This window comes from Nostoc sp., assembly GCF_036917975.1.
Lineage (GTDB): Bacteria > Cyanobacteriota > Cyanobacteriia > Cyanobacteriales > Nostocaceae > Nostoc.
The window spans coordinates 1-57,671 of the sequence record NZ_JBALEJ010000099.1 but is presented as its reverse complement, the minus strand read 5'-3'; the positions used below and the strand labels follow the sequence as shown (position 1 = coordinate 57,671).

51 protein-coding genes, 1 tRNA gene and 2 pseudogenes (1 of these 54 running past the window's edge) are annotated in these 57,671 nt (G+C 41.0%); 33 read left to right on the top strand and 21 right to left on the bottom strand.

The window, feature by feature from the left end; translation table 11 throughout:
* The 6 genes from V7K76_RS30225 to cobU form a co-directional block, all read right to left on the bottom strand.
* Positions 1-70 carry the 5' end (the start) of a hypothetical protein gene (locus V7K76_RS30225; protein WP_334777887.1) on the bottom strand. 290 nt of this gene lie to the left of the window's left edge, so only the first 70 of its 360 coding nucleotides appear in the window; its start codon is at positions 68-70; its stop codon lies beyond the left edge, outside the window.
* Between the two features lie 111 nt (positions 71-181).
* On the bottom strand, positions 182-1,327 hold the full coding sequence (locus V7K76_RS30220) for a SpoIID/LytB domain-containing protein (RefSeq protein WP_442936701.1): 1,146 nt from the start codon (positions 1,325-1,327) through the stop codon (positions 182-184).
* 222 nt (positions 1,328-1,549) lie between these two features.
* The gene (locus V7K76_RS30215; protein WP_334777885.1) at positions 1,550-3,763 is read right to left on the bottom strand and encodes a GumC family protein; all 2,214 of its coding nucleotides are present in this window, start codon (positions 3,761-3,763) and stop codon (positions 1,550-1,552) included.
* Positions 3,764-4,464: 701 nt separating this feature from the next.
* Positions 4,465-5,424 (bottom strand): ribonuclease Z, encoded by a 960-nt coding sequence (locus tag V7K76_RS30210; RefSeq protein ID WP_334777884.1) that lies wholly within the window; start codon positions 5,422-5,424, stop codon positions 4,465-4,467.
* A 316-nt stretch (positions 5,425-5,740) separates the two neighbouring features.
* The gene (locus V7K76_RS30205; RefSeq protein ID WP_334777883.1) at positions 5,741-6,160 is read right to left on the bottom strand and encodes a hypothetical protein; all 420 of its coding nucleotides are present in this window, start codon (positions 6,158-6,160) and stop codon (positions 5,741-5,743) included.
* A gap of 45 nt (positions 6,161-6,205) precedes the next feature.
* The gene (gene cobU / locus V7K76_RS30200; RefSeq protein WP_334777882.1) at positions 6,206-6,781 is read right to left on the bottom strand and encodes a bifunctional adenosylcobinamide kinase/adenosylcobinamide-phosphate guanylyltransferase; all 576 of its coding nucleotides are present in this window, start codon (positions 6,779-6,781) and stop codon (positions 6,206-6,208) included.
* Positions 6,782-7,315: 534 nt separating this feature from the next.
* On the opposite strand from cobU, the gene V7K76_RS30195 reads away from it, so the two are divergent.
* From V7K76_RS30195 to V7K76_RS30170, 6 genes are all read left to right on the top strand, one after another.
* Entirely contained in the window at positions 7,316-8,143 is an 828-nt protein-coding gene (locus V7K76_RS30195; RefSeq protein WP_334777881.1) for a hypothetical protein, read from the top strand.
* Positions 8,144-8,277: 134 nt separating this feature from the next.
* Positions 8,278-9,210 carry a glycosyltransferase gene (locus V7K76_RS30190; RefSeq protein WP_334777880.1) on the top strand — a complete coding sequence of 311 codons (933 nt, stop codon included), beginning with the start codon at positions 8,278-8,280 and terminating at the stop codon, positions 9,208-9,210.
* A 123-nt stretch (positions 9,211-9,333) separates the two neighbouring features.
* On the top strand, positions 9,334-10,290 hold the full coding sequence (locus tag V7K76_RS30185) for a glycosyltransferase family 2 protein (RefSeq protein WP_334777879.1): 957 nt from the start codon (positions 9,334-9,336) through the stop codon (positions 10,288-10,290).
* A gap of 88 nt (positions 10,291-10,378) precedes the next feature.
* On the top strand, positions 10,379-10,960 hold the full coding sequence (gene hpsU / locus V7K76_RS30180; protein ID WP_334777878.1) for a hormogonium polysaccharide biosynthesis acetyltransferase HpsU: 582 nt from the start codon (positions 10,379-10,381) through the stop codon (positions 10,958-10,960).
* 254 nt (positions 10,961-11,214) lie between these two features.
* The gene (locus tag V7K76_RS30175) at positions 11,215-13,611 is read left to right on the top strand and encodes a hybrid sensor histidine kinase/response regulator (RefSeq protein ID WP_334777877.1); all 2,397 of its coding nucleotides are present in this window, start codon (positions 11,215-11,217) and stop codon (positions 13,609-13,611) included.
* A 182-nt stretch (positions 13,612-13,793) separates the two neighbouring features.
* A complete protein-coding gene (locus tag V7K76_RS30170; RefSeq protein ID WP_334777876.1) occupies positions 13,794-14,270 on the top strand; it encodes a hypothetical protein in 477 nt (158 codons plus the stop codon).
* A 57-nt stretch (positions 14,271-14,327) separates the two neighbouring features.
* Here the strand turns inward: V7K76_RS30170 and V7K76_RS30165 are convergent, their stop codons facing one another.
* Positions 14,328-14,726, bottom strand: a complete 399-nt coding sequence (locus V7K76_RS30165) for a nuclear transport factor 2 family protein (RefSeq protein ID WP_334777875.1) — start codon at positions 14,724-14,726, stop codon at positions 14,328-14,330.
* A 327-nt stretch (positions 14,727-15,053) separates the two neighbouring features.
* On the bottom strand, positions 15,054-16,241 hold the full coding sequence (alr, locus tag V7K76_RS30160; protein WP_334777874.1) for an alanine racemase: 1,188 nt from the start codon (positions 16,239-16,241) through the stop codon (positions 15,054-15,056).
* Between the two features lie 261 nt (positions 16,242-16,502).
* Here alr and V7K76_RS30155 point away from each other — a divergent pair, with 261 nt between their 5' ends.
* Together V7K76_RS30155 and V7K76_RS30150 are read left to right on the top strand one after the other, a co-directional pair.
* Entirely contained in the window at positions 16,503-17,000 is a 498-nt protein-coding gene (locus V7K76_RS30155; RefSeq protein ID WP_069070622.1) for an HNH endonuclease, read from the top strand.
* Between the two features lie 775 nt (positions 17,001-17,775).
* Positions 17,776-19,059 (top strand): DHH family phosphoesterase, encoded by a 1,284-nt coding sequence (locus V7K76_RS30150; protein ID WP_334777873.1) that lies wholly within the window; start codon positions 17,776-17,778, stop codon positions 19,057-19,059.
* Positions 19,060-19,117: 58 nt separating this feature from the next.
* Here V7K76_RS30150 and V7K76_RS30145 read toward each other — a convergent pair whose 3' ends face one another.
* Positions 19,118-19,261: a hypothetical protein gene (locus tag V7K76_RS30145; RefSeq protein ID WP_335030346.1), complete on the bottom strand. Its 144-nt coding sequence runs from the start codon at positions 19,259-19,261 to the stop codon at positions 19,118-19,120.
* Between the two features lie 68 nt (positions 19,262-19,329).
* On the opposite strand from V7K76_RS30145, the gene V7K76_RS30140 reads away from it, so the two are divergent.
* Positions 19,330-19,512 (top strand): type II toxin-antitoxin system HicB family antitoxin, encoded by a 183-nt coding sequence (locus V7K76_RS30140; RefSeq protein ID WP_334777872.1) that lies wholly within the window; start codon positions 19,330-19,332, stop codon positions 19,510-19,512.
* Positions 19,513-19,596: 84 nt separating this feature from the next.
* On the opposite strand, the gene V7K76_RS30135 is transcribed toward V7K76_RS30140, so the two are convergent.
* From V7K76_RS30135 to groES, 3 genes are all read right to left on the bottom strand, one after another.
* Positions 19,597-20,358: a DUF4351 domain-containing protein gene (locus V7K76_RS30135; protein WP_334777871.1), complete on the bottom strand. Its 762-nt coding sequence runs from the start codon at positions 20,356-20,358 to the stop codon at positions 19,597-19,599.
* Between the two features lie 240 nt (positions 20,359-20,598).
* Positions 20,599-22,236: a chaperonin GroEL gene (gene groL / locus V7K76_RS30130; protein WP_334777870.1), complete on the bottom strand. Its 1,638-nt coding sequence runs from the start codon at positions 22,234-22,236 to the stop codon at positions 20,599-20,601.
* Between the two features lie 149 nt (positions 22,237-22,385).
* Positions 22,386-22,697: a co-chaperone GroES gene (gene groES, locus V7K76_RS30125; RefSeq protein WP_069071443.1), complete on the bottom strand. Its 312-nt coding sequence runs from the start codon at positions 22,695-22,697 to the stop codon at positions 22,386-22,388.
* A gap of 889 nt (positions 22,698-23,586) precedes the next feature.
* On the opposite strand from groES, the gene V7K76_RS30120 reads away from it, so the two are divergent.
* A complete protein-coding gene (locus tag V7K76_RS30120) occupies positions 23,587-24,264 on the top strand; it encodes a response regulator transcription factor (RefSeq protein WP_012407592.1) in 678 nt (225 codons plus the stop codon).
* A gap of 71 nt (positions 24,265-24,335) precedes the next feature.
* Here the strand turns inward: V7K76_RS30120 and V7K76_RS30115 are convergent, their stop codons facing one another.
* The 5 genes from V7K76_RS30115 to V7K76_RS30095 form a co-directional block, all read right to left on the bottom strand.
* Positions 24,336-24,563, bottom strand: a complete 228-nt coding sequence (locus tag V7K76_RS30115) for an NIL domain-containing protein (protein ID WP_334777964.1) — start codon at positions 24,561-24,563, stop codon at positions 24,336-24,338.
* Positions 24,564-24,647: 84 nt separating this feature from the next.
* On the bottom strand, positions 24,648-24,932 hold the full coding sequence (locus tag V7K76_RS30110) for a hypothetical protein (protein ID WP_334777869.1): 285 nt from the start codon (positions 24,930-24,932) through the stop codon (positions 24,648-24,650).
* 204 nt (positions 24,933-25,136) lie between these two features.
* Positions 25,137-25,649, bottom strand: a complete 513-nt coding sequence (locus V7K76_RS30105; protein WP_334777868.1) for an outer membrane beta-barrel protein — start codon at positions 25,647-25,649, stop codon at positions 25,137-25,139.
* Positions 25,650-26,138: 489 nt separating this feature from the next.
* Complete coding sequence (gene murJ / locus V7K76_RS30100; RefSeq protein WP_334777867.1) at positions 26,139-27,743, bottom strand: murein biosynthesis integral membrane protein MurJ; 1,605 nt, start codon at positions 27,741-27,743, stop codon at positions 26,139-26,141.
* Between the two features lie 241 nt (positions 27,744-27,984).
* Positions 27,985-28,158: a hypothetical protein gene (locus tag V7K76_RS30095; RefSeq protein ID WP_334777866.1), complete on the bottom strand. Its 174-nt coding sequence runs from the start codon at positions 28,156-28,158 to the stop codon at positions 27,985-27,987.
* 370 nt (positions 28,159-28,528) lie between these two features.
* Here V7K76_RS30095 and V7K76_RS30090 point away from each other — a divergent pair, with 370 nt between their 5' ends.
* Positions 28,529-31,567, top strand: coding sequence for a GAF domain-containing sensor histidine kinase (locus V7K76_RS30090; RefSeq protein WP_334777865.1), 3,039 nt, complete (start codon positions 28,529-28,531; stop codon positions 31,565-31,567).
* 775 nt (positions 31,568-32,342) lie between these two features.
* Positions 32,343-33,245 (top strand): XDD3 family exosortase-dependent surface protein, encoded by a 903-nt coding sequence (locus V7K76_RS30085; RefSeq protein ID WP_334777864.1) that lies wholly within the window; start codon positions 32,343-32,345, stop codon positions 33,243-33,245.
* 333 nt (positions 33,246-33,578) lie between these two features.
* Here V7K76_RS30085 and V7K76_RS30080 read toward each other — a convergent pair whose 3' ends face one another.
* Together V7K76_RS30080 and V7K76_RS30075 are read right to left on the bottom strand one after the other, a co-directional pair.
* Positions 33,579-34,445, bottom strand: coding sequence for a calcium-binding protein (locus V7K76_RS30080; protein WP_334777963.1), 867 nt, complete (start codon positions 34,443-34,445; stop codon positions 33,579-33,581).
* A 170-nt stretch (positions 34,446-34,615) separates the two neighbouring features.
* Complete coding sequence (locus tag V7K76_RS30075) at positions 34,616-35,875, bottom strand: glycosyltransferase family 4 protein (protein ID WP_334777863.1); 1,260 nt, start codon at positions 35,873-35,875, stop codon at positions 34,616-34,618.
* Between the two features lie 151 nt (positions 35,876-36,026).
* Here V7K76_RS30075 and V7K76_RS30070 point away from each other — a divergent pair, with 151 nt between their 5' ends.
* From V7K76_RS30070 to V7K76_RS30055, 4 genes are all read left to right on the top strand, one after another.
* A complete protein-coding gene (locus V7K76_RS30070; RefSeq protein ID WP_334777962.1) occupies positions 36,027-36,794 on the top strand; it encodes a DUF429 domain-containing protein in 768 nt (255 codons plus the stop codon).
* A gap of 346 nt (positions 36,795-37,140) precedes the next feature.
* Positions 37,141-38,220, top strand: coding sequence for a M4 family metallopeptidase (locus tag V7K76_RS30065; RefSeq protein ID WP_334777862.1), 1,080 nt, complete (start codon positions 37,141-37,143; stop codon positions 38,218-38,220).
* Positions 38,221-38,415: 195 nt separating this feature from the next.
* Complete coding sequence (locus tag V7K76_RS30060) at positions 38,416-38,715, top strand: protealysin inhibitor emfourin (protein ID WP_334777861.1); 300 nt, start codon at positions 38,416-38,418, stop codon at positions 38,713-38,715.
* 78 nt (positions 38,716-38,793) lie between these two features.
* Positions 38,794-39,705 (top strand): DUF4437 domain-containing protein, encoded by a 912-nt coding sequence (locus V7K76_RS30055; RefSeq protein ID WP_334777860.1) that lies wholly within the window; start codon positions 38,794-38,796, stop codon positions 39,703-39,705.
* Positions 39,706-40,215: 510 nt separating this feature from the next.
* On the opposite strand, the gene V7K76_RS30050 is transcribed toward V7K76_RS30055, so the two are convergent.
* Positions 40,216-41,700, bottom strand: coding sequence for an amidohydrolase family protein (locus V7K76_RS30050; RefSeq protein WP_334777859.1), 1,485 nt, complete (start codon positions 41,698-41,700; stop codon positions 40,216-40,218).
* A gap of 116 nt (positions 41,701-41,816) precedes the next feature.
* On the opposite strand from V7K76_RS30050, the gene V7K76_RS30045 reads away from it, so the two are divergent.
* The 5 genes and pseudogenes from V7K76_RS30045 to V7K76_RS34735 all read left to right on the top strand — a co-directional run.
* Positions 41,817-42,611, top strand: coding sequence for an aspartyl/asparaginyl beta-hydroxylase domain-containing protein (locus tag V7K76_RS30045; protein WP_334777961.1), 795 nt, complete (start codon positions 41,817-41,819; stop codon positions 42,609-42,611).
* Positions 42,612-42,870: 259 nt separating this feature from the next.
* Complete coding sequence (locus V7K76_RS30040) at positions 42,871-43,881, top strand: quinone oxidoreductase family protein (protein ID WP_335030345.1); 1,011 nt, start codon at positions 42,871-42,873, stop codon at positions 43,879-43,881.
* 401 nt (positions 43,882-44,282) lie between these two features.
* Positions 44,283-44,364, top strand: a tRNA-Leu gene (locus V7K76_RS30035).
* A 21-nt stretch (positions 44,365-44,385) separates the two neighbouring features.
* Positions 44,386-44,526 (top strand): hypothetical protein, encoded by a 141-nt coding sequence (locus V7K76_RS30030; protein ID WP_334777857.1) that lies wholly within the window; start codon positions 44,386-44,388, stop codon positions 44,524-44,526.
* 311 nt (positions 44,527-44,837) lie between these two features.
* Positions 44,838-44,981 (top strand): annotated as a pseudogene (locus V7K76_RS34735) (hypothetical protein); the annotation flags it as partial.
* Between the two features lie 134 nt (positions 44,982-45,115).
* Here V7K76_RS34735 and V7K76_RS34730 read toward each other — a convergent pair.
* A complete protein-coding gene (locus V7K76_RS34730) occupies positions 45,116-45,409 on the bottom strand; it encodes a hypothetical protein (RefSeq protein ID WP_442936252.1) in 294 nt (97 codons plus the stop codon).
* 249 nt (positions 45,410-45,658) lie between these two features.
* On the opposite strand from V7K76_RS34730, the gene V7K76_RS30025 reads away from it, so the two are divergent.
* The 12 genes and pseudogenes from V7K76_RS30025 to V7K76_RS29970 all read left to right on the top strand — a co-directional run bounded on the left by V7K76_RS30025 (position 45,659) and on the right by V7K76_RS29970 (position 57,517).
* On the top strand, positions 45,659-45,937 hold the full coding sequence (locus V7K76_RS30025; protein WP_334777856.1) for a BrnT family toxin: 279 nt from the start codon (positions 45,659-45,661) through the stop codon (positions 45,935-45,937).
* Positions 45,900-46,178: a BrnA antitoxin family protein gene (locus V7K76_RS30020; protein ID WP_334777855.1), complete on the top strand. Its 279-nt coding sequence runs from the start codon at positions 45,900-45,902 to the stop codon at positions 46,176-46,178. The genes V7K76_RS30025 and V7K76_RS30020 overlap by 38 nt, the downstream gene beginning before the upstream one ends.
* Positions 46,179-46,216: 38 nt before the next feature.
* A complete protein-coding gene (locus V7K76_RS30015; RefSeq protein WP_334777854.1) occupies positions 46,217-46,564 on the top strand; it encodes a hypothetical protein in 348 nt (115 codons plus the stop codon).
* A gap of 335 nt (positions 46,565-46,899) precedes the next feature.
* Positions 46,900-47,055: pseudogene (locus tag V7K76_RS30010) on the top strand (hypothetical protein); the annotation flags it as partial.
* A gap of 117 nt (positions 47,056-47,172) precedes the next feature.
* On the top strand, positions 47,173-47,493 hold the full coding sequence (locus tag V7K76_RS30005; protein ID WP_334777853.1) for a hypothetical protein: 321 nt from the start codon (positions 47,173-47,175) through the stop codon (positions 47,491-47,493).
* Entirely contained in the window at positions 47,459-48,127 is a 669-nt protein-coding gene (locus tag V7K76_RS30000; protein ID WP_334777852.1) for a hypothetical protein, read from the top strand. The genes V7K76_RS30005 and V7K76_RS30000 overlap by 35 nt, the downstream gene beginning before the upstream one ends.
* 636 nt (positions 48,128-48,763) lie before the next feature.
* A complete protein-coding gene (locus V7K76_RS29995) occupies positions 48,764-49,831 on the top strand; it encodes a response regulator (protein ID WP_334777851.1) in 1,068 nt (355 codons plus the stop codon).
* A 62-nt stretch (positions 49,832-49,893) separates the two neighbouring features.
* Complete coding sequence (locus V7K76_RS29990) at positions 49,894-50,271, top strand: response regulator transcription factor (RefSeq protein WP_190890190.1); 378 nt, start codon at positions 49,894-49,896, stop codon at positions 50,269-50,271.
* A 4-nt stretch (positions 50,272-50,275) separates the two neighbouring features.
* The gene (locus tag V7K76_RS29985; RefSeq protein ID WP_334777850.1) at positions 50,276-50,773 is read left to right on the top strand and encodes a chemotaxis protein CheW; all 498 of its coding nucleotides are present in this window, start codon (positions 50,276-50,278) and stop codon (positions 50,771-50,773) included.
* Positions 50,774-50,833: 60 nt separating this feature from the next.
* Positions 50,834-53,638 carry a methyl-accepting chemotaxis protein gene (locus V7K76_RS29980; protein WP_335030343.1) on the top strand — a complete coding sequence of 935 codons (2,805 nt, stop codon included), beginning with the start codon at positions 50,834-50,836 and terminating at the stop codon, positions 53,636-53,638.
* A gap of 159 nt (positions 53,639-53,797) precedes the next feature.
* Positions 53,798-56,812, top strand: a complete 3,015-nt coding sequence (locus V7K76_RS29975; protein WP_334777848.1) for a hybrid sensor histidine kinase/response regulator — start codon at positions 53,798-53,800, stop codon at positions 56,810-56,812.
* 204 nt (positions 56,813-57,016) lie between these two features.
* The gene (locus tag V7K76_RS29970) at positions 57,017-57,517 is read left to right on the top strand and encodes a GNAT family N-acetyltransferase (RefSeq protein ID WP_334777847.1); all 501 of its coding nucleotides are present in this window, start codon (positions 57,017-57,019) and stop codon (positions 57,515-57,517) included.
* Positions 57,518-57,671 lie beyond the last annotated feature (154 nt).

Sequence of the window (57,671 nt, the reverse complement as noted above, 5' to 3'; positions counted from 1 at the left end):
CCGACAATGCCATTGCATCGCCCGACAATGCCATTGCATCGCCCGACAATGCCATTGCATCGCTCGACAATGCGATTGTTTCGCTTTACAAAGCCAAGAGGGTTTCAAGCCCCACCCCTTGTGGGTGGCTCCTCTCCTGCCTCCTGCCTCCTTGACTTTTGAATTAAATAGAACAGGGGACTTACTTCGCCTGAATTGGCGTTAGGGCTACACCTTGATAATAATGTCCCAAAATTTGCAGGTGGTTCACTCCTTGCCGAGCCAGATTGTACGCTCCCCATTGACTCATACCTAAAGCATGACCGTAGCCAAGCCCTTGTAGTACAAAACTACCATCGCCTCCCTTGGTGACAGTAAAGCGGGTACTTTTTAACTTGAGGGCTGTTCGCACTTCCTCGCCCTGTAGAAATTTTGTGCCCTTGTTGCCGACAATTTTTAAAACTTTAACACTGCGAAAAGGTGAGTATGTCTCTGGAATCATCGCCGTCACACTGCCCACCTCAGGAAATTTAGCGCTAATTTCACTGGGTGAGAAGGTTTTCACCCAATTACACTCGCTGATATTTTGATCGTAGTCTTCAACAGCACGTAGATAAGGCTCGTTGCTTCCCCAAACATCTTCCACGTTTTCGGTGTGTCCCCCAGAACAAGCGTGGAAGACTGAGAGAATAATCTGGTTTTTGTAAGTTAGTACCTGCCCTAGTGTGGAATCCACTGCGGCGTAAGTGGAAGGAGCTTCACTGATGACACCCTTGTAAATTTGCCAATGATCGGGGGTATTGCCTAAATCGTAAACGGGATTATTCCGTTGTTTTTCTCGTTCGTAGAGGGCATAGGTACGGGCTGCGATCGCCTGGGCTTTCAGCGCCTCTTGGGGCCAGCTAGCATCCATTTCGCCACCGAGAACGCTGTAGAGATATTCTTGGTCATCAACCCAGTTAACAGCTGTTAAGCCTTTGTCTGTGGGGACAACCAGAGTTCTGCCTCGATACCAGCGATCGCCAATGTAAACAAATCCTTTACCAGTTGGCTCAATCCAAAATAAACCAGACTGCCACTTATCTAAAGCCACTCCGCCAGGAACGGCTTGGGCATAATATGCACTCATCGCTGGCAACTGTCCCAGAGTCCGGCCAGTACTATCCTTGACGATCCCAGTAGTGGAACTGCCCACTTTTACCTGATTAACGCCCCTTTCAATTGCCACGCGCAAGATTACAGACGCTTGGGCTGGGGCAACCAAAGCTATCCACAAAAGGATACTTACCCACCAATGACGTACTTTAATCTGAGAAAATAAAGAGCCTAAGTAAAGTTGGAATTTCATACCGATCATCTAATCACACTAGTATCTAATTGACGCTCTGGATTATGGTGTCTACCACTTTAAGAAGGGACACTTTTCCAACGCCGGAAGTTGCCACCTCCTACTAATTATGCATTTTGCTTTAGCTATAAGGTAGAAATCAGGTGAAGAAGGCAGGAAAAGAATAGTTCTTCTCTACCTCTTTCCAATCCCCAATGCCCAATCCCCAATGCCCCTACCAATCTACGATGCCAATACCTTTTGAGAATTGCTCACTTCATTAGCAATAATTCCAATTAAATTCAATTTACTTAAAATTTCTATTGCTTGAGTCAGTTCAGTTCGAGTCACTTTCCCCATGCGCTCTACCATGACAATCCCATTGCAAAAAGATGCCACAATTCTGGCATCAACCGTCCCTAAAATAGGTGGAGCATCTATCAGTACTAAGTCATAATTTTGCTCAAATAACTCTATTAGTTCTTTCATCCGTTGAGAACTGAGCAACTTCACCGTGTCTTCTGGTTCCGGGCCAGCAGTCAAAATATCAATGGAGGGGTGAATGGGCTGGATATAATCTTGAAAATCAGTAGTTGTCTCATCAACTAATAATAGAGATAATCCCCAGTCATTGGATAGTTCTAAGATTTTGTGCAGGCTAGGATTCTGCAAATTAGCATCAATAACTAATACCCGTCGATGCATCCGTATAGCGCTAGTCACAAGCCCTAAGACTAAGGTTGTCTTCCCTTCCCCTGGTAGTGCTGAAGTAAACATCAGCGACTTGAAAGGTAAGGGATATTTTAATATTTGAATATTTTGGTAGATCATGTCCAGGGTTTCATGGATGGGCAATTTAGTAGTAGCTTCTATTGCAGAAGACTCTGAACTTCGCCGCCCATTCCAAGATAGTCCCAGCCGCCGCTTTTTGACACCATAGGACGGTAGCTTTGGTACTGACCCCAATACACGTAGATTCGTCAGTTTCTTTAAATCTCCCACACAATAAATAGCGTCATTAAACTTTTCCAAAATTAGGGCTGCTAAAATACCTAAAATCGGCCCAATTACTGCTCCCCCAACCAAAAGAAATAATCTGGCGCTCCCCATATAAGTACCTGGAGAAGGTTCTGCTAAAACTTGCCAGTTATATCCTTCCTGAGAAATTTTAAGTCCCAAAGACTGTTGTGCTTGCAGCAGTTGTTCAAGGGTTTTGTGACTACTTTCTACCTTTGGGAGCAGACGGTTATACTCTGCTATTATGCTTGGGTATTTATTTAGCTCAGATCGAAGTCGCTGTTCTGACTCGGCTAAATTCTTTTCATTGGCAGTTAGCCCTAAAACAGTTGTCTGTACCAGCATAAACTCATCTACTAGCCTTGGATCAACCCCTAAAATTTGCCCTTTTAAGAACGGTTCTCCCTTACTGCTAGTAGTAATAGCTTTCACTTCTTCTCGTAATAGCGAGAGTTGACTTTGCCGTTGCTGCTTTAGTTTTTGTACCGATGGATAATCGTCTGTATAGCGGAGCCTCTCTTTAGCTAAAGTTAATTCAGTCTTTTGAATTTCACTCAATAGTGTTTGGTAACGGCTTGACTGATTTAAACGAGAAGAAATTAGTGTATTTTGCTGGGATGAAGACGCTATTTGTTGCTCTAGATTATCGTAGCGAGCATTTACATCTTGAAGGTTGGCACGAGTGGTTTGTAGCTGTTGTTGAATATCAGTTAGAGACTCTAGCAGTATTTTACTTTGGATTTCAGGATCAACCAATTGATGTTTCTTGCGAAACTGTTCTAAATTTTTATCAGCTTTACTCACCTCTTTTTTTATCTCAGGTAGGCGAGTATTTACAAAAGCTAATCCCTGATTTAGACGTTCTTTTTGTTGTTGTTTGTTATAGTCTTGATAGACTTTTTGTAGAGCTTGAAGTACTCTTTGTGCTTTGACTGGATCATCATCATTGAAAGAAACTTTAAATACTTGATGAAAAACTTTATTTGCTGCTATACCTCCCTCTTCGGGAGTTACTTCTAGAGGTGATTTTTTGTTATTTTCTTTTTGACCATTTATATCTTGTAAGGTAATCTTAGGATAATCAGAATGAAGTAAATCGACGGCTTTCTGAAGTAACTTAGAACTCAGCATGAGTTTCATCTGAGTACTGGAATCAAAAACTTGAAAATTGGAATCAGTAACTTGAGTATTTTCCTCTGCTGGGATATTATTTGTCTGTGCCCCTTCAGATAAATTGGAATTCACCAATATCTGCATATTGCTCTGGTAAGTCGGTTTGGTAATGATAGCCAAAAGACTAGCAGCTGACATAACTACACAGGAAACGCCCAAGATTAGAAAGCGTCGGCGAAGCAAAATAGCAGATAGTTGTCTGATGTCAAATGCGCCTTGTGCTGAAGTAGTAACCTGTTGCTCTGGATTCAGACTAGTCTTAGCCACTATCAAACTCCTCTAATATCGAAACAATATATTTATTTGGAAGATTTATGAGAAATGTGAAATGATTTTTTTTTACACCTAATAGCTGCAATAACATACTTAAATTCTTCTTCCAACGATGACAAGCTCACTTGGCACAATCTTATGCCAACTGGGGCTTTCATGTTCATCAATTCACGCATATAAACTCTTAATCAGTGTTGGAAGAATAAATTTTTAATAAATATTTTATTTAAGGAAGAAAAATCTTGACGAAAAATTAATTATTTTTCCTAAGTATTTAAGTAGAAAATTATCTAATTTACAACACTACTATAGCAATCCGATTTGATTTCTGAATCACTTGTACAGGTAAGGGACTGGGGACTGGGGACTGGGGACTGGGAAGAAGGAATAAAGGTGTACTGAGTTTTGTTCAAAAATCAAATATGAGTCCTATATATATTAAAGTTATTTTGATAACTTGTAATCGAAAAAACACATTAAGAGAAATATTTCAACCATAGTACTTGTATATGATTGATACACTTAGTTAACCTAAATTGTTGGTTAACTAGTTGACTTATTTTAGTAAAACTAAACTGCGGTCTATTTGCTAGACGTTATGAGTTTGGTTGCTAAACTCCAAGATAGAGCCTGGTTAATTCTAGATTTTAGATTAAAAAAGTTCAATCGAAAATCCAAAATCTAAAATCTAAAATTTAAACGCCTACCTTAGTTAACTCTACTTCCCGTCGTCTGGGTACTTCATGAATCATAAAATCGTAAGCCATGTCAGTACGGGGAAAAATAGCACGGGCTTCCTTGAGGAGATCCTTCAACTCCAAGGTATTTCCGGGAGCATAGCGGGGACTAAAATGACTCATAATCAGCCGATGTGCCCCAGCAGCTAAAGCTGTTTGGGCTGCCATTGTGGTTGTGGAGTGCAATCGCTGAAAAGCCATGTCTGCATCTTGATGGGCAAAGGTTGCTTCGTGAATTAATACATCAGCATCATGAGCTAATTCGACTGCACCATCACAATAAATTGTGTCTGTACAATAGGCAATCTTTCGACCAATTTCTGTAGGGCCGCACAATTGAGCGCCATCAATTACCCGTCCGTCAGCAAGGGTAACAGTTTCACCGCGCTTGAGTTGACCATAAATGCGACCAGGAGGAATTTGTAACTCCTTGGCTTTTTCCACATCAAAGCGTCCTGTGCGGTCTTTTTCGGCTACGCGGTAGCCAAAAGCTGTAATGCGGTGATGCAAATTACCACAGCTAACGGTAAAGTCATCGTCTTCATAAATTACCCCTGGACGGATAGCGTGAACTTTGATCGGATAAGAAAAGTGTGTGTAGGAGTAGCGTGAGGCGGATTGAATGTAATCATTTAATCCAGGTGGCCCATAGATATCAATTCGTTCCACATTGCCAGCCAAGCCGCAAGTAGCAAGAAGTCCCATCAAGCCAAAGATGTGGTCGCCGTGCATGTGGGTGATAAAAATTCGGGAGAGTTGACTGATTTTCAGTTCACTCCGTATAATTTGATGCTGAGTACCTTCGCCACAGTCAAATAACCACAGTTCTGCCCTTTGGGGTAATCTCAGGGCGACGCTGGAAACATTGCGCGATCGCGTGGGTACACCGGAACTCGTCCCTAAGAATGTTATCTGCACAGTGTTCTTTAGTCTTCCTATTGCTCAATTTGCAGCTCTATTTTCTATAGTGGCACGGTTAATGAGTAAAATACTTAGGATTTTGGGGATTGGGGATTGGGGATTTGGGGATTTGGGGATTTGGGGATTTGGGGATTGGGCATTGGGCATGGGGCATAGTTAATAACCAATAGTTATTATTTTCCCTTAGTTAGTACAGACAAACAAAAATTCTGTGGTGGGACTCAAGGGCACTACAGGGGAAATTAAAATAATCAAATAATTAGAAAAGAAATTACAAAAGAGTTGTTAGATTGACAAACTGGATGTTTGCTGCTTATGCAATATTATCTATGAGGCGATCGCGAATTTTTTTGAGTTGGTCTTGAGTCTTAATTGGCTCTCGCGGTGCTGGCAATTCAGTATTTGGCCAGTTAGATAAATCATTGCAGGGACATAACAACGCCGGCATACCGACGTTTCGCTTGGCTACTGGCATACTGCAACGGCCACAAGGCAGCATATCCCATGCTAGTGTCAGCAATTCAGCAATGGTTTCATGAGTACCTTCTAGGTAACAGTCACCAGAATCGGGTGAGATAATTTTTTGCCAGCACTCTTCAAATTCTTCACTATAGCGATCGCCATTTAGCACCGATAGCGGCAAAAAGCTTGCCTCACCGTTGCCCGTAATCACTTTCTTACCCAACTGAAACCAGTAGGCAAGATATTCTCTAACTTCTTGTTTGGTTGCCATAAGATAATTTTAGATTTTAGATTTTGGATTAATTTGAATCAAGGGTTAAGAATCTTGACTTCTGAATGTTCCAGCATCTTCTCTGTTTGGCAACGGCGAACCAAGGATGCTGAGATTGAGGACATGACCACCAGTCACTAAATAAACAGTTTCGCTGAGTGTACTTAGCTGGCGGACTAAAGAACCGAGGCGATCGCGGAACTTCCTCCCAAGGGGATAAGCTGGGATCACACCCCAACCGACTTCTTCTGCTACAAATAGCATATCAGCAGCAACCAATTCCACCGTCTCTAATAACTCTGCAAGAATGTTTTCCCAGCTAGATTCGTCCTGTTCTAGGAGATTAGCAACCCAAGTTCCTAAAGAATCAACTAAAAGGCAGGTATAGGGTTTGGCATCGGCGAGAGTCGCAGACAGTTCCACAGGTACAGATAAAGTTACCCAGTCTTGGGGACGACGTTTTTGATGTTCTAAAATGCGTTGATGCCATTCTTGATCGTCTGGGTTATCGGTGGCTGTTGCTACGTAAACAACAGCTTTTCCTGACTGTATGGCCAGAGTTTCCGCCCATTCACTTTTACCAGATCGTGCTGGCCCTGTTACTAAGATGATTTTACCCAAAGTTGTTTACAACCCCTTCGGGGCGGGAGTAGGGAGTAGGGAGTAGGGAGTAGGGGAAGAAATTAGCCCCGAACGCGAACAGCGTCTCCCTTTGGGAGAAATTGAGGTTTAAAGCCGTACTTCGTCTCGCTACACGCTAACGCCTACAAGTGGCGCGAACGCGAACAGCGTCTCGTCAGAGAAAAAATACTTGTATCCCAAGGGTTGTTGAAACCCCGACGCCACTTGCTTTATGCAGGGTTTCCCGTCCACCGCAGTGGCTCTCCGATGAAAAGCTTTCTTAGTTTCCCCACTCCCCACTCCCTACTCCCTAATCCCTTTCATTGAGTATTTTAACAATATATCTACGGTTGCAATTAATTTATCACCACAGTTTTTTACTTCATCGGTAAGATTTTTGGTTTCAAATAACTTTTAAGGGATAAAATTAGCACCAGCATCATTGATGCTACAACTGGTAAAAGCCAAAAATCCCAACAACCCCATTTTTAATTATTCAATACCACTGGGGACAGCAAACTTTAGGATATTTTTATGAACGCAGGCTTAAAACGCATTGAAGCAACTCTACACGATTTAGGGAATCGCGGTACTGCCTCTGCCGCTGAAACAGTTGATTCGACAACAAAACGGCCTTTCTCCTTTAGAATCAGTGTGGGAGCCAACGAACCCACAGAAAGTACACCAACTCAATCTTCTCAGCATGGGGAAGTAGAATCACAAGGACAAACTGTTGACTGGGGTGTAGATACTGAGAGTGATTATCCTTCTGAACAGAATTTCTTTCCTCACCATGAATCTGTGCAGACCTTTCAAGCAGAAGAGAATGGTAACAGAACACCCAGCCTACCAAAGTTGAAGACTCCGAGCTTTAGTAACCATCGTCACGGTGCTAATCCAGCATTGGCGATGAATCTATTGCAAGAAATTCAGGAAACTGTCGCTGGTTGGCAAATAGAATTACAAAGTATTTTGAAGCAAATTCAGGATATTTACTTAGAAGGGCCAATTGTCAATGGCTGGTTAGAATCTAATCCCCAAGAACCAGAACCGGGAGGAACTGCAACACTGCGCCATGCGGAAGTTGACCGCTTAATGAACTACGTAGAAGAAATTTGCGCGAGTGGTGGGAAAGTATCTTATCAATCATCGATTACTGGCTATCGCCTCTGTGGTGTAGACGATACTGGTAAAGTCTGGTCGCGCCCATGTCCAGCAGATCAGGTTCCCAATGTTAGCATGGCGATCGCTCGTTACCAAAAGTTACGTCAACTGTTAGGGCGCAAGCAATCCTTGGAAACCCGTCTGAGTCAACTAGCCCAAACTCTTGTAGTTTTACACGGTCATATTCAACAAACGTGAAGTTTTAAAGATTATTTCCGAAGAAACTCGGTTGGTGAGTCAGTAACTTTTGGTTTAGATTAGCTCTCAGCAGTTGTGCATTGGATTTAAGATTTTAATCTAAAATCCCAAATCTCAAATCCAAAATTAAATCTATGCCAGACACCCAAATCTCTGCCATTATCTGTACTCACAATCGAGATACCTATTTAGGGGCTGCAATTGATAGTCTTTTAGCACAAGATTTTGCTACTGACTTTGAAATTGTAGTAGTTGATAATGGATCTAGCGATCGCACTCGTGAGGTTGTAGAACAAAGGGCGCACAATCCCCGCCTAAAGTATGTTTTTGAACCCACCATTGGTTTATCTGTCGCCCGTAACACGGGTGCAAAAGTAGCCAGTGGTGATATTCTTGCTTATTTGGATGACGATGCCGTTGCCAGTCAGGGCTGGCTACAGGTTTTATATTTTGCCTATTACAATAACTCTAAACTAGCGATCGCCGGAGGCAAAGTCACTCTCATCTGGCCCCCAGGAATCCAACAACCACGATGGCTATCTCCAGGGCTAGCTGCAAATTTAGGTGCATACGATTTAGGTGACAGCAACATCTACATTGAGCAACCTGGCTCAACACCTAGAGGCTTAAATTACTCTATCCGCCGCAGTTTTTTGGAAGAAATTGGCGGTTTTGATCCTCATCTCGGTCGAGTGGGGAAAAATCTGTTATCTAATGAAGAACTGCAAATGACCGAATTTGCCCTACAGCGTGGTTGGCAAGTCGCTTATCTTCCCGAAGCCTTAGTCGCTCACAATGTAGCCCCAGAACGCCTCCAACGCTCCTGGTTTTTAAACCGAGGTTGGTGGCAAGGTATCAGCGAATGCTATCGAGAACAACTCGCTGGTAAAGCTGGAATCGCTCAATTGCAGCGAGGTAGCGAACGGTTTGTGCGCGGCTTGTATAAGGCATTGCAATATTTCTCCGATCCAGCAGAACGGTTTGATAAACTTGTTTATGCTTATGGTCAGATTGGTTACTTAAATGCTGCTATTCAAGGCCTTTTATCTACATCAAATAAGAAATAAACAAGAATGGATAATTCAGAATACTTTCCCGTTGCAAATTCAACCACCATCTGATTGTAGACCTTAAAATCTACGATTTGGCAATGGTTTAAAATCCTAACTTCTAACCTAACTCCTAAATATATGCCATCTAAAATACCAGTTTCAGTACTAATTCCAGCAAAAAACGAACAAGTAAACTTACCTGCGTGCCTTGCTAGCCTTAGCAGAGCAGATGAAATATTTGTAGTAGATTCTCAAAGTACCGATAACAGTATAGAAATTGCTAAAAGTCACGGTGTAAATGTCGTGCAATTCAACTTTAATGGGCGCTGGCCCAAAAAGAAAAATTGGTCTTTAGATAATCTACCTTTTCGGAACGAATGGGTACTAATTGTAGATTGCGATGAGCGCATTACCCCGGAACTTTGGGAAGAAATTGACCAAGCAATTCAAAACCAGGAATATACAGGTTATTATCTCAACCGCCGCGTGTTCTTCTTAGGCAAATGGATTCGCTATGGTGGTAAATATCCCGATTGGAATCTACGTTTATTTCAACATAAAAAAGGTCGCTACGAAAATCTAAATACAGAACATATTCCGAATACTGGTGATAACGAAGTTCACGAACACGTGATTTTACAGGGGAAAGTTGGATATCTCAAAAATGATATGCTCCACGAAGACTTCCGCGACCTTTACCACTGGTTAGAACGCCATAACCGCTATTCCAACTGGGAAGCCAGTGTTTATTTTAATATTCTCGCAGGTAAAGATGATAGCGGTACTATTGGCGCAAATCTATTTGGTGATGCCGTGCAACGCAAACGCTTTTTGAAAAAAGTGTGGGTACACCTGCCATTTAAACCAATTTTGCGGTTTGTTTTGTTTTTTATTATTCAACGCGGTTTTTTAGATGGCAAAGCCGGATATATTTATGCACGCTTGCTAAGTCAATATGAATATCAAATTGGTGTTAAACTTTACGAATTACGTAACTGTGGTGGTCACTTAAATACTGCAACTATCCCCAAGGAAGGAGCAGGGGAGCAGGAAAGCAGAGAAGCAGAAGGAAAGTTATTGACCATTGACTCCTAAATATACCAATTTTAGATTTTGAATTTCAAATTTTGGATTGAAGGAAAAATTTAAAATCTAAAATCTAAAATCTAAAATCTAAAATTAAATGACTAACGATGAACCTTTCGTAGATTTACGTAAATATGACCAATCTTGGTTTGACCGGGGGCGTCCAAGTTGGTATATTTTATTCTGGTGGTTTGTACAAGCGATCGCTTTTCCCCTCACTCCTCAACCTTTAAATATTCTGCGTTCTGCTTTGCTACGATTATTTGGCGCTCGCATCGGTAAAGGTGTTTTAATTCGACCTACCGCCCGCTTTACATACCCTTGGAAAGTTACGATTGGTGACTACAGTTGGATTGGAGATAACGTAGTTTTATACAGCCTAGAGCAGATCCACATCGGTGAACATTGCGTAATTTCCCAAAAAAGTTACCTATGTACTGGTAGCCACGATCTGCAAGATCCTGCCTTTGGATTAAAAACAGCAAGTATCACCATTAATAATGGTGTATGGGTAGCAGCAGATTGTTTTGTTGGGCCAGGAGTGCAAATCGGGGCTAATGCCGTAATTGGCGCTCGTAGTAGTGTTTTTACTAATATGCCCTCTGGGCAGGTTTGTTGGGGAAGCCCCTGTCATCCCAAGACAGTGAGGATAAAACTTGATCCTTCTATAAACTCGTAATTTTATATATATTTATTTGCTTTTGGAAAAGGAAAGTGCGATCGCTACAATCTTATAGCTAAAATTGCAAGTAGCAGTAGGCATATCCTGCACTACTTACAATTTGCAGTGCTATAACTCAGAGGCTATGTATTTTTATGCACATATCAGATACTTGTATTTCCAAGCTATAAGCTCTATTTTATAGTGCCAAATATTTTATTTTAAAGGCAAACAAGTTCGAGAAGTTTTAAAAAAAATTATAAGAGGCAATTATGAATTTTCATAATAATGAAAAAGACGTAATTTTAATAGTTGATGATAACCCGATTAACTTACAGTTATTGATCGATTTATTAGAGTATTACGGCTTTAAAGTTTTAGTAACCGACAATGGGAGAAATGCCGTTGGTATGGCAGAATATGCCTTACCTAATTTAATTTTATTAGATATATTAATGCCAGTAATCGATGGTTTTGAAACCTGTCGGCTTTTGAAAGCAAATCCAGTTACTCAAGATATACCCATAATATTTATCACTGCCATGAGTGACAAGGTGGATAAAGTCAGGGGTTTGAATCTTGGCGCAGTAGATTACATCACTAAACCTCTAGAACATGAAGAGGTTTTAGCTAGAATAAATACGCATTTACGTTTACGAAACCTGACAAAAACACTTACAGAGCAAAATAAACGTTTAGAGATGGAAATCTTGGAGCGGCAGCAGGTAGAAGAAAAACTGCGATGTCATTCAGATGCCTTAGATGAATGGAACAATAGATATCATGCACTAATTCAAGCGAGTGGTCAGATTCTCTATGACTGGCATCTGCATACCAATGATATTCAATACGGTGGTAATGTAGAGGGAATATTAGGTTACTCTATACCTGAGATGTTAGGAGGTTTGAATCGTTGGTTAGAGTTGATTCATCCTGATGATAGAAACTTCTTTAACGAAGAAGTTAAACGTGTTTTAACTACAAAAGAACGATTCCATCTTGAATTTCGGGTATGTTGCAAAAATGGTACTTACATCACAGTTGAAGACAACGGGTATATCTTTTTAGACTCTACAGAGAAAGTTGCTAGAATGGCGGGCTTTATAATTGATATTACCGAACAACAAGCCGCGCTGCGCGAACGTAAAGAAGCAGAACAAAAAATCCGTGAGCAAGCAGCTTTACTTGATATCACCACAGACGCGATTATCGTTCAAAATTTGGTTGACCAAATTCAATTTTGGAATAAAGGAGCTGAACATCTCTACGGTTGGATGGCAGAAGAAGCAATAGGCAAGAATGCCAATCAACTTTTGTATCGAAAGCAAAGTCTTTGCGACCTGAAAAATATCCAGAAAACTTTAGCTGAGAGTGGTTCATGGCAAGGTGAGTTACATCAAGTTACAAAACAAAGTAAAGAGATAATTATTGCTAGTCGCTGGACATTAGTAAATGATGATGAGAGACAAGCTAAATCCATCCTGATTGTCAACTCCGACATTACAGAGAAAAAACAACTCGAAGTGCAGTTTCTCCGGGCCCAGCGAATGGAGAGTCTTGGCACTCTAGCAAGTGGCATTGCCCACGATCTTAATAATGCACTGACTCCCATAATGATGACAGTACAACTTTTAGAAGCAAAGCTCCCGGATGAAAAAAGTCAGCAATGGCTGACAATCATGGAAACAAATGTTAAACGTGCAGCAGATTTAGTTAAACAAGTGCTGTGGTTTTCACGCGGCTCTGTAGGTAACTTTAAACCCTTACAGGTAGAGAATATAATTTCTGAAATTGAAAATATTGTTAAGCAAACATTTTCCAGAGCGATTGAAATCCGCATTGATGTTCCTGGGCAAAACCTGTGGAATATCTTTGGCGATGCTACTCAGCTACACCAAGTACTAATGAATCTCTGTATTAATGCTCGTGATGCTATGCCTAATGGCGGTATCCTCAAGATTTATGCGAAGAATTTCTGGGTTGATAGCTACTATGCCCGAATGAATATTGATGCTAAGGTCGGTTCTTACGTGATGATTGGTATCTGTGATACAGGTACAGGAATTGCCAGAGAAATAGTAGATAGAATTTTTGAGCCATTTTTCACAACAAAGGAACTGGGTAAAGGTACAGGGCTTGGTCTTTCAACAGTGCTTGGCATTATCAAAAGCCATAGCGGTTTTGTGAATGTAGTTACTGAAGTGGGCAAAGGCACTGAGTTTCAAGTTTGCCTACCCGTAACGCAGACAATTGATACAGATGAGAAACTGGCTGAAAATCAGGAATTACCAGCAGGACATGGAGAATTGATTCTTGTTGTTGATGATGAAGATTCAATTCGAGAGGTGACTCAAACCTGGTTAGAAAAAAATGCCTATAGAGTTTTAGTAGCTAGTGATGGTATTGATGCGATCGCACTATACGCAGAACATCAACAAGAAATTAGTGTGGTGTTGGTTGATATGATGATGCCATATATGGATGGGCCAACAACTATCAATGTTTTAAAAAAAATTAATCCAGACATCAAAGTTATTGGTGTTAGTGGATTAGCCTTTAATCATGAAATGATTAAAAACCTTGGTAATAGTGTCAAAACCCTTTTGTCTAAACCCTACACTTCAAGCGACTTGTTAATAAATTTACAGATGGTGATTAGTACAAAGTAGATTGGGGACTAGGGACTGGGGACTGGGGACTGGGGACTGGGGACTGGGGACTGGGGACTGGGGATTGATTATTTCCTTCATCTCCCTCATCCTCACCTGCTCCCTGCCCCCTGCTGCTCCCTGAATCTTCAGGCAAGAGCAGTGGTAATATATTCTCATGGCTGCTCTAATCCTTGCTATTGATGAACAAACTATTGGATGAAACGCTGTCAATCAAAATTGCTGAACTGATAAACAGCAGAGCTAGTACTCCGTTTGATAATGCTTACAAAGCTGCATTGTCCACTGAAGGAGCAAGATATATTCAGGGATTTTTGGCTTTTGCTGGGAAGCCATACAGACCTGTTGAACACAGTTGGATTGAAGTAGGCGACGCTTCTGATATCCGTATTATCGATCCTACATTACCGCATCTGAACAAAGATCCCCAAGAACTCTGGTATTTTGCAGCACATAGTCTGACTATTAAAAAACTGAAAGCCATCATTGAAGAATCAAAAGAAGATTATCCCGAAGATGACCCATTGCCAATCTATGGCGATCCACCTTATGAATATTATGGTGATGTAATGTTAGGTGGTCAAGACTATTTGACGGCATATCAAGCCGCAGAGGCTAAGTGCAAAGAAATCAACGAACTCAACCCTGAGAGAAATTAATAAAACTAAATTAAATAATTCATAATTACGAATTACGAATTACGAATTACGAATTATTTAATATGATTTACCATCACTGCCAAAGTATTCTCTATAGCCACAAATTTTGTCTCCGCGCACATCAAAAGAGACTGCTACCCGATTTTTGTAGGGCTGTCCGAATAAAGGGCCTTCGTCCCGAAACTCAAAGACAGCAGTCGTTTCATTACTTGTAACACGGTCTAGACCAGTCAGCTTCAACCCAGGACTAAAAGATTCAAAAACGTACTCGAAAAACTCTCTAGCTCGCTCTTTTCCCACATTTAAACCGTGAAATTTACCCATTGGAAACCAAAGGGTAAAATCTTCTGTGAGCATATCTAATAAAGCTTCCCACTCCCCAGTTGACATGCCGTGTGTAAGATTATCAAATGCCTGCCGAGCAACTTTTAAAGTATTTTCTGAATCTTGTGTCATTCTCACTCCCAACTAGTACAAGAAGGTAAAAGTAAAAAGGCAAAAGTAAAAAGAAAGAAGGCTTATTTTGTAAGCTTTCTAGCTATTCTAAATGGGTGGTTTATTTGCGCCGTGTTGTACTAGATATAGCATTTCCCGACAAGCGTAAGGTACACCCGTAAGGGTACGGTACTGCCCATTAGTGTCAATTTAACGCGAAACCGCTTGTCCGCCGGGAATTGAAATTCCCTGGCGGGCATGGAAGCCAACAGTTAAGCTATTTCCAGCTTAAGTTGACACCAATGGGGAGTAGGGGCAGAATAACAATGCCCAATGCCCCATACTCAATTACATAACCGCAACACGAGGCAGACGATGCTTGAAACCGCAGAGAATTTCCCAGGAAATAGTATTTAGTTGCTTTGCCCAATCATCGGCTGAAATTTGTTCTTTTCCCTGTTCCCCTAGTAAGGTGACTACTTCTCCTTCTTGGATATTAGGTATGGCACTCACATCCAGCATCAACTGATCCATTGTAATTGTCCCGATTTGCGACACTCGCTGACCGCGAATTAACACCTGCATCTTGTTGGAAAGACCGCGAGGAACACCGTCAGCATAGCCAATTCCCACTACGGCGAGGCGAAGTTCACGCGGGGCAATAAATTTATGACCGTAACTAACAGCTGTTCCTGCGGCAATTGTTTTAACTTGGGTAACTCGTGCCCTAAGTTCCAAAACGGGCTTGAGGTCGATCGCATTTTGTAAATGCGGTGCTGGGTAGAGTCCGTAAACGGCTAAACCTACTCGCACAATGTCGTAGTGCAATGCCGGATTTGTGAGTGCGGCGGCTGAGTTGGCCAAGTGCAAGCAGGGTACTTGAATTCCCATTGCTTTGATTTGAGCGATCGCATCCTCAAATCGTCTATGCTGTTCTTCCATTACCGTAGTATCAATATCGTCTGCTGTTGCCAAATGAGAATAAATACTGGCAATCTCAAGATGTGGTAAACGCTGTACTAATTGCACAAATTCGCCAGCTTGTTGCCAATTAGTTCCCAACCTCGACATTCCCGTGTCTAATTTGATATGTACGGGTATTGGAGAACCATAATTCATGGATTCCAGAGTATCAGAAAATACTAAAGCTTGTTTAGGATTACAGAGTGTGGGCTGGAGTTTCCAATGTGCGATCGCATGAATCTGTTCTGGTGTATGAGTTGCCCCTAAAATCAAAATGGGCGCTTGAATCCCGCCTTCTCGCAATTGAATAGCTTCTGGAACTGTAGCCACTCCCAGCCAACTAGCTCCCGATTGGATTACGGTTTGGGCGACTGTCACCGCACCATGTCCATAGGCATCAGCTTTGACTACTGCCATCAACTGGGTACGCGGCGATAAAAACCGTACCAATTGCTGTACATTGTACGACAACGCCCCTAAATCAATTTCTACCCAAGCTCGTTGCGAAAACCACGCGTAGGTGTCGCACTGCTGATCTGTAACTACACCAGGGATTCCTTTGCCACTTAACATTTGTACTGACTCCTATCCCACCACGGCTAGACTTTCAAATTATCTATCTATACACGCTCCTAAAAGCGAGATCAGATTAAATAGGAAGTTTAACCTTCATATTGGAATTGATACAAGATGTTGCAGCACTAAAGTAAAAGTTAGGAGTTGAGAGTCCTAACTTAATTTCCAAATTCTCCCGAAAGTATAATTTATTCTCATCTCCCTCGCAGGGTGTATTTGTGTTAATATATTGTAAAACTCATACCCTGAGCGCAAATAATGGGGAAAGTTTTAGTCTTAAACGCCTCTTACGAACCTCTCAACATAACGAGTTGGCGTCGCGCTGTAGTTCTTTTAATCAAGGGCAAAGCAGAACGCGTGGAACACAACGGTAAATTTCTGTACTCGGATTTCCCGTTGCCGACCGTGATCCGGTTGCGTCATTACGTACGCGTTCCTTATAAAGAAATTCCTCTGACTCGCCGAAATATATTGCACCGTGATGGTCATGCCTGTCAATACTGTGGTTACACAGGTGATGAGTTGACCCTAGATCATGTAATACCGCGATCGCGCGGCGGCGGCGATACCTGGGAAAACATTGTTACCGCTTGTGTCCGTTGCAATGTCAAAAAAGGTAGTCGGACTCCCCACGAAGCCCACATGCCTTTGCGTCATCCTCCCCGCCAACCTTATAGCAGTCTCTATTTCGAGGTCAGCAAGCATCTTAAGAGTGGACTGCATACAGAATGGCAAAAGTATGTCATAGGTCTTTGAGCAAAAAAAGCAGAGGAACAGAGGGGAAAGAGCCAATAACTAAAGTTATGGAATGTTAAAAAATTAGCGGCTCTATAGCTTGCAAAGAAGCAGAGTGCTTCAACGCTCGCTCAAGCCTCTAAATTTGTGTATGAGTTTTCCCTTTGCTCCTCATCCCTGCCTTGAAAGTGCTGAGTGCTGAATGCTGAGTGCTGAGTAAAAATAACAGTCCCCAGTCCCCAATCCCCAATCCCCAATCCCCAATCCCTAATCCCCAATCCCTAATCCCCAATCCCCAGTCCCCAATCCCCAATCCCCAGTCATTCTTTCACCCTCCTGTCTTGTGCCTTTTTCCATTAGGCTTTGCTCTGAACGATCAGAATTTTCAAAGGGGATATAAACACACATTGTTCATCAAAAAAAAATAATTGTTAATTGCTTAATAGTCACAATAATGGGAATATTAAGCATAAGAATATTTAAAATATCAAAGACTAATCCTAAAGTATAAGATAGAAAGTATATCCTAAGTCAGAGAAAAATCCCGCCGATCAAATTTACGAAAGAGAAAAAAGCCCCTAAAACAGATTTATGCTGCCAGTCAACTTACTTGCTGTATGCCCTTTAGTGGAATTTAATTGATGTTAAGCGCTGTTACTGACAAAAAATATACTTAGATATATAGTGCAATGTTTTGATATTTTTGCGAAGATCATAATAATGTGGCTAAATTCAGTGAATTGCTGCTCGTAGTATTTCTGAATTAAAGGAGCCTCACACTTTAAAAAAGTTCCCTATGTACTTTAATTCTCCCGTTACTCAGTTTGAGAGTTTGTCGTTGATCACAGAGCCAAACCCAGAGGAACCTGAAATCGAGAAAACGCCAGTGGAAGTTGCATTTAAGAGTCCGCCATTATCGCCATCGGTAGGTGATGGGGCTATATATCTCAATCAGCGTGGTAATTCGCTGGCACAACAAAAAGCAGAAGAACTGCAAAAAACCCTTTTGGCACACCGACACGATCGCCAGCTGGTAATTCTGCAAGATTTTCCCGATCCTGATGCCCTCTCCTGTGCTTGGGCCTATCAGTTAATTGCCCAGCAATATGATATCAAATGTGAAATAATTTATGCTGGTGCATTGAGCCATCAAGAGAATATTGCCTTGGTAAGACTGACGAACTTACCGATCCAACGCTGGACAATGCAAACCTTGAAAACCAAAGATTTGTCATCTTATCAAGGTTTTGTCTTAATTGATAACCAGGGAACCACTTCACAGCTACTTTCATCGGTGCAGCAAGCTAAAATTCCCCTAGTAGTACTCATCGACCATCACAGTATCCAAGGCGATCTCCACTCAGAGTTTGAGGATATCCGTCCTTATGTAAGAGCGACGGCAACAATTTTTACTCAATACCTCCAAACGGGATTATTAGCATTAGATAGCAGCATAAATCAACACGTCAAATGTGCTACTGCCTTGATGCACGGCTTGCGATCGGATACAAATCGGCTGATGCAAGCGCAAGAAGAAGACTTTATGGCAGCTGCGTATTTAAGCCGATTTTATGACGCCCAACTGCTGAATGCCATTTTACAGGCCAACCGTTCCAAGCGGGTAATGGATGTGATCGAGCGATCGCTAAAAAATCGCATCGTCCAAAATAACTTTTCCATTGCTGGTGTTGGTTATTTACGCTACGAAGACCGTGACGCCATCCCCCAAGCGGCTGATTTTCTCGTCACCGAAGAAAACGTTCACACCGCCGTAGTTTACGGCATTGTTCACGATGAAAATGAAGAACTAGAAATAGTCATTGGTTCCCTGAGAACCAGTAAACTTACCCTTGACCCCGATGAATTCATCAAAGAAGCTTTTGGACAAGATAGTGCAGGGCGCTTTTTCGGCGGTGGAAGAACAAGCGCAGGTGGCTTTGAAATTCCGATGGGCTTCTTATCTGGCAGCAACGAAAATTCCGCTTATGCAAAAATGAAATGGGAAGTATTCGACGCTCAAATTAAGCAAAAATTGTTGAGGTTAGTTAATCCGAGAGACAACCCGATTCAGTCGGAGTAGAGGGAACTCAAGGATCATTGGTATCAACTTAACGTGAAAGCTGGTTCTAGACTTGCTTTTAGATTGCCTCGTTCCCAGTCTCCGACTGTGAATGCTGGTCTTTGGGGCTGCCGCCTCTCTTACTGGCGGCTCTGCCGCTTTTGAGTTGCATTTCCAGCCTCCGGCTGGAAACGAGAGCGTAGGCGTAGCCCGTCGAAGACATCGCTGTACTTCAGAAAAGCGATATCATAACAATTAAACCGCTCTAAACAGTAACATTTACATACAATAATGGAAAGATTGCTAAACATCCATATTGAGAAATTACCTGAAGGCGTTTATTTAGCAACATCTGATGAGCTTCAAGGTTTAGTAGCTCAAGGACGGACTGTTTCTGAAACTTTAGAAATTGCTCGTGATGTAGTGATTAAATTAATGAAATTACAGTATGGTGATTGTAAATTACCTGGGTGAAATTTTGGCAATCAGCAGATACTAAGTTAAGTTTGCCATGTCAACTAGTAGAATTTTTTGATTCTAGCTGAACGCTCATCTTGTTTAACTGTAAAATTTCCACTGCACTGCAATTGTTGAAGTAACAGCAACTTCCGAAAAATCCAACAACGCCTCTCCCAAATTCTCTAACTGTTCAGCAGATAAATTACGAATCTGCTCAACTAATGAGCCATCAATATCACCAAAACGCCGTTTAAGTAGACGACTAATCAATTTAAACGCTTCCTTTTGAACGATATCTTGATAAATTACAGACTCTTTCATAATATCCTCCCGTAAAAATTGCCGAACCAAATCCTTTTCAAACCGCAAACCCGCCAGAATTTCTACACAACCTGCAATATTTTGTCGCTCCTCCCTATCTGGAATTGTAGCCACTTGTTCAGCCACTTGTGCCAACAAAGTTTGCGGCGAGTCAGTTCGCGTCAAACTTGCTAAAGGTAACAGCGCCGGATTAACTAAAAATAGTGTTGAATCTTGCTCCCAAAGACGAACAACCTGATATTGGTGAATCGTTGTGTTGTCCCGATATTCTTCGGTAAAAGCCATTTCGTTAGTAGTTTCCTGCAAAAAGATTAGTACTTGCACTACAGAACAACGGTATTGGCGCTTCAGCCTCACAGAATAATCGAGCATTCGGAAATTAAGCGCCGGATTGGATTTCGCCAAAGTTTGAAATTCAATGTGCAAAATTTGGTTAGCTGCTTGCAAAAATGTCACAGAATCCGCGCGAATTGGTTCAAGCGTCAGTTCCGTTTTTAAGACTTCAATTTGTTGCACCTCTATCCCAAGTAACCAACGCACAAACTCGGCTGGATACTGTTCAGCTAAATATTTATACTAAAAACGGATGATTGCTAGACTTTTGCCCAGGCAAAAATCTTTGTATATCAATACTATTGGCGATTTTAAAACTAAAGCTGCAACCCGTCTTTAGTATACAAGCGTTGTCGTAACTCACCGTCTTCCTCTTCTACTGACACAAAAAAACAGCCACCTCCACAAGGGAAGTAGCTATTTTACAAATTATGTAACTACAAAGTATTAGTAATCGAAGTCGCCACCGCCACCAGCACCAGCGCCAGCAGGAGCGCCATCCTTAGGCTCAGGCTTGTCAACTATAATACATTCGGTTGTCAACACCATGCCCGCGATGGAAGCAGCGTTTTGCAGAGCAGAACGAGTCACTTTTGCAGGGTCAACAATACCAGCCTCTAACAAATCGACGAATTCGTTTGTTGCAGCATTGTAGCCAACGTTGAATTCTTTCTCTTTCACGCGTTCAGCGATCACAGCACCATTCTGACCGGCGTTTTCAGCAATCCGCTTCAGAGGTGCAGGTAAGGCGCGAACGACAATCAACGCACCAATCAACTCTTCATCCTTAAGATTGCTCTTTGCCCAAACTTCCAATTCAGGAGCCAGGTGAGCCAGAGTTGTACCACCGCCAGGAACGATACCTTCTTCCACAGCAGCTTTGGTGGCGTTGATAGCGTCTTCTAGACGCAATTTCTTGTCTTTCATTTCGGTTTCGGTCGCTGCACCCACTTTCACTACAGCGACACCACCAGAGAGTTTAGCAAGACGCTCTTGTAATTTCTCTTTGTCGTAAGAAGATTCGGTTTCATCGATTTGACGACGAATCTGTTCTACACGAGCCTTAACAGCAGCTTCGTTACCTTCGGCAACAATTGTAGTGCTGTCCTTGGTGATGGTGATCCGGCGAGCTTTACCCAGGCTATCCAGCTTGGTGTTATCTAGCTTCAAACCAGCATCTTCGGTAATTAGTTGACCACCAGTTAAAACAGCAATGTCTTCTAGTAGTGCTTTGCGGCGATCGCCAAAGCCAGGAGCCTTAACAGCAGCCACGTTGAGTACACCGCGTAAACGGTTTACTACCAAGGTTGCCAAAGCTTCTTTTTCAATATCTTCGGCGATAATCACCAAAGGACGACCAGCACGAGCTACTTGCTCTAACACTGGTACGAGGTCTTGTACCAAAGCAATTTTCTTATCGGTCAGCAGTATGAAAGGCTCATCAAAAACCGCTTCCATCCGCTCAGGGTCGGTAGCGAAATAAGGAGAGATGTAGCCTTTGTCAAAGCGCATCCCTTCAGTGATTTCCAACTCGGTGAACATAGATTTCCCTTCTTCTAGGGAAATTACGCCTTCCTTGCCCACCTTGTCCATTGCTTGGGCAATCATCTGACCAACTTCTTCGTCATTACCAGCCGAGATCGCACCAACTTGGGCAATGGCTTTGGAATCTTCCACTGGACGGGCGTGTTCTTTGATTTTTTCTACTAGGAAGGCAGTAGCTTTGTCAATACCGCGCTTGAGGGAAATTGCGTTAGCACCAGCTGCAACGTTCCGCAAGCCTTCTTTGACGATCGCATGAGCTAAAACGGTAGCAGTGGTAGTACCATCGCCCGCAGCATCATTAGTCTTAGAAGCAGCTTGACGAATCAAAGCTACACCAGTGTTTTCAATATGATCTTCTAATTCGATTTCTTTGGCGATCGTCACACCGTCATTGACAATTTGTGGTGCGCCAAATTTCTTTTCTAGAACTACGTTACGACCTTTGGGGCCAAGGGTAACAGCTACAGCCTCAGCCAGAATGTCAATGCCTCGCTCTAGGGCGCGACGGGCGTTTTCGTTGTAGATAATGCGCTTTGCCATAGGTGTCTAAATCCAGGGATTAGGTCAATTTTTTCTTGAATTGGGTATTAGGGATTGGGGATTGGGGATTGGGGATTGGGGATTGGGGATTGGGCATTTTTCCCATCTGCCATAACCCATACCTGATAACCCATAGCCCTCATAACCCACTAGATAACAACTGCTAAAATATCTTTTTCAGAAAGCAGTACATATTCTTCGGTGCCCAGCTTGATATCAGTGCCAGCGTACTTGGAGTACAACACCTTATCGCCGACTTTAATTTCCAATTCTTGACGGCTACCGTCGTCATTACGCTTGCCAGGGCCAAGGGCAACCACTTCCCCAACCTGGGGCTTTTCTTTGGCTGTGTCGGGCAAATACAGACCACCTGCGGTCTTTTCCTCTGAGGCGTTCACTTTTACGAAAACGCGATCGCTTAGAGGTTTAACTGTAGAAACGCTTAGAGATAAAGCTGCCATAATTATTTTCTCCAGAGTTTAGCACTCTCAACTCCTGAGTGCTAATCTACCTAAAAGTGGCGTCCAATGACAAGAATCCCTTGAGTACGGGTTCCCGAACTAGAGGGTCATAGATGTACTTAAGTATAAATGCTTAATTATTTCTACCTTTCAGGTTTTGTTCTGTAAGCTACGAAGAGAGTAGAGAGTGGAGAGTAGGGAAGAGGAAGCAGGGGAGGAGGGAGCAGGGAGCAGAGGGAGAAAATATTACCTCATTATTTTCGTCATCCCCCCAGTCCCCAATCCCCAATTTTCAAAGCTTGGAAAAGGGATCTGCTCGATGAATAACAACACAGTGATCCAGTCCAGCCATCAAAAAAAGCCAACTGCTTGCGTGTTTCTTGTTCTAGACTCATAATGGTGGTTTACACTGATGGTGTCGCCAAGTAAACCCGGAAGTTAGCTTGTGGATGATCCAAGAACACTGAATAGGCAATAAGGTGGTAAAAAAATATGCGTTTTTAACCCATCCTTTGCCAAAAACTTCCCTAGTTTCTTGTGAACTCCTTATAGAGGCTTAACAACCGAAGGATATGTTATGGCAGTAAGCTTAAAGAAAGTGCGGGTTGGTTTTGAGGTAGGGTCATCTTTAAGCCAATACTTAACTTGTAAGTCAGAAGGATTATTATTTTATCAGTGTTTTTTACCCCGCCCCTTTCAATGCGATATATAATAGCGCATTATAGATACTACTGCTATACGTATCCTTGCTGGACTTTTGCTATCGAGCTACTAGTCTATTGAAAGTGTTCGGCATTTTTGAGACTTCGAGACAGCAAAGGCAAGTTAAGTAGGAAAAAGGACAACATCTCGAATAACCCACCATAGAGGATAAATATTCAAGACTTTGATGGACCGAAGCGCGACAAGTGCCACTGCTATGAAAGAGCCCAGCATGAAAGATCACAAACGACTTCTATTGATTGATGATGACCCTAACCTCATCTTGCTGGTGAAGGATTACTTAGAATTCCGGGGATACGAAGTCATCACCGCCGAAAATGGACGTGAAGCTCTGGAAATTTTAGAGCAAGATGTTCCAGACATGATCATCTGCGATGTGATGATGCCGGAAATGGACGGATATACTTTTGTGGAACAAGTCCGGCAAAACGAACGCACCAGTTGGATTCCGGTTCTTTTCCTTTCAGCTAAGGGACAAAGTGCAGACCGAGTTAAGGGTCTGAATAAAGGTGCTGATGTTTATATGGTCAAACCCTTTGAACCAGAAGAACTCGTAGCGCAAGTTGAATCCTCGCTGAAACAAACTATCCGTTGGAAAGAACACCAAGCAAAAGGAGGCGAAAACGGTTCCCGTATCCAGGTTCCCTTCGATGTCCAGTTAACCCCAACTGAACTGAAAGTAGTCCAGTTTGTTGCTAGGGGTTTAGCTAACCGTGAAATTGCTGAAGAACTAAATGTTAGTCAGCGCACAGTTGAAAGCCATGTGTCCAATATGTTGGGCAAAACCAATCTCCACAACCGCACTGAATTAGCGCGGTGGGCGATTGAAAATCAAATGGCATAGTGAATTTTAGATTTTAGATTTTGGATTTTGGATTATCAATCTAAAATCCAAAATCCGAAATCCAAAATTAATTACCAACCATCTTCTTCAGGGCTGGATTGGTGCAAAACTTCTAAATCCAGTTCATCCAGGTAAGTTAGGGCGCTTTCAATTTGGGAAACAGTACCTCGCAGTTCCAGATCGAAGCAGCTATATTTTGGCATGTTTGCTCTTACCTGAGCATCAGTAATAATGACTGTGATGCCATAGCGAGAAACCAGTCGTGAAATGACTGGTTCCTCATTCAAGTCTTTAGGAATCCAAACCTGGATACAGTCCCTTATCTGAATAGATTTTGTTTCAAGTTTTCTAATACTTGATAGATTTTCAATTTTCTGCTTGGTCTAAGGACTTGGGACGACTCGACAATCTATCGCACAATTCCTTGATGCACCACCAGGTATTCTCAGGTTGGCATAGTCACCGCCTAGTTGAACATGTGATGGTAGTTGGTGTAGGGTTACACAGCATCTATGAACTGCGGCTTGGTACTCTCGCCATTGCTTACGGATTGCAATGCTTTCAGCATCTTCGCCTAAATCTGAAAATCTTAGCCCTGCTCGAATCAGCCAAGATTCCACATCAGTTGTTTCACCAACTATTTCTGAAATGGGATTAATGTTTTTCATGAGTAATATCTTATACGTATGTGTATTTAATTCACTTTAAAATAAAGTATCAATACTAGCCAATATCATTTCTTATCAAAATCATCAATAAAAATGATTCATGTCCGAGTATAAATACTCAGACATGAAAGATTGTATTACTATTACGGCTGGTAAACATCATTGCTTTAGCTTAAGAATAAGCCGTTTTCTAGCTCTTAATCACTAGAAGCGATAGCCTAAACCAGCTTGGAAGCTGACGGCATCAGCATCACTATTTCTGTAAGCGTCAATACCCAATTTAGTATCGCCGTAGGCAATGACATTGTTGCTAACTTCTGATTCAATACCAAGGGTAACTACAGGTGAATTCTGATTGCCCAATGGGGTTCTTTGACCTTCGTCAGTTACAAAAGAATAACCACCACCGAAGTAAACGTTAGTATTTTTGGCGATGGGTGCATCGTAAGTAACTATGGGCATAATTGCAGCAGCATCACCACCATACAGCACAGAACCCCGCAATGAAACAGGGGCATTGGGAACGGCGTACCGTCCTTGAATATTACCACCAACTTGTGCTTCATCGTTTCCTTGTCCGCCGTTGGTTGCACCAACCGCAATACCAGCACCGATGTAGTTACCGTTAGTACCTGCGGTTTGAGCAGATGCAATACCAGCCGAAAGAACAATGGAAGCAACAGCAAATGCAGAGGCAGCTAATTTTGTAAGTTTCATAGGATTATTCTCACTAGAGTTAAGTAAAATCAATGTTCTCTAGTACTAGAATCTCTTTTTTTACAAAATGTAACCTCGCACACCTGGTTCACCCAAGTGGCTGAATTATTTCTCACCCACTTGGGTGGCGATTAGAAATCGCGGCTACACAGGCAAAACCTGCCTCCGCAGGTTAAAAACCCTTGATTTTGTATTAGTCCACGCAGGTGGACTTGGTTTGTGTAGTAGGGAATTCTATTCGCCCAATACTTTTCAAACATCCTCTTAGCCACAAGAATTCTACACAGAACTTGTAGATACCAAGTTTCTCAACTCACCATATCAGATAAATCTAGCACCAAATCAATAGACATCTCCAGAAATTAAATATGCGTTACCCAGAACCCTTGTAGAGACGTAGCACTGCTACGTCAAAACAATTCTTTTTCGGAGATGTCTAATCTATCATCCCCACAGCAAGAATTTTTTGATGCCATGACTGATCGTCAGTTATTTCTTCAAAAAGCGCTGACGTAGACGAGATATAAATATATTCACCTCTGGTATTTTCAGCCATGAAGCGATCGCAGCAAACACCGCAATCCCTACGAAGCCAGATATACACAATTGCAACACCAGAATCAGTAAACCCGTTTTACCTAACAAGTGCTGAGAACCAAGCAATGTCCCATAGCTTGCTACCCCAGCTACCACGCTACCAGCAGCCAAACCCAAAATCGGCAAACTCCACTCGCGCCAAGGTAAACCATTGAGTTTGCGATCGAGTAACCATAACAGCATTAACATTGAACTGCAATTTACACCCACAGTTGCTAACACCAAACCGGGAGCACCAAAAGGTTTCACAAAAAACCAATCTAATATAATGTTAAGCAAGATGTTAAAAACACTAATGCGAAAAGGTGTTTGTCCATCTCCTAAGGCGTAGAATACCCGCACCAAAACATCACGTCCCAAATAGACAAACATCCCAATTCCGTAAGCTATTAATAAGGATGAAACTAGCTCTGTGGCTTCTGGTTTGAAAGCACCGCGCTCATATACCACCTGCACAATGGGTACTGATAGCGACACCATCAGCGCCCCTAGCGGTAGCATGGTGAAGGCAGTGAGTAAGAGTCCTTGGCGAATACGTGATTTTAAATCTGGCCAATTTTCGGGGCTGGAAAGTTTAGCAAATATTGGTAATAGAGGCAGTAAAATGATATTAGAAATAATCCCCAAGGGAGTTTGGACTAATAAATTTGCATAGTTAAATCCTGCCGCCGCACCAGGGATAGGACTAGCAAAATAAAGGTCAGTGGCAACATTAATTGGCATCATTCCAGAGGAAACTGTCGCCGGAGTCATGATTTTGATTACTTCTTGAACGCCTGGGGATTTAAACTCAAACCGTAGGCGTAATGTACCCAATCCTAACCGCCACTGGACAATTAGCTGCACTAACCACTGGAGAACTGCTCCTGCTAAAGTTCCCCAAGCTAACACCATTCCACCGATTAAAGCGTACTCCGGCTTAATAATATCTTTGCCTAGTTGTATGGCCAAGATACCAAGACCAGCAACAACGGTAATACTAGATAATAGAGGACTAATGGAGAGTAACCAATATTGATTGGCTGTATTGAGAGTACCAAAGCCAATGCCAATTAAACCGGCAAATAAAGCCATCGGTGCCATAATGCGGAGTTGTTGAATAGCGATCGCTCTGGTTGTCTCTTGCAAACCATGACCGACTAAATCAATGATTGTATCGGCAAATAAAATTTGAGCAACTGTCACCAGCAACAGCAATCCAGCTACCAGCGTTGTCACGGTTTCCACTAGGGGAGCCGCTTCTTCTCGCCGCCGCTTGGCTAAAACGCTGACAAGCGCGCTGTGTAATGGGCCATTGACGCCACCAAGTAAGATTAATAGAAAGCCAGGAATAATATAGGCATAACTATAGGCGGTGGCAGCAGCGCCAACACCAAATGCGGCAGCGATCGCTTGCTGCCGCACTAAACCGAAGACTTTACTAATTAATGTGGCTGCGGCAACAATGCCAGCAATTCCAGCGAAAGAACGAGAGGGTTTTTGGTCTTGTTGTGTCACGAATAATACCCGACAACTCTTACAGAGTGCATACTTTAAAACATTTAACCTGAAATCTCGCAGTCTGTCAGGTAAATTTCCACAAATTAGTTATTTTAAATGCTTTCACCCTTGGTATTGGCAAAGCGATGCCTACGGCGGGCTACGCCTACGCTCAAAATTAAATTCCTGAGATTGCTATGATACAGCGAATTGCTAGTTAGTTAGATAACGATTCAAAAGGGGTCAGATCGGAATGGCACTAAGTTAAGACACACCCCTTGGACTGACTGGTTCCCAGCCTCCAGGCTGGGAAACGATTTTGGGAGGCTCCGCCTCCAGTGGCTTGACCAGAGGCAGAGCCTCTGAGAATACATTCCCAGTCTGAAGACTGGGAACGAGGTGACACGAGCCTTTCGGCTTTTCTTAGCGCCATTGGGTCAGATCGCTTTTCTGATTTATTCCAGCAACACTAACTTAAGTAGGTGGGCGTAAATAAAGTTAACTGGTGGGGGTCGTCATTTGTCATTTTTCATTGGTAAAGGTTTCAGCCATATTTACGTTTCGTAACTTAGTTTGATTTATTCCCGCCTACCTACTTAGCTTTCTTTTGTTGTGTACAAGCCAAAATTATTTTTTAACTTATTACGAGGATAGATTGAGAAAGGGGAACTATAACAATAACCATCTTCTGGGAAATAGTTAAACTCTGTAAAAATTTGCAGGTTGTCATATTTTTAACACCCTTTAACCCCGTGAAGTTTGGTGTGAGGAACCCTTGTATAAAAACAAAATAATCCAGAGCAATGGAACCCAATTCAAATTTCACAGAAAATCAACTCCTCTTGTCTAGCGCTCAACTTCAAGAACAACTAGACCAACAAAAGGCTCTGGCGAGTGTAATTGTGCGAATTCGGGAGTCTCTTGACTTAGAAACAATTTTTCAAACGACCGTTACACAAGTGCGTCAATTGCTACAAGCAGACCGAGTGGCAGTCTTGCAGTTTGAACTAGGAAAAGATTGGGAAGGAGAATTTATTTCTGAGGATGTTGCACCTGGCTGGGACTCAGTAATGGCAGTGAAGGTCTACAACTACTGCTTTGGAGAACAATTTGCTTCCAGTTATCAAGAAGGTCAAGTGGAAGCAGTAGCAGATATTTACAAGGCGGGACTGAGTGATTGTCATCTGGCAATTTTGAGTAAATTTCAGGTACAGGCTAATCTTGTTGTACCTCTAACGCGGAAGAAAGAACTGTGGGGATTGCTTTGTATTCATCAGTGCAGTGAGGCTCGTAATTGGAAAGAATCAGAAATTGAGTTTATTAGTCAAATTGCCGACCATCTTGCCGTTGCGATTCAACAAGCGAAGCATCTCCATGAAGTCCAATTGCAAGCTGCAAAATTAGCTCAAGCAGTTCAGCGCGACCAAGTAATAGCTAAAATTGTTGATGAAATTCGCTCACCCATTGATATTGAAACCATTTTTAAAACCACAACTCAAGAAATACGTAAACTGCTGCAAGCCGATCGAGTTGCCATTTTTAGCTTCAATCCCGATTGGAGTGGTAACTTTGTTGCCGAATCATTTACTCAAGGCTGGACTGCTTTAGTTGGCTTTGAGCCTACGATGTCTACGACGGGCTATGCCTACGCTGATACTTATCTACAACAGACGCAAGGTGGACGTTACGTTAACAACGAGACATTTACAGTCAATGACATTTATCAAGCCGGATTAACAGACTGCCATATCACCTTATTGGAGCAATTTCAGGCAAAAGCCTTTGCAACTGCGCCTATTCTCCAAGGAAATCAACTTTGGGGAATCATCGCTGCCTACCAAAATTCCTCACCCAGAGAGTGGCAGTCTTATGAAGTCGAATCACTGAGTAAAATTGGTACACAAATTGGTGTAGCCCTACGACACCATAAGTTGCTGGCACACGCTCAGTACCAAGCAGAGCAACAAAAGACGTTAACTAGCGTAATTACTCGAATTCGGGAGTCATTAGATTTAGATACAATCTTCCAGACTACTGTCACCGAGGCACGGCAAATGCTACAAGCAGACCGAGTGGCAGTCTTTCGTTTTGACCCGCAAAAAGATTGGGAAGGAGAATTTATTTCTGAAGATTTTGTGCCTGAGTGTAACTCGGTAATGGCAGAAAAAGTTTATGATTACTGCTTTGGGGAAAACTTTGCACACCTTTACTCTCAAGGTCGAGTCAATGCGATCGCTGACATTCATCAAGGGAAGTATCCCGGTTGCTACGTCCAAATTTTAGCGAAATTTCAAGTGCGGGCAAATATGGTTGCACCTCTATTAAAAAAAGGTGAACTTTGGGGATTGTTGTGTATTCACCAATGCACTGCTCCTCGTTATTGGCAACCCTCTGAAATTGAATTTGCCAGTCAAATAGCCGAGCAATTGGGAGTCGCATTAAAACAGGATTCTTATTTAAAGCAAGTTCAAATTCAGGTTGTTCAGTTAGCAGAAGCTACTGAACGGGAGAAAGCAATGGAACGTCAAGAACTGCTAGCTGCAACCATTGATAAAATCCGCCAGTCACTTGATATTAAAACTATTTTTAGAACCACTACACAAGCTGTGCGAGAGTTGCTCGAAGTCGAGCGAATTGCAATCTACCGCTTCAACCCAGATTGGAGTGGTAAATTTGTGGCAGATTCTTTTAAAGATGGTTGGAAACCTGTTGTACAAGTCCAACCAATGATTATAGAAACTTTTGAGGATACAGACGATGATAACGAACTTCCGCGTAACGAAACCTTTGTACCGATTCGGGAAGGTGAGAAATTATGGGGATTATTAGTTGCTTATCAAAATTCGCAACCGCGTTATTGGAAAGAGGAAGAAATTAATTTACTTGCTCAAGTCGGGGTGCAATTGGGAATTGCAATTCAGCAAGCGGAATTGCTCGAACAAACTAAACGTCAAACCTTAGAACTTACTCAAACTCTGCAAGAATTAAAACAAACTCAAACCAGGTTAATTCAGGGTGAAAAAATGGCAGGTTTAGGACAACTACTTGCTGGAGTCGCTCATGAGATTAACAATCCGATCAGTTTTATTTTTGGCAATCTGATTCATTTAGATGAATATACTCAAGAACTGTTAAAGGTGGTGAAACTTTATCGAGAAAACTCCTCTCTATTGCCAACTGTCCAAGAGAAAATTGACAAGACTGATTTGGAATTTCTTATTGAAGATTTACCGAAAACCCTTGAGTCAATGAAAGTAGGAACAGAGCGCATTTGTGAGATTGTGTTATCACTGCGAAACTTCTCTCGTACAGATGAGGCTGAATTGAAGCCTGTAGACATTCATGAAGGCTTAGATAGTACTTTACTAATCTTAGGACATCGCTTCAAAAACAATAATGAACGCCCAGCTATTGAGATTGTGAAAGAATATGCTGATTTACATTTGCTCGAATGCTATCCCGCGCAATTAAATCAAGTATTTATGAATCTTTTGAGTAACAGTATTGATGCCTTAGAGGAGAAGTTTAAAACTATCCAGCAAAGGTATTTGAAATTATCCCAAACGTGTCCGATAATACCCTTGACTATCTGGATTAGTACGCAAGCCATTAATAACCAGATTGTAATTAGAATAGCTGATAATGGTCTTGGGATTCCCGAAGAGGTGCGATCGCACATATTTGACCCCTTTTTCACTACCAAAGCACCAGGCAAAGGTACAGGGTTAGGATTGTCTATCAGCTATCAAATAATAGTTGAAAAACATCATGGTCAAATTAAATGTTCTTCTAAACCAGGAGAAGGAACAGAATTTTTAATTGAAATTCCCAGTGGTAACTAAGTAAGTCGGTGCTAATATTTCTAGCTATGTTAAGGAATTTTAATGCAGGGTGTGTTGTCGCCAAGCGCAACGCACCGTCAACAATCTCAAGTGCGTTGCTATAAGGCATAACACACCCTACAGCTAGAAGGAGAGAGACTTTGAATTTTCCCCCTTCCCGACACGGGAAGGGGGTTAGGGGGTTAGGTTTTCGTGGGACTTAACTGATGTGAAGGAGGTGTTAATTTGAAGCGAGAAAACTTTTGATCATCCTAACTATTTCTTGTTTCTCTTGAAACCCAGAACTGTAGCAGCCACTCATCGGAGAGGGAAGGTTTTGCTTAGTAAAATCTCTTAGTGGTCTGTTTTTTACGGACAATTAGATGGGCGCTATGTAAGTCGAACTCACGTTCTCTTTATATCCTACTCTTTGGCGTGGTAGTCGCTTCTACGTATAAACCCAAAAAACCCTACTAATAAAACATACCAATCTAATTGAAATCAAGGATATAACAATAAAATAATTAATGATTTATTAAAAACACATATTTTTATATCATAACCTTACATATTTACACGTTATTAACAGATATTAAATTATCTCATAGATGAAATAACGAAATTACTACAATCTGAGTAACTAAGTACAATACTGAGTTTTTAGAGATGAATAAGCAAAATAATTTACGAGATTTTTTGAAAACAAATCATCTTGAACACTACAGAATTTACATAAGTTTGGTTAGGCTTTTCACAGATAAAAAATCATTGCCTAATCGGAGATATTCTCATAAATATGAAAACTCTAAAAGTTCTTCTTGCCACTACAGCCATCAGCGTAAGCCTCCTGAGTCTATCTAATCAACAAGCAAGTGCCGGACAACTCGTCGATGGATGGAACTATAGTATTGATTCCTTCCAAGATGGTTCTGGAGGTTCGGTTTTTGATATCAAAGGCATGGCGATCAAAGACTCAGGTGACAAAATCTATGTTGCTCTTACAGGCGGGATGCCTCTAGGTGGCACAACCGATTCCGATGACTACTGGAATCCGGGTCATTCAGTGCATATTGGTTGGAGCGACTTATTCTTCAATTTCTCAGGTCAAGACTTCCAAACAGCTAGTCAAAGTGGTCAGCTTTTTGGTGTGAGGTTTGCTGACTATGACAATAGCTTGACAACAGGAGTTTACCAAGGAGTCCAAGCAAAGAGTATCACTACACAACATGGAGGCTACAGCAACTTGAAGTGGTATTACGACTGGGGCTGGGGTCAGGATAATACTCAAGGCACAGACCTAGCAACCACACAAGACGTTTACAACTATTACTACGGCTCTAATGTCGCTCAGAATCCTACTTGGGATAATACACCGATTCTCAACGCCATTGGGTCAGGTACGAAAGTTGGCAATATCTCCATACTCAACGATCAGCAACTCAATACTGCTGGACTAAATTTTGGTAACTTTTCTGCCACTGGGCAATACACAATTGGCTTTTCCTTTGATAAGGCTTTAATAGGCGATGGTAATTATGTTAGTAATATCTTCTTAGAATGCGGTAATGATGGAATAGCTATCAATGGCGATCTCAAGTCTGTACCAGAATCAGCCGGTACAATTGGTTTACTCTTAACAGGTTTGAGTTTTATGGCCAGCCAACTTCCACAGCTTCGCAAGAAAAAACAACATGCTTAAATAAGTTTGTAGCTATTAATAGGGTGAGCATTGCAATGCCCACCCTATTTTTTATTCATATAAAACTATAAAATAGCAACTAAAGATATACGACTCCTATTTGATTGTTGAAATACACTTAGGGTGTGAAAGCTTAAAATAGTGCATTAGACGTAGGTTGGGTGGAGCGGAGCGCAACCCAACAGATATCAGGATGTTGGGTTACGCAAAGCCTCCACCCAACCTACAATTTTTTACAACATTTTAGTCTTGCCACACTACTACATATACTTATACTTAGATTTTTTCAGGAATCAAATGACTTATAAAGATAGTCAAACTCTTGAATTAAATCTACCTTTCTACCAAACCTACTTGTCCGCCAATTAGCCCCAGAAATCCTGTACCAAAGTGCTGAATCTCGAAAAAGCTTGCTTGCTCTGGTGAGGTTTTGTAAATCTGAAACGTCTTCATAATTCCTAAAGTAGCAGCGCTTTCTAAAGGCCCAACAAAGCTAACATCCCGGTCGAGAAAATAGGCTTGATTAGCCCATTGAGCCATCTGATTTGCATTTAAAAAGTAGCAACCTGCGTGAGGATTGAGGGCACGACGAAAGGTAATTGGTGCATTCATAATTGCACCATTGAGTTCCTGTTGCTGTTGCACATTTTGAAAAGGAGCAGTTACTCGTAAAGCCAAATCTCCATCAATGTAAGCTTTGTAAACTAAAGCATGGGAGGACACTTCATAACGATTTGGCTGGAGCAAATTTAAATCACCTGTTTGTTGGGTAAACCAATTTAATTTGATAAAAAACCAAGGGTCATGAATAATTAAATCATCTTCAAGAAAACAGTAGTAATCATATTGACCAAGAAAACTTTGCAGAACAGCTTGACATTCAAATCCTAAAAGCATAGGTTCTGCATTGCTAGAATGATGCCTATATAAATGGGATGGTAAGGGAAGCTGATTTAGAAGATGATTATCTTTAGTTGTACAAATAACAATATCGATTTCGTGAGACTGTGGCTGATTGGCAGGGAAAGCTAGTCGTTGAGCAATATTGATGATACTTTGAGATTTACCAAATAATTGGTGTAAGGTAGTAAGGCTTGTAGTTAATGCCTGCAAACGAGGTTGTGGGTCTTTGCGTTGGGAAGCATGACGACCCTCACCGCTAGGTTTGAAAAAATGGGCAATGGTAAAAATAATTCGCATTTTAAATATCGCTTTTATAGTCATTAGTCATTAGTCATTAGTTATTTACCAATAACGAATAAATAATTAATATGCTTCTTACAAAAGTCGTTATTTTCAGGTTTTTATTTGCGCGTTTGCTTGAAACAAAAATATTTATACAAGAGGCTAATGACTAATAACGAATTTACTTAATTTCTACCAAATCCTTTAGAATTTGGGCGCTTTTTCAAACTATCAGAATTTTTACCAGCGAACATCCATTGCAAATGTTGTGGTAACAGTTTTGCTAAATCATAACGCTTCAGAATTGTTTCTCGCGCATTTGCACGAATTGCACTCATCTCTTGAGGATTATTCAGCGCCTCTTCAACTCGATTAGCAATATTATCGGGAGAAAAGAAATCTACTAGCAGTCCATTCACACCATCCTGTACAACTTCTAATACTGGCGAAGTCTTAGAAGCTACTAGTAAACATCCTGCTGCCATTACTTCTAACATTGACCAAGATAATACAAAAGGACGGGTTAAATAAACATGAGCATAGGAAGCTTGTAAAACCTGAAGGTACTCATTGTAAGGAAGCCTATCTGTAAAGTGTAGCCTCGATAAATCCAAAGATAATTTTTCTAGCATTAATTGTTTATAAGTCTTTCCATCGGGGAGATTTTTACCATAAGCAACCCGATCTTCTCCCACAACTACTACATGGCACTTAGGTCGTCGCTGCTGAAGTAGCGCCACTGTTTCCATAAACTGCGGAAAACCTCTATAAGGTTCCATCCCCCGTCCTACATAAGTTACCAACTCTTCGACATGGGAAAGATCCAGATTTATTCTTGGTAAAACTAACTTTGCGCCTGGTTTGGGAACAAAATATTGGGTATCAACACCATCATGAATTACAGTGAGTTTCCGATGATATTCTTTAGGGAACTGCTGACGCTGCCAATTCGTCGGAGAAAGACCGCGATCGCAGCTATATAAATCAGTCAAAATCGGCGCGTTTTTCACGCGAATGCGGCATTCATCATCAGCATTCAGTGGTTCATTTGGATCAAAATCTGCATCCGAACCGTGAGCATGATAAAACCACTCAAAATAACACAATAATTCTGCTTTGGGGAAAACATCTTTCATAAATAAAGTCGGCCCCCAACCAGAATGACCATAAACTATATCTGGAACAAAACCCTCTGCTTTTAATTTTTCTCCCACCCGATAGACGGCCTGAGCGGTAAGAACAGCATTTTCCAGATTACGAACGTAGTGATGGGTTTGGGGAGCCGCTTCACGAGAAGGCGTGTAAATAGCTTTATAAACGCCAGGTATTTCACCTTCACGACGATTTGTCCCAAAGACGACTTGGTAATTAGGATCTTTACCTAAAACTATGGCTAGGTTGCGAAATTGTGAGGGGAAATTGGGATGTAAAAATAAAATTTTCATTGGAATAATCTTGATTAACTTATTGCCAGATAAAATAAATTAAGACAAGCTGCCTAAGATTATAAGATTATTCATCACGATTTTCAGCAAGTAAATTTAGGTAAATGGTTGCCCGAAAATGCGAAAATAATCGCAAATTCGTGTTATGACCATGAAATTTATTGGCATTGATTTAGGCTGGCGATCGCAACCAAGTGGACTATGCTCTTTAGAATGGATAGATGGACAACTGCAACTACTCGATTTAGACCGCAAAGATGCCATTGCAGATGTCCTCACCTGGATCGATCGCACTATCAAGCCAGATGAACCAGCTATCATCGCCGTAGATGCACCTACCCTCATACCCAACGCTACTGGGAGTCGTCTCCCCGACAAACTCAGCCACAAGTACTTTGGTAAATATCATGCGGGATGCTACCCAGCTAATCAAAACCTACCTTTCGCCGATCGCACTATCAACTTTGGCTTAGAATTAGAATCACGCGGCTATCTACACGCCCCCACCATCGAACCGCAAAAACTTGGCAGATATCAAATAGAAGTCTTTCCCCACCCAGCAATTGTTAACCTATTCAACTTAGAACGCATCCTCAAATACAAAAAAGGCCGCCTCAGCGATCGCCGCCTAGAACTAATCAAACTCCAAAATTATCTTTTCGATATCCTCCCCTCTCTTTCTCCTCCTCTGTGTTCTCTGCGCCTCTGCGGTAGCCTACGGCAAGCCGCTGGTGCGTCTACGTTTCCTTCCGAAATCCCCACCACAGGCGCAGGACTCAAAGCAGTTGAAGATCAATTAGATAGCTTAATTTGCGCTTACATTGCTGCTTATTGGTGGTATTGGGGAGAACAACGTAATTTGGTATTAGGCGATCGCACCACAGGCTACATTGTCATCCCGCAGAGAATATTATCCTAAAATTGTAATATCCTAAGATTTAAGTCGAGGAAGTTTTATGCAAGGAGTTAGTTCTAACTTGAGTTTAAAAGAGCTTTATGAAAAGGCACAGGCGAATTTATGACACAAGGGTTTCGCCTAAAACTTGCGGTAATTAAGCTTGCTTTGTGTTTTTATCCAATATTTCCCCATCAGAAGTACCAGATGAGGGTACTATCAATCATCGACAAATAAAATACAAAGTAGAAAAGTTACTTCAGAAAAGAAACCAGGGGCACACAATTGGGATTCGTTTTTCTATTCCTTTCTCCAGTGGAGTTAAAGCCGCTGTTTGCCATCACTTAGTTTTAAAAGGAGAATATCTTGGATGGCTCGAAATAAAAAGAAATCAGCCCGGTTCAAGGATGAGCATTCACTTGACTCTAGATGTCCTATTTGTTGTATTGTCCCGCCCCACATGCTAAAAAATGTCGTGGTGAATGGCAATCCCCAGCAGCGTACTTGGGCTTTTCATACATTAAATATTTCGGCGCAATTTTTGGGACGAAGAAATGTCGTAGGTAATATCTCGTTTGCGCCTTCTCCGGGTGAGAAGCGCCGCACCATCTACGACGCCAAAAATGGACAGCAACTCCCTGGTACGCTGGTGCGTGGTGAGGGAGACCCCCCCAGCAGCGACCCATCAGTGAATGAAGCTTATGATGCGGCGGGTGCTACCTATGACTTGTTTCATGAGATATTCGATCGCAATTCCGTTGATGACAAAGGACTACGTTTAGACTCTACCGTGCATTATGGCGTTAAATATGACAATGCCTTTTGGAACGGCGACCAAATGGTTTATGGTGATGGCGATGCAGAACTGTTTCAACGCTTCACCAAGTCAATTGATGTGATTGGGCATGAGTTAACTCATGGTGTAACTCAGTATGAAGCTGGTTTGCAGTATTATGGCGAACCAGGCGCACTGAATGAGTCGTTTTCTGATGTCTTTGGTTCCTTGGTGAAACAAAAAATCAACAATCATACAGCAAAAGAGGCAGATTGGCTGATTGGTGAAGGTCTTTTGGTACCGACTATCAAAGGTGTTGCCCTCCGTTCCATGAAAGCACCAGGAACAGCTTATAATGATCCAGTATTGGGTAAAGATCCCCAACCAGCCCATGTGAAAGATAAGTATACTGGTACTGATGATAACGGCGGGGTACATATCAACTCAGGAATCCCTAACTATGCCTTTTATCTAGCTGCGGTTGAGATTGATGGCTATGCCTGGGAAAAAGCTGGTAAAATCTGGTATGTAACTTTACGCGATCGCTTAAATGCCAAAGCAGATTTTAAAACAGCTGCCAACGTCACTATTCAGGTTGCTGGCGAACTCTACGGTAGTGGCAGTGATGAGCAGAAAGCTGTGCAGAATGCTTGGCAAAAAGTAGGAGTTATTTAGATTTAGGAGAGACGCGAGATAAATCGCATCTGTACAAGAGTTATGAGTAGAGACGCGATTTATCGTGTCTGTAAGTAGTCAGTACTCAGGACTGATTAATCTATTGTTTGTTGTTGCTAAAGTGGGAGGTGAGAACAATCATCTCCCAATTTTTGTATTTATCTCAACTAAATAACACAACAGAGAGCAAAAAAAATGCGAGTATCATTTGAACGCACCGGCGGCTTTGCCGGCATCAGCAAGAAGACAACCGTTGATACAGAAACTCTCCCGCCACATGAAGCCGCGACACTCCCCCGACTGGTGGAAGTCGCTGATTTATTTAGGCTACCGGAACTAATTACCTCACCAAATCAAGAGAGCGATCGCTTTCAGTATAAGTTAACAGTAGAAGACAACGGTAAACAGCATACGGTGACTGTCAGCGAGTCAGCATTGCCAGGAACCTTAAGACCTCTAATTGAATGGTTCCAAACCGTAGGACAGAAAAGGTAATTTGCTGAATTAGCAATTGAATTTTTAGAAGAAAATCCAGTTAACACAATCTAAAATTCAACAGGAAAAAGTGAAGTTGTGGGTGAAGAGAATATAAATTTTAATTCCGCAGAAGAAAACCAAACTGATGATTTTTTACATCTAGAATCTGTAAAAGAGGATTGGGGTGGAGATGGTAGAGGGCGCATGAACCTATCAGGAAGGCATACAGCCATCTCTGAAAAGTATCTACCTCGTCAATACCATTTTTTTGATACAAGTATCTTACCATTAGAACACGGTTGGCGAGTGACTGGAATGCCAGATAATGTACCATTTGGTAGTAGGCGATCGCTAACATGGAATAACTCTGGTGCATCCACTTCAAAAGTAGTTTTACCGCCTCATTTTGAAGCACCTTCTGGCTTCTTTACTGCCGATTTAGAGATTTTTGTACTCAGGGGTGCAATTCAATTTGGTGAGTGGCAATTAAACAAGCATAGCTATTCCTTTATTCCCGCAGGAGTGAAAGTAGGCCCTTGGAAAGTGCTAGGTAATGAAGAAGTTGAAATACTCTGGATGGAAAACGGCCCGATTCCATTAAAATATCAAAATGCAATAAACGATCATCCAGATGCTAAATTGCGTGACTTCATCCCTGCATTGGATAGTAAATTGCTACCGTGGACTAAGACAGATACAGTTCAATTTGAAGTATCTAAAAAAAAGTACTTAAGAAAAGATAGTAACGGAGGTGGAGTATGGTTGCTTGGTATCTTGCCACATTATGATGGCAGGCATTCAATGATTCAATCTTATAATGAAGAATCATATTGCTTGGCTGGATACTGTGATATAGGGGATTTTCGATTTGCAAAAGATTGGTTTGGGTATGTTTCTAGTTTTACTATTGTTCCTTGGCACAGAACAGATGATGGTTGCTTATTCCTTATCCGAGTCGATAGGGATTTGTCAAAGATTGGAACAGTATTGTCATATCCACACTATTAACAATTCAAAATTCAAAATGACGCTCTCTACGAGACGCTTCGCGAACGCGGACTCGCTAACGCTGCGCTAACAAAATTCAAAATTAAAGACATTTCAGACAGTGATTTAGCGAGAAACGCGGTCTTGGGATGCATCCCAAGTGGAGCGATTTCTCAAGACAAACCCCGACTGAAATGGGTACTACATGTAGATTGCAGGTTCTTAAACCCTTTAATTTACGATAGACAACAGTTTATAAACCAATACAGTTCAGAATGAGCAACAAAACACTTGTAGAGACGGCGATTTATCGCGTCTCGAAAACCAAAATTGTTGCCAGTAGCCCTTAACTGATATCATGTCCAGTTGAACGCTTGTCATTGCGAACGGAGTGAAGCAATCGCAGAGACCTTGTGATTGCTTCTCTTCGAGACGCTACGCGAACGTTCCACTACGTTGCACTCGCAATGAAATATCACAAGTAATTTACCAGACATGATATGAACCGTATTTATTGTGTTAGCAAGGTCTCTATGTGGACATTCTAGAAGGTCTTTTTAAATAGCGCCCAATAGGTGAACCTAGAACCTCTCCATTGTTGTAAATCAAATTTCCCCGTAAAAAGGTACTTTTTACCCTTCCAGTTAACTCCATTCCTGCAAAAGGTGTATAACCTTGTTGTGACTCTGACTCAGCCGCGCGTACCACAAAGCTTTCATTGGGGTCTACTAATACAAAATCAGCATCATAGCCAATAGCAATATCACCTTTTTCTAACAAACCAAAGCGCCGCGATGGGTTCCAAGATAGTAATTTAGCGATATGGTTGTAAGACATTCCTCGCTTACTACCTTCACTAAATACACCAGAAAGTAAATATTCTGTACCGCCAAAACCAGACTTTGCTAACCAAATATTATTCGGGTCTTTAGCACTTCTTTTTTGTTCAGCAGAACAGCAAGCATGGTCGCTAACTATCCAATCTACTTGATTATTGAGTACTGCTTGCCATAAGTATTCTACATCGGCACGAGGACGTATTGGAGGGTTTACTTTTGCCCAAATTGTATTAGGAGTATCTACATCTAATAACAAATGTCCGACAGTAACTTCTCGCCGAAAATTGATATGAGGAAAAGCAGTTTGCATAGTCAAAGCTGCTTCCATTGCCTTACGCGAACTTAGGTGCAACAAATTGATATTTGCACAGTTAGTCTCATTTGCCAAATAAGAAGCAATGCAAATTGCTAAACCTTCGGAATGAGGTGGACGCGCTGCGCTGTAAGCGTGTAATCCACTAAGACTAGAATCATTTTCAACTATTTTGGTATAGGCGTTGAGAATTTCTGCAACTTCGCAGTGCAAACTCAAACTAATAGTATCTCGCGCTTCTGGATGTTCTGCCATCAAGCGAGTTAGACCACGCATAATAAATTCAAAATGGGCAAAATCGTACCGTTCCTCTTTATTAATCATCAAAAAGAGGTTTTGCTGGTCTGACAAACCATGTAACCCATAGCCGCCATAAAACATGAAGATTTTAAACGAAGAGACACCGTGTTCCTCAAACAATAGAGGTATTTCATCGATATGCTGGCTAGCTATAGGTGCAATGTGATAGCTATAATCTACAAAAAAATTACCTGCGGATAAGGCCAACACCTCTGGAAAAAAATCACGGTAGGAACCGCCTTTGTTAAGATAATACTGCCCTGTACGGATGTAATTTAAGCTAGTAGTTACGCCTCCCATTGCAGCTGCTTTGGTTTCAGTCACAGCATCTTTATCGAGGGGTTGATAGATACCGATGTGCATGTGGGCATCTACGACTCCAGGAAAGCCCAGCAAGTTTTTGCCATCAAATACCTTTTTGCCTGTGTCTGGGCTAATATTAGGGGCAATCTGAGCAAATTTTCCATCCTTAATGCCTAAATCAAGTAGTTCGATTGCATCCTGATGGGGACGAACTACCCGCACATTTTTGATAATTTGATCTAATACGGGAGTTTCTGACACAGTATACCTCACACTAAAATGAGTTACTCAGGAATTCCAACATCGAATCGGGACGAAGACCAAATCCCATTATCATATAACGGTTTTTCATGAAATCAGCTTCAGGAGAAAAGACAATGGAAAGTTTTAATGAGTATCATATAGACCCAAAGGAATTTACTTTTCTCAAAAGTTTTCAAGATAACTGGCAAGCAATTAGAGACGAGTTGACACACTTTATTAAACAGGCATCTAATGAGGATTTAAAACTGGCTTACGATATTCTTGGCCCTAAAAGTAAAACGATTAAGACCAAGGGTGATGCCAAATACAGTGCTTTTGGGATTTTATTTCAAGGTATGTTTATCGAAAAATATATTCAAGTACATCAAATAAAATATCCTGATTATGGGTCAGAAGAAGCATCACAAAAAGCACTTGCCTTAAGAGAAAAATATTTCCCAACTTTGGCGAAATTAATAGAAAAAGTCAACTTTGATGATGATGAAATCATCAGAAATGTGTATTTTGGGACATTCCATCCAGGCTTGGATATCAAGCTACACGTGAACTACAACCCTCATACAAATCGTGGCTATCTAGGATTGATTGTACCAGAGGGAGATGTCGCTATGAAAATTTGCCATGAGCAGCTTTATTGGCATGAAGGCAAATTTCTAGTTTTAGATCATAGCTATCCACACTGCCCGCATAATTACACTAATTATGATAGAACTGTTTTGGTTATAGACTTTTTTAAGCCGGATAAACCAAGAGCAGAAGTTATCCAATTTGAGAACGAGCAAGTCACCCAGCGTATGCAAGAGAATCCTTACAGCTTAGGTGTTTTTGGTAAAAGTGATAAAGCGAAAGTAGAAGATTTTATCAAGTACGGTTTAACTCATCAATTAGAGTGGGATAAAGCTTTATAAGCTGAGTGTAATGCCCCTGAGTTGATGGTGCGTTAGCTGAAAGCATAACGCACTCTACTGGCGTGGCAAGGCTAAAATGTTGTAAAAAAATTGTAGGTTGGGTGGAGGCTTTGCGTAATCCAACATCCTGATATTATATGTTGGGTTGCGCTCTGCTCCACCCAACCTACATCTAATGCACTATTTTAAGCTTGCCATGCGACTACATTTATATTTATCAACATAGCTTCAAATAATTTGCGCCTAATTACTTCTACCAATGAATTTAAAAACTTACAAAAAGTTAAGAGCCAAACAACTGAATCCAGATTTTAAATCTGCTGTTGAAATTGTCGAAATTCCTATTTCCAAACCTGCTGCTAATGAAATTTTAATTCAAAACAAATTTGCTGGCATTAACGGTGGCTTTGACACTTTACTTTGCCGTGGTGATGTTCCATATTATATTAACTTAATTCCTCCCTTCGATTTAGGTGTGGAAGCTGTGGGGGAAGTTGTCGCTATCGGTGAAAATGTCAAAGATTTTCAAATAGGTGATGCTGTAGTAACTACAGCGCGTGGTGGCGGCTATCGAGAATATCAGGTTATCAATGCAAACTTAGGGGTTAAGGTGCGGGAAGCAATGCCAGAGTTGCTAACACTAATACCTACAGGTGTATCAGCTTTGGTGGCACTGGAACAAGTGGGGGAGATGAAAAGTAATGAAGTGGTTTTAGTGACAGCAGCAGCAGGGGGAACTGGTCATATTGCGGTGCAATTGGCAAAGCTAGCTGGGAATCATGTCATTGGTACTTGTAGTTCTGAGGCGAAGGCAAAATTACTGAGAGAATTAGGGTGCGATCGCATTATCAACTATCGCACAGAAAACCTCAATCAAGTCCTCAAGCAAGAATACCCCAATGGGATTAATTTGATTTTTGAGTCTGTAGGTAAAGCAGTATTTGATACTTGTGTTGAGAACTTGGCAGTGCGGGGACGTTTAGTAGTAGTTGGTTTTATCTCAGAATACGCAAATAATGTTGAACAAATTACACAGCCACGCCTTTATCACCAACTATTTTGGAAAGCAGCTTCCGTGAGAGGCTTTCTCATGGCTCATTATAAAGAATATATGCCAGAGGCACGCGATCACCTCTTAAACCTGTATTATACAGACAAACTTAAAGTTGCCGTTGACCCAACCCAGTTTCAAGGTATAGAATCCATACCCGATGCTATACAATATCTCCTCAGTGGTCAGAATTGTGGCAAAGTGGTTGTGAGATTTTAAGTAACACAGTATTAGCTTATATAGCGGTTCCCATTCAGATGAGGTGTAATATTATACCGCAATGTGTAGGGGCACGGCAGTGCCCATAGGTGTCAACTTAAGCTGGAAATAGCTTATCTGTTGGCTTCCATGCCCGCCCGGAAATAAATAAATGAGTAATAAGTAATATTCATTACTCATTACTCATTACTCATTACTTCAAAAATAAATTATCGGGCTTTTAGCTTAAGTCTACTGAAGTAGACTGGAGATTTTTGGCGATATTTAGTCATCTTCAGATGACTTTAGCTATTATACGGGAATTTCAATTCTCGGCGGACAAGCGGTTTCACGTTAAGTTGACACTAATGCCTACTCCCTATTCCCAAAAATAATTTCTTATGGTAATATTATAAACTGATGCGGATATGGCGGAATTGGCAGACGCGCTAGATTTAGGTTCTAGTTCCGAAAGGAGTGAAGGTTCAAGTCCTTTTATCCGCATTTTTGATTTCTGAAAACTGCATGAGTCTGTTGGCTCATGCAGTTTTTGAATTAATTCATCCTCAACTGCAATCAGGAGAGTTGATAGATATAGATTCTACCGATGTAAGAAGATTATTATCTGTGTTTTTTAACTTTGCGATCGCTATACTTCTTGCATAATATCAAAAATCAAATCGGGTTGCTAGAGATTTTGTTATCTCGTAGAGCGTGCGTAAGTCCTATACCAGTTAGAAAAACGTTCTAATAGTTGGAAAGTAACTATTAGACATCTCCGAAAAAGAATTGTTTTGACGTAGCAGTGCTACATCTATACAAGGGTTATGGGTGACGCATATTTAATTTCTGGAGATGTATATTAGAGAACATCGCCGCAGATTGACAAGAACTTTTAAGGATAGTCCTAGTTTAAAAAAGTATATTTCCAGAAAGTTTGGACTGAGTGTTATCAAGATGCAAGAAAAGAAGTCAGTGATGAAACTGGTTTCTCGCTTGATACTCTTGGCGTAGACTCTCCCTTTACTGCGGATGAATGTTTAGATGAAGATTTCAATAGATTTAAGCAAGGCGAGACGAAGTTGGGCTTTTTCAATAGCAGCAGAGCCACGAGTTTTTAAAGACATAATACATCCTTTTTTAATAATTCCTTTTTCAACATAGTGGAGTATCCTTTTACCTGAGATGGGTAGTTTTGTGGATTTATTTCATTAAAAGTTCAACAAAATAATTAGGACTTTGCCTGTGTTTTTACTCATTTGTCATATCGATTTGTTGTTTGAGAATAAGTACAATCAGCAACAGTAATCACAAAATCTATAAATGCGTACCCCGAAATAACAATTGCGTACCCCGAAATAACAAATGCATATCCCGAAATAACAAATGCGTACCCCGAAATAACAAATGCGTACCCCGAAATAACAAATGCGTACCCCGAAATAACAATTGCGTACCCCGAAATAACAATTGCGTACCCCGAAATAACAAATGCGTACCCCGAAATAACAAATGCATATCCCGAAATAACAAATGCGTACCCCGAAATAACAAATGCATATCCCGAAATAACAAATGCATATCCCGAAATAACAAATGAGTACCCCGAAATAACAAATGAGTACCCCGAAATAACAAATGATTACCCCAAATCTATAAATGCGTTGGCGTAGCCCTCACTTCTTTACGAGGGGCTGCGCGTAGCTTGCTTCCCCGTAAGTTTTTATCTCTAACACCAAGCGTATTGGGATATAATGCCGGATAATAGAGATGGTTCAATTAGCGTGTCTAAATTTTCATGCAGTTTGAGTGGGATGAGGCGAAAAATTTAGAGAATCTTCGCAAACATGAGATTGACTTCGCCGATGTTCCTAAGATGTTTGAAAGTCCAATGCTAATTGAGTTAGATGATCGTTTTGATTACGCAGAAGACCGTTGGTTCGGTATAGGTTTCCTCGGCAACGGTGTAGCCGTTGTAGTTTGGACAGAACGCAAAAATAATGTGATTCGGATCATTTCAGCACGAAGGGCAAATCGTTATGAGCGACAAAAACTTGAGAAATACCTCTCGTACTAACTGGACAGCACTGGAGTCTATGAACGATGAAGAAATTGATTACTCTGACATTCCACCATTGACAGAAGATTTTTTTCAGAAAGCTACTCTCCGAGTTCCTGCACCTCAAGCACAGCAATTGGTACAGATTGAGCCAGATATACTAGAGTGGTTTCAAGCTCAAAGCGGAGAATATAAAACCTTAATCAACTCTGTTTTACGTCGTTACATCGAAAACTCTGACGAACAGAGTGCAGTGTAACAATTACTGCTGCTTTAACTGTCAGAACCAGAGAAGCTTTGCCTCAAAACTATGCAGAAACTTTGTGGGGACTGGGAGTTGCTTACCAAGACGCAAACCAGTTTTATTTAGCACACAATACTTTTGAGTCTGCCATTGCCACTATAGAATCTTTACGAGAAGAAATAGTATCTGGAGAAGAAAGCAAACGCAAACAAGCACAACAGTTTAACACAGTTTATAGCCGCATGGTGGAAGTTTGCCTAGAACTAGGTAGAAAAAATGGGGAGCATCCACTTTTGGCGGATCGCCCTCAGAGGATGTTTGAAAAGTTTTGGGCGAATATAATTCGCTACTACACAGGCAAAGTCCGCCTCCGCGGACTAACACAAAATCAAGGTTTTTAACCCACGGAGGTGGGTTTTGTCTGTGTAGCCAGCGATTTCTAATCGCCAGGGCTGGTATTAAATTAGACTTTTCAAACAGCCTCTCAGACTAGAAGTCTGGGGCTATACAAACTAAACCCGCCTGCGCGGGTTTCAGAGAGTCCGCGTAGGCGGACTTCGTTTGTGTAGCCGCGATTTCCAATCGCCCGGTGTTTATTCCAAAAGTGGATGCTCACAAAAAATGAAGCGATTGAATATGTTGAACGTAGTAAAACCCGCAATTTAGTTGAACAAGCTTACCTAGTGGTTTTCTCTATGCAGGTAGTAGCAGTGTTGTAAGTAGTTTATGGACGGTAAACGATTTATCAACATCCTTTTTGATGATTAAATTCATTCAAATTTTAAAAGATGCTACAGATATGTCAATACCACTTGCTATGAATCAAGCCCAGCGTTGGTTGCGGGATGCTATTAAAGAAGAATTGCAGGAATGGGTAAAAAATTGGCGTTAGATAGCACTAAGAAAGGAAAGATACGTCGTCAAATTAATAATATGACTGAAGAGCAACCATTCAACTCTCCCTTTCATTGGGCTGCATTTACTGCTGTTGGCAAATAGGAGAATAATAATGTTTGATTATGAAATAACTGTTAATATTTTTATCCATCTGCTGAATACTCAATCTTTTCTATTTTCAGAAGAGGATATAATTACACTAATAAAATTGATTAATAACCAACCTGATGACATTGAATCTTTATCCAATGCTAGATCAGATTGGCTGTCAAAACATGATAACGTAGATGAAGCTTTCGCAAAAGTAGAATTTGAGGAAATAGTAGCAAGAGCGCCAGGAGATAAGCAAGCAAATACAAATATTCCCAGATACGAACTTGATAAAAAGAATATACTTAATGAGATTCAACAAAGTTCGTCAATGGTGTTATGAACAAGCTAGATCAGCTTATTATAAGCTGGAAAGGTATAAACAAGAATTTAAAGAGCAAAAAAATAACTCTATAGATTCAAAATTTGATAATTTCAATCAATGGCTTCAGGAAATACCAGAAATTTCTTTTAATTATGTTGATTATTTAAGAGATTTAGAACTGCACAGAACTACAATTCAAACTAATATTAAAAACTATCGTTTATATCTTGACAAGCTAAATAAAATAGGCATTGACTCAGATAATTTAGAATTTTTGTCCAACTTTCTAGAACTAGCTGAAGATACCTTTGTCGAACAAATCAACACCAACTTAGCTTATCTTACTCCCGGTCAAAACCTCTTTGACCAGATGATTGGCATAATTCGCGGCATAGTAGAGTTAGAACAAGCCAAACGCGATCGCTCTTTAGAAAACACCATCCAAGTACTAGGTATAGCCTTTGGTGGCGGTGCAATAGTTTCTGGTGTCGTCACCCAACACATAGATAAACCCTTCGCACCGACTAATTTCAAGTACCTAATTTCTCCCCTAGTGTTATCCTTGCTGTGGAGTTTTCTAGCTGTCGCCTTTTTTGGTTTAGTGGCGCGTTTGTGTATTCAACTCAGACGGAAGGGAACAAAAGGAAAGTAAGTGGGGTTAGAACAAGTTATCCTAACTCGCACAACATCCACAGTAGGAATAAACTTACTGTGCGATCGCGCAAATTTTTTGGACAAACATCTCTGCCAAAGCAGTAAAATGTTACTTAAGTATAAAAGTTTGCCTAAAGTATTTTAACTCTGATCTTCTCAAGTCTGTTTTATTTTTACCAAAGAAACCAGTATTATCCCTGTAGTCAGAATGGGATACTTAATAGAAAGTGGCTTCATTTAGTACTCATATCCTTAGAGAGTAGATTTTACTTAAGTGTAAATACAGAAGTTCAAAGATATTATTTTAAGAAAATCAGTATTATTCCTGTGGTCAGAATGGGGTTACTCAATGGAAAGTGGCTTCATCTAGTCTTGACATTTCTATGTCTTATTTTTCCAGAATGTTTATAAATCTCAGTAACAGGAAGTAAATTAATAACAATTTACGAATTTACTGAGATTTGAGCATTTGAATATAAAGCGGCTTTCGTTGAGTTTCACCACAAATCCTAGAGGTCAAAATTGTGTACTTTAAAATACAAAACTTTGAAGCCTTTTACTTAACTTTAATTTGTGGAATAACTCTGCACGAATTTAGCTTACACGTATCGAATTTAGCTGAAGTAAAAGCAAAATGAGCACAACTCCTATAGGTAGCTACAGGTTGTTCCAGAAACTACATCCGCTATCTCTGTTGGCACAATTAACCAGTCGGCGTGCTACAGGGTGCTTAAGCATATTTACCGGGATAGTTTCTTGGTCAATCTATCTAGAGGACGGTAAACTTACTTATGCCTCCTATTCAGATAAACTGTTTGAGCGTCTTGACAGTCACTTGCGGCGATTGAGTCAGCAAATTCCTGCTCTCAACAGCGCCACTCGTGTGCAGATGCGGCTGATGTTTGAGACGAAGAGTGAACATCAATCAATACCAAATGCGGATTACCAAGCTATTTGTTGGCTAGTAAATCAGGACTATATTACCTCTGTGCAAGCAGGAAGCCTGATAGACGAATTGGCAAAAGAAGTGCTGGAATCATTTCTGTGTTTAAAAGAAGGTAGCTATGAATTTAGCCCTGAAAGCTCTTTGGATGGATTACCAAAGTTCTGTCGCCTGGATTTACGGTTACTTGTTGAACACTGTCAAAAGCAATTAAGAAATCGGCAAAATATCCAGTCATCAATTCCGGCTGGTGGGGGTTCTCAAGTTTTGGCTGCAACACAAGCGACTCAAGTTCAGCCACAACTGCAAATAAAAATTGGCCAAAAATTGCCGATACCAATCAATTTTGATATTCCTGAGAATAATAAAATTAGTCAGCCACCTGTTGGCAAAAAACTATATACAATTGCCTGCATTGATGATAGCCAAACAGTTTTGAATTCCATCAAACACTTTTTGGATGAAAACACATTTTCAGTTGTAACGATCAACGATCCGGTAAAAGCTTTAATGCAAATTCTGCGGAGTAAACCAGACCTGATTTTGCTAGATGTTGAAATGCCAAGTTTAGATGGTTATGAGCTATGTTCCTTATTACGGAAACATTCAGCTTTTAAAAATACACCAATTATTATGGTGACTGGTAGAACAGGATTTATCGACAGAGCAAAGGCTAAAATTGTCAGATCGTCAGGATATTTGACCAAGCCTTTTACACAATCAGAATTGCTAAAAATGGTTTTCAAGCATCTTGGTTGATTTCAAGAAGGTAAATAAAAATAACAAAATACGTTTAATTTATTTTTTTAGGAGATTTAATAGTGAGTCTGACTTTGCTTGGCACAATTCTGATTGTAGAAGATTCTCCCAGTGAATTGGAATTAATGAGCCATTATCTCAAAGAAAGTGGTTACAACGTAATTAAGGCAAGTGGTGCAAAAGAAGGTTTAGAAAAAGCTGTGTTAGAAAAACCAGATGCGATTGTTACTGATGTCGTCATGCCAGAAATGAGTGGATTTGAATTGTGTCGTTATCTAAGAAGAAATCCAATTACTGCAAAAGTGCCGATTGTGGTTTGTAGTTCCAAAAATCAAGAAATTGACCGTTTGTGGGCGATGAGGCAAGGTGCAGATGCCTATATAACTAAGCCTTATACCCGCGAACATCTCCTACGTACTATTAAATCAGTGGTAATTTGAATCAATGACTAGTACAAACATTACTCTTCCTGAAAAAACAACCCAAAAGAACTTAGTAGATGGTTATCTGAAGTTTCAGCTAAATCAACAAACTACTGCTGTTTTATCAATGAGGCATACACAAGAAGCTATCCTCGTGCCCATTGAATCTATCACCTCAATGCCCAATATGCAGCCCTGCATCTTAGGATTAATGAATTGGCGGAGTCGGATAATTTGGGTAGTTGATTTGCCAAGAATGCTCAATTTAGAATCCCTAGATTATCGGCTGCGACAATACAATGTAATCGTTATCCAAGTGGAGTCATTAGCGTTAGGCTTAGTTGTACAAGAAATCAAAGGTACAACCAAGTTCATCGTTGATGATATTCATTCTCCTATAGGACAAGTGGCATCTAGTTTAGTTCCTTATTTATGTGGGTGTGTTGTGCAACAGGAAGAAATATTACTGGTATTAGATGCACAGGCGATTGTACAATCTTCTATTCTCCGCAGTGATTAGAGTGTATTACTAAAAAAGATTTTTAGTGTTCTTATTCACATACTTAGGAGAACTATTTTTATGTTTAATAAAACCAACACGAATCAAGGTAATGGCGCTCAAAATCGAGCATCACTGATTTCATCCCAAAAAGCCATTGGGGGTGTAGTAAAGCTACCAACTAAGCTGACTACCAAAAGTGCTAATAATTCTTCTTCAAATCAGAGTATTGCCTTTTTTACAAAGCTGGGATTGGTTAAGAAAGCGACTATTTTAGCGATCGCAATCGGTACAATACCAATATTGGGCATCGGTGCGATCGCTTTTGGTTTTGCCAACAAATCTATTACTAAGCAAATTACCCAATCTCAACAAGCCGAAGCCACTGGCTTAAGTGATAAAGTTAACCGCTTTATGCTGGAACGCTACGGAGATATGCAGGTGATATCAAGTTTGCTATTTTTGACAAGTCCCCAAACTAGTGTCACTACCCAACAAAAGCAAGCAGTCCTGGATCGTATTGTCCAAGCCTACAAAGCTTATGACAGTATTGCTGTTTTCGATCGCCAAGGTAACTTGATTGTGCAGTCCACAGGCGAACCCTTGGAAAATCCAAAAGATCGTACCTATTTTCAAGACGCTTTACAAAAAGATACTCCTGTTATCAGTAAACCGGAAGCAGCAAAAAATACTGATGTAGTGAGTATTTATCTAGCTGCACCTGTGAAAGAGACAAGGACGGGGCAAACTATTGGCGTGGTACAAGCACGTATGCCCGTAAAATCTTTAGAGGAAGTCATCAAAAACTACGTAGCCAATGGTCAACAATACCAGTTGCTCGATGCTTCGGGAACAGTTTTCTTGAGTCCCCAAAAGGAATTATTGGGGAGAGATGCTAAGGAAGAGTATTCTAGTTTACCGAAACTGCTGGCAGCTAAAAAGGTAAATAGTTTTATAGAAGTTCCCAAAACTGAGAAAAAACAAGAATTGGTCAGCTACGTACCAGCTAGTACGGTAGATGGCTTACCTGATTTAAATTGGCAGGTACTTTTATCCACAGATACCGCAACTGTATTTGAACCGCAAAGACAATTGTTGTGGATTATAGCCATCGGTACAGCAGCGACAGCATTGATTGTAGCTGCGATCGCATCTTGGTTAGCGAACCTGACTACACAGCCAATTCTCAATGCCACTGCGGCATTAGCAAAACTAGGTCAAGGTAAATTCAATACCCGTCTGCAAATCGAAAGAGAAGACGAATTAGGGGTATTGAGTGCAAATATCAACCAGATGGCCGAACAATTGCAGGTCATAGTTAAGGAACAGGAACTCGACGTTGAAGGGGTAAAATTACTAGCAGATATTACCCTACAGATTCGGAAAACTCTGAAAACTGAAGATATTTATCATACAGCAGTCAAAGAAGTTCAGCGATCGCTAAAAACAGACCGGGTAATTATTTATAGTCTGAATCCAGATACTTTAGCTGGCGCTGTCGTTGCGGAATCGGTAACTGGTAATTGGCCGGAAATGCTGGGAGTGCAAATTTATGACCCCTATTTCCGAGAACATTATCTAAAAACTGATCGTGATGCAGAGGTGCAAGCAGTTGCCAACATTCATCAAGACCAAAACCTGACAAATGCTGACGGTTACATCCAACTTTTGGAAAAATTTGCTGTCAAAGCTCATTTAATCGTACCGATTCTGGCTCAAGAGAAACTTTTAGGCTTATTAATTGCTCATCATTGCGAAACTCCTCATGTTTGGCAACAGCCAGAAATTGACTTATTTCAACAAATAGCAACTCAAGTCGGCTATGCCTTAGAACAAGCCAAGCTATTAGAAGAAATAGAAAAAGTCAGAAATGTTACTGTAAGTGGTTCAGACGAAATACTGCAACAACAACTTTTACAACTACTCAACGATGTAGAAGGTGCAGCCAGAGGCGATTTGACAGTGCGCGCAGACGTAACCGCCGGGGAAATCGGCACTGTTGCCGACTTTTTCAACTCCATTGTGGAAAGCCTGCGGGATATTGTTACCCAAGTTAAACAAGCTGCCATCCATGTGAATAGTGCCATTGGCTCAAACGAAGGAGCCATCCGCCACTTAGCAGAAGAAGCGCTCACCCAAGCTGCCGAAATCAACCGCACCCTGGATGCTGTTGATCAAATGACTCAATCGATGAAAGCCGTAGCCGAAAGTGCCGAAAAAGCTGCCTTTGTTGCCAACCACGCAGCTCATACCGCTACTAAGAGCGGACACGCAATGGATTTGACAGTACAAAATATTCTGTCTTTGCGGGAAACCGTGGGTGAAACTGCTAAGAAAGTGAAACGTTTGGGAGAATCTTCGCAACAAATTTCTCGCGTAGTTTCCTTAATTAACCAAATCGCTATTCAAACCAACTTGCTTGCCATCAACGCCGGTATTGAAGCCGCACGTGCAGGTGAAGAAGGTCAAGGATTTGCCGTCGTGGCCGAAGAAGTCGGCGAACTAGCAGTCAGAAGTGCCGCCGCAACTCAAGAAATTGAACAAATTGTTGAAAATATCCAACGAGAAACCAGTGAAGTGGTTCAGGCGATGGAAATAGGCACTACCCAAGTGGTAGAAGGGACTCGCATTGTGGAGGAGGCTAAACAAAGTCTGAGTGAAATTTTGGATGTATCGTCTCAAATTGACTCCTTAGTGCAGTCAATTTCCCATGCAACTGCATCTCAGGTTGAAACATCCCAAAGTGTTAGCCAATTCATGAAAGATATCGCTGCTATATCACAACGTACCAGCGATTCTTCTCGCCAAGTTTCCGAATCTCTGCAACAAACTGTGGAAATTTCGCAGCAGTTGCAAGAGACTGTCGAGGCTTTCAAAGTTAGTTAAGTTTGTCATTTGTCATTTGCCATTTGTCCTTTGCGATTTGCTAGTGATGAATGACGAATGACCATGCAAATTTTAGATTTTAGATTTTGGATTGAAAAAAATCTAAAATCCGCAATCTAAAATCCAAAATTGATTGACCAATGACTAAGGATAAAAACCATGCCACAAGACAAAGAATTAGAAATCCAGATGCAATTTCTGGAAGAAGCAACTGATTACTTAAATACCTTAGAAGGGGTATTGTTGGAAATCGATACTAGTAACCGTATCGATTTAGATAAAATTAATGCTGCACTCCGCGCCACTCACTCTATTAAAGGTGGCGCGGGGATGATGGGATTTAGATCGCTCAGTGATTTATCTCACCGTCTGGAAGATTCTTTTAAAGTTTTAAAAACTAAAAAAAATTCTTTAGAAATTGATACTCAGTTACAAAGTTTATTGCTATCTGGAGTTGACTGGCTGCGTCAGATTGTCGAATTACTTGCTGAAGGGAATGTTGTCGAAGATCAGTGGTTAGCAACTTTTTGTTATCCAATTTTTGATGAGTTGCACGATCGCTTAGGCGACCCCACCCCTGAGGATGCCTCAACTATGCTATCCCCAGAAGATGGCCAAGACGTTATTCCCTTGCTATTTTCCACCGAAGTAGAAGAGTGTTTGCAGCGTCTAGAATCTATATTGACAGATAGCGAACAGCCCGGACTGCATGAAGAAATTGTCATCATGGCAGCTGAATTGGGTGGTTTAGGAGAAATGCTCCAGTTGCCAGCTTTTAGCAAGCTTTGTGAGTCAGTAACGCAGCACTTGGAAACTGTTAGTAACTCGCGCATTCCCGAAATTGCCCAGTTAGCATTGCAAGCATGGCGGCGATCGCAAGCTTTAGTGCTGACAAATCAATTAGATAACTTGCCGACAGAAATTGACTTAAGTAGTTATACGCAATCTCCGCTACTATTACCAGCAGAAGTAATACCACAGCTTCTCCCCACAGATATCCTCGACACAGAAGCAGCTTCAACAGCAGTTTGGCAAGCCGAAATAACTCCCGAAGCTTGGATTAAAGATGAAGCGATTGCAGCAAATTTTACATTCGTAGATGCAGAATTTGCTGACGAGTTAAATGGTGTCAATGTCACCGAACATAATACCATCTTTTCTAGAGAAGATAATTCTGCCGATGCTAAATTTGGCGAAGGCAAAGGAGAGCAAAATGGCGTTGTAAAAGAGCGGGAAACTCATGAAAATAGTGTTAGAGTTCCTAGCAAACAACTAGAGCAAATTAATGATTTATTTGGCGAATTGATTGTTCAGCGTAATGGGTTAAACTCACACCTAGAAAGATTACGCAAACTCGTTCGTAACCTCAACCAGCGAGTCCAAGTTCTCGACCGCGAAAACCAAGATTTACGTATAGCCTACGACAAAATTTCCACTCAAGCGGCTGGGGTACGGGCACAAGCTGAAAATGGTCATAAAGCACAAGACACAGACAGAGAATTTGATACCTTAGAGATGGATCGCTATAACGATTTAAACCTGCGATCGCAGGAAGTTATGGAAACCATTGTTCAGGTACAGGAAGTTACAACTGATGTGCAACTGAGTGTAGATGATACAGACAATATTGCTCGGAAATTAAACAAAACATCCAAACAATTACAAACAAAACTAAATCACATCAGGATGCGGCCGCTGTCTGATTTAATTGAACGTTTTCCTAGAGCCTTGCGCGATTTAAATGTAGAGTATGGAAAAAATGTCCAGTTAAAAATTGAAGGTGGTAACACTTTAATTGAACGCAGCATTTTAGAAGCTTTAAATGAACCTTTAATGCACCTGTTAAGGAATGCTTTCGATCATGGTATCGAAGACTCTAGCACCCGCCGCCTTCTGGGTAAACCAGAACAAGGATTAATTGAAATTACAGCTACTCACCGCAGCAATCGCACCTTGATTGCTATCCGTGATGATGGTTGGGGTATTTCTCTAGAAAAAATTCGCACCCGCGCCCTAGCAATGGGATTGGATGCTTCTCTACTTGCTAATGCTAGTGATGAAGAACTATTATCACTAATTTTTGAACCAGGTTTTACCACCTCCGAGCAAGTTACAGCATTATCTGGTCGCGGTGTTGGTATGGATGTGGTTCGTAACAACCTCAAACTGATTCGAGGAGATGTGAAAGTAGATACAGAACCAGGAGTTGGTACTACCTTCACCCTATCATTACCATTTACCCTTTCGGTGGCGCGAGTTCTACTAGTAGAAATCAACAAAATGCTATTGGCATTTCCTACAGATGTCATTTCAGAAATATCCTTACTCCAAGACGAGCGAGTTTTCCAAATGGCAGGTAGTGAAGTCCTAAATTGGCAAGGAACAATGCTACCACTGATTCGCCTGACTCGTTATTTAGAGTTTAATTGCCTGCGCTACGATACTTCAGAATTAGAAACTCCAGCAGCGATTAATGCTAATAGCGTGTTAGTAGTCAAAGGTAATAATCAGCTAGTAGCTATTCAAATAGACCGTTGCTGGGGTGAACAGGAAGTTGCTATTCGCCAAGTCGAAGGAAATATACCTTTACCTGAAGGTTTTAGCAACTGCACAATTCTCGGTGATGGTCGAGTAGTACCACTAGTTAATATCAATGAGTTGCTGTATTGGATTGCTACAAATCGGAAGACTCCTAGAGGTACTCAATTACCATCGGCAAGGTTGAAGACACCGTTCCTCATATTTGATGAAGAGAAAATGTCAGCAGCTTCAGTTAAGCAGAAAGGCACAATTTTAATTGTAGATGACTCGATTAATGTTCGTCGCTTTTTAGCGCTGACCCTTGAAAAAGGAGGGTATCAAGTAGAACAAGCTAAAGATGGTCAAGATGCCTTAGAAAAACTCCATAGTGGATTGAGAGTTGAGGCGGTAATTTGCGATATTGAAATGCCTCGCCTTGATGGTTATGGCTTTTTAGGTAAGGTAAATTCAGACGTTGACACAAAAAATATTCCCGTTGCAATGCTGACTTCTCGTAGTAGTAATAAACATCGGCAACTGGCGATGCAATTGGGGGCAAGAGCTTACTTTTCTAAACCTTATAATGAGCAAGAGTTACTCCAAACGCTAGAAGAAATAATTCGTACTGTAGCAGAAAAGGGCGCGTCTAATTGAACATGAATTCGACGGTTAGAAAAAGGCAAAAAGCTTGCTAGATATCCTCGATTGACATTTGCCCAAAAGATTTGCCTGCACTGCCTTGTGTCGTTTTTTAGTTCCGTCGAACTCATGTTAAATCAAGATTTGGGGTACTTACGTGATGATTTTGACATTAGTGATGGATTGAGGTTGGCATAATGAAAAGCGCAGACTACATAAATGAATAGAGCTTCATCTTTGCCACCGGATTATACTATTCGCCAAGCCCGTAATATTGACATTCCAGCAATATATCAAATTATTCTAGTGAGTTTTAATGGTTTAAAACTTTTAATTATTTTTGCTCTATTTTTAATAATAGGTATTTTCTTACTCCTCTCTGCTATATGTATTATTATCGGAAATTGTTCTATTAGTCCTCAGGATTTTTTGATATCTTTAGTATTAATTCCACTAATAGTAAGCAGTTCAATATTAATAACTTCCTCTTTACAACTTGCAAGTATTTTTCATAGACAAGATAGCTCAATAGTTTTGCTAATAGAACATAATAATCGCTTAGTAGCTTATGCTATACAGTCTAAGAAAGGTAGTTATTCGTTGTTGAAATCTTTATATGTTAAACCGGATTATCGCCGCCTTGGGTTGGGGTCTTGTTTAGTGCAAAACCTTGCATGTAGGGGAGTTAGACCAATTTATGTGTTTCCTACGCCTGAATAAGCTAACAAATTAAGCATTAATTATAATTGGGTACTTCAATATTGTATTTGGGTACTCCGATATCGTATTTGGGTACTTCAATATCGTATTTGGGTACTTCAATATCGTATTTGGGTACTTCAATATCGTATTTGGGTACTTCAATATCGTATTT

What these genes read in the sequence shown, in the direction of transcription:
- V7K76_RS30220 (WP_442936701.1), bottom strand. Translation starts at nt 1,327, where the DNA reads ATGAAATTCCAACTTTACTTAGGCTCTTTATTTTCTCAGATTAAAGTA.
- V7K76_RS30205 (WP_334777883.1), bottom strand. Translation starts at nt 6,160, where the DNA reads ATGGCAACCAAACAAGAAGTTAGAGAATATCTTGCCTACTGGTTTCAG.
- V7K76_RS30195 (WP_334777881.1), top strand. Translation starts at nt 7,316, where the DNA reads ATGAACGCAGGCTTAAAACGCATTGAAGCAACTCTACACGATTTAGGG.
- V7K76_RS30190 (WP_334777880.1), top strand. Translation starts at nt 8,278, where the DNA reads ATGCCAGACACCCAAATCTCTGCCATTATCTGTACTCACAATCGAGAT.
- V7K76_RS30185 (WP_334777879.1), top strand. Translation starts at nt 9,334, where the DNA reads ATGCCATCTAAAATACCAGTTTCAGTACTAATTCCAGCAAAAAACGAA.
- hpsU (WP_334777878.1), top strand. Translation starts at nt 10,379, where the DNA reads ATGACTAACGATGAACCTTTCGTAGATTTACGTAAATATGACCAATCT.
- V7K76_RS30175 (WP_334777877.1), top strand. Translation starts at nt 11,215, where the DNA reads ATGAATTTTCATAATAATGAAAAAGACGTAATTTTAATAGTTGATGAT.
- V7K76_RS30170 (WP_334777876.1), top strand. Translation starts at nt 13,794, where the DNA reads ATGAACAAACTATTGGATGAAACGCTGTCAATCAAAATTGCTGAACTG.
- V7K76_RS30165 (WP_334777875.1), bottom strand. Translation starts at nt 14,726, where the DNA reads ATGACACAAGATTCAGAAAATACTTTAAAAGTTGCTCGGCAGGCATTT.
- alr (WP_334777874.1), bottom strand. Translation starts at nt 16,241, where the DNA reads ATGTTAAGTGGCAAAGGAATCCCTGGTGTAGTTACAGATCAGCAGTGC.
- V7K76_RS30155 (WP_069070622.1), top strand. Translation starts at nt 16,503, where the DNA reads ATGGGGAAAGTTTTAGTCTTAAACGCCTCTTACGAACCTCTCAACATA.
- V7K76_RS30150 (WP_334777873.1), top strand. Translation starts at nt 17,776, where the DNA reads ATGTACTTTAATTCTCCCGTTACTCAGTTTGAGAGTTTGTCGTTGATC.
- V7K76_RS30145 (WP_335030346.1), bottom strand. Translation starts at nt 19,261, where the DNA reads ATGTCTTCGACGGGCTACGCCTACGCTCTCGTTTCCAGCCGGAGGCTG.
- V7K76_RS30140 (WP_334777872.1), top strand. Translation starts at nt 19,330, where the DNA reads ATGGAAAGATTGCTAAACATCCATATTGAGAAATTACCTGAAGGCGTT.
- groL (WP_334777870.1), bottom strand. Translation starts at nt 22,236, where the DNA reads ATGGCAAAGCGCATTATCTACAACGAAAACGCCCGTCGCGCCCTAGAG.
- groES (WP_069071443.1), bottom strand. Translation starts at nt 22,697, where the DNA reads ATGGCAGCTTTATCTCTAAGCGTTTCTACAGTTAAACCTCTAAGCGAT.
- V7K76_RS30120 (WP_012407592.1), top strand. Translation starts at nt 23,587, where the DNA reads ATGGACCGAAGCGCGACAAGTGCCACTGCTATGAAAGAGCCCAGCATG.
- V7K76_RS30110 (WP_334777869.1), bottom strand. Translation starts at nt 24,932, where the DNA reads ATGAAAAACATTAATCCCATTTCAGAAATAGTTGGTGAAACAACTGAT.
- V7K76_RS30105 (WP_334777868.1), bottom strand. Translation starts at nt 25,649, where the DNA reads ATGAAACTTACAAAATTAGCTGCCTCTGCATTTGCTGTTGCTTCCATT.
- V7K76_RS30095 (WP_334777866.1), bottom strand. Translation starts at nt 28,158, where the DNA reads ATGGCGCTAAGAAAAGCCGAAAGGCTCGTGTCACCTCGTTCCCAGTCT.
- V7K76_RS30090 (WP_334777865.1), top strand. Translation starts at nt 28,529, where the DNA reads ATGGAACCCAATTCAAATTTCACAGAAAATCAACTCCTCTTGTCTAGC.
- V7K76_RS30085 (WP_334777864.1), top strand. Translation starts at nt 32,343, where the DNA reads ATGAAAACTCTAAAAGTTCTTCTTGCCACTACAGCCATCAGCGTAAGC.
- V7K76_RS30080 (WP_334777963.1), bottom strand. Translation starts at nt 34,445, where the DNA reads ATGCGAATTATTTTTACCATTGCCCATTTTTTCAAACCTAGCGGTGAG.
- V7K76_RS30075 (WP_334777863.1), bottom strand. Translation starts at nt 35,875, where the DNA reads ATGAAAATTTTATTTTTACATCCCAATTTCCCCTCACAATTTCGCAAC.
- V7K76_RS30070 (WP_334777962.1), top strand. Translation starts at nt 36,027, where the DNA reads ATGAAATTTATTGGCATTGATTTAGGCTGGCGATCGCAACCAAGTGGA.
- V7K76_RS30065 (WP_334777862.1), top strand. Translation starts at nt 37,141, where the DNA reads ATGGCTCGAAATAAAAAGAAATCAGCCCGGTTCAAGGATGAGCATTCA.
- V7K76_RS30060 (WP_334777861.1), top strand. Translation starts at nt 38,416, where the DNA reads ATGCGAGTATCATTTGAACGCACCGGCGGCTTTGCCGGCATCAGCAAG.
- V7K76_RS30045 (WP_334777961.1), top strand. Translation starts at nt 41,817, where the DNA reads ATGGAAAGTTTTAATGAGTATCATATAGACCCAAAGGAATTTACTTTT.
- V7K76_RS30040 (WP_335030345.1), top strand. Translation starts at nt 42,871, where the DNA reads ATGAATTTAAAAACTTACAAAAAGTTAAGAGCCAAACAACTGAATCCA.
- V7K76_RS30030 (WP_334777857.1), top strand. Translation starts at nt 44,386, where the DNA reads ATGAGTCTGTTGGCTCATGCAGTTTTTGAATTAATTCATCCTCAACTG.
- V7K76_RS30025 (WP_334777856.1), top strand. Translation starts at nt 45,659, where the DNA reads ATGCAGTTTGAGTGGGATGAGGCGAAAAATTTAGAGAATCTTCGCAAA.
- V7K76_RS30020 (WP_334777855.1), top strand. Translation starts at nt 45,900, where the DNA reads ATGAGCGACAAAAACTTGAGAAATACCTCTCGTACTAACTGGACAGCA.
- V7K76_RS30005 (WP_334777853.1), top strand. Translation starts at nt 47,173, where the DNA reads ATGTTTGATTATGAAATAACTGTTAATATTTTTATCCATCTGCTGAAT.
- V7K76_RS30000 (WP_334777852.1), top strand. Translation starts at nt 47,459, where the DNA reads ATGAGATTCAACAAAGTTCGTCAATGGTGTTATGAACAAGCTAGATCA.
- V7K76_RS29995 (WP_334777851.1), top strand. Translation starts at nt 48,764, where the DNA reads ATGAGCACAACTCCTATAGGTAGCTACAGGTTGTTCCAGAAACTACAT.
- V7K76_RS29985 (WP_334777850.1), top strand. Translation starts at nt 50,276, where the DNA reads ATGACTAGTACAAACATTACTCTTCCTGAAAAAACAACCCAAAAGAAC.
- V7K76_RS29980 (WP_335030343.1), top strand. Translation starts at nt 50,834, where the DNA reads ATGTTTAATAAAACCAACACGAATCAAGGTAATGGCGCTCAAAATCGA.
- V7K76_RS29975 (WP_334777848.1), top strand. Translation starts at nt 53,798, where the DNA reads ATGCCACAAGACAAAGAATTAGAAATCCAGATGCAATTTCTGGAAGAA.
- V7K76_RS29970 (WP_334777847.1), top strand. Translation starts at nt 57,017, where the DNA reads ATGAATAGAGCTTCATCTTTGCCACCGGATTATACTATTCGCCAAGCC.